Genomic DNA, 57,671 nt, shown 5'->3' with positions numbered 1-57,671 from the left:
ACACGTCGCCGAACGGATCGGCGGCCGGCTGGGCGGTGCCGGCCAGGGCGGCGCGCCGCTGCCGCCAGGCCGCCATCGACTCCACCCCGAGGTCGGCGAAGCGGCGTTCCCGATCGGCCAGCAGGGTGGTGACCTCGCCGACCGTGCGTCGGACGGCCGTCGGATCCGCACGGCCGGCCACCCCACCGACGTGCGGCAGCTCCCGCAGCGCCGCCAGGCCCCCGCCGCCGAAGTCGAGGCAGTAGACCTGGACCTCGGCGGGCGTGTGGGTGAGCGCCAGGGCGGCGATCAGCGTGCGCAGCGCCGTCGACTTGCCGCTCTGCGGCGCGCCCACCACGGCGACGTGCCCGGCCGCCCCGTCGAGCGCGAGCCACAGCAGGTCCCGCCGCTGCTCGAACGGCCGGTCGACGACGGCCACCGGCACCTGGAGCGCGCCGTGCAGCTCCGGATTGCCGACGGTGAGACCGCGTGCCGGATCGACGGCGGCCGGGCCGAGCAGCTCGTCCAGCGCTGGCGCCGGGCCGAGCGGGGGGAGCCAGACCTGGTGCGCCGGCGGGCCCTGCCCGGCCAGGCGGCCGACCAGCAGCTCCAGCAGGGTCGTGCCGCCCTGCTCCTCGGCCGCCGGCAGGGCGGGCGGACCGACCGGCTCCGGCACCGGGACGAGGTGGGAGGTGAACGCGAGCACGCGGGACCCCCCGGCCGCGTCCCTGCCCGGCGCCGCGCCGCGCCGGCGTACCGCCCCGGAGACGTACGCGGCCTTGAAGCGGACCAGCGGGTCGGTGCCGGAACGCAGGTACCCGTGCCCGGGAGAGCGCGGCAGCTCGTACGCGTCCGGCACCCCGAGCACCGTCCGGGACTCCAGCGCCGAGAAGGTCCGCAACCCGATCCGGTACGACAGGTGCGTGTCCAGTCCGCGCAGCCGGCCCTCCTCCAGCCGCTGCGACGCCAGCAGCAGGTGCACGCCGAGGGACCGGCCCAACCGGCCGATCTGGACGAACAGGTCGATGAAGTCGGGCTTCGCCGACAGCAGCTCGGAGAACTCGTCGCAGACCAGCAGCAGCGACGGCAGCGGGGCGAGCGGGGTGCCGGCGGCCCGGGCCCGCTCGTAGTCGCGTACGCCGGCGAAGTTGCCGGCGCGGCGCAGCAACTCCTGCCGCCGGACCAGCTCGCCGTTGATCGCGTCGACCATCCGGTCGACCAGCGGCAGCGCGTCGGCCAGGTTGGTGATGACCGCCGCCGTGTGGGGCAGCCGGTCGAACGAGGCGAAGGTGGCGCCGCCCTTGAAGTCGACCAGCACGAAGTTGAGCTGCTCCGAGCTGTGCGTGGCGGCCAGCCCGAGCACCAGCGTCCGGAGCAGCTCGGACTTGCCCGAACCGGTGGCGCCGATGAGCAGCCCGTGCGGGCCCATCCCGTCCTGCGCCGACTCCTTCAGGTCCAGCTCCACCGTGCCGCCGTCGGCGCCGACCCCGATCGGCACCCGCAGCCGGTCGCGCGGCGGGCGGGGCGCCCAGCCCTGCTCGGCGGTGAAGCTCTCCGCGTCGCCCAGGCCGAGCAGGTCGAGCAGGCCGAGGTCGGAACCCGGTGCCGCGTCGCCGCCGTGCACGGCGGTGGCCAGCCGCATCGGTGCCAGCCGGCGGGCCACCGCCTCGGCGTCGGTCAGGTCGAGCCGGTCGGCCACGCCGACCTCGGCGTGCCCGTCGGCGGAGTGCGAGTGCAGCCGGCCCGCCCGCAGCTCCAGCAGCAGGGCGTACCGGTCCAGCAGGCGCGGGGGCGGCGTGTCCAGGTCGATGACCGTGACCGCGTCGATGCCGCTCTCCCCGGTCAGGTCGGCCGCGCCGGTCAGGTCGCCGCCGTCGAGCACCACGACCACGTGGGGGCCGTCGGTGGCCGGGCCGGCCGGGCTGAACCGGGAGCGGCTGCCCAGCACCTCGTCGAGCAGGCCCTCCAACTCGACGGCCGAGCTGGTCACCAGCCGGACCGGGCCGAGCGCGTCGGTGCGGGTGGGGTGGTGGGCGTGCGGCAGCCACTTGACCCACTCCCAGGCGGGCCGCCGCTCGGGGGCCGCGCATACCGCGACCAGCAGCTCGTCGGGGGCGTGGAAGACGGCGAGCTGGGTGAGCATCGCCCGGGCCAGCGCCTGGGTGGCGGCGGGCGAACCGCCGGGCCCGGCGGCCGTGTCGCGGACGTGGACCCGGGCGAAGCTGCGCAGCGACAGGGCCACCGGCAGGTCGGGCACGACCGAGTACGCGTCCAGGAACCGGCGCAGCGCGCCGGCGGTCATCGGTTCCAGCTCCTCCAGCGGCCGGGTGACCGGGGGGACCAGCGGGGTGGCCAGGGTCTGCGGACCGACGGCGACGCGTACCACCGCGAAGTCGGGATCGGTGGGCCGCCGCTCCCAGACCCGGTGGCTGTCGACGGTCGACCAGAGCCGGCCGGGATCCGGGTGCCGGTAGTAGAGCCCGGCCCGCTGCCGTCCGGCGGTCTCCCGTACCCGCCGGCGCAGTCCGGTGAGGTGCCGCAGGTACTCCCGCCGGGCGGCCATCATCTCCGACTTCTTCGGGCTGCCGGCGGCGCTGCCCCAGGAGGTCACCAGCATCGCCAGCGACGACAGCCCGAACATCCCGCCGACGACGTACGAGTACGCGCCGCCGCCGCGGCCGAACATCATCGCCATCGCCACCGAGCCACCCAGCATCGGCAGCACCATGAGCAGCTGCTGCCAGCGCCCGCCGGTGACCGGCGGGATCTCCGGAGGTGCCTCCACCGGCAGTTCACCGACCGGAATCTCCGGTGCCGGGCGGCGGGGTGGCCGCTTGATGACGACAGTGGACACTCGATCTCCTGACAGCGCTGGGTAACCCGAGCCTGGCTCATCGTAGGTAGAGTCCTGTCGTCCGCGCAGCCACCAACCCCGCTCGACATGGAGATGCATCGATGACTATCGGGTTGGCCCGGGTCACCATCAACGCTCCCCAGCGGCGGCTCGACGTGGCCCTGCCGGAGCAGGTGCCGCTGGCCGAGCTGCTGCCCGAGGTGCTGCGCCACGCGGGCGAAGGGCTCGCCGACGACGGCGAGCGGCACGGCGGCTGGGTGCTGCGGCGCAGCGACGGCGCGGCGCTCGCCACCGCCCAGGCCCTGCTTCCCCAGGGCGTCCGCGACGGCGAGGTGCTGCACCTGGTGCCGGCCCGCGCACAGTGGCCGGAACTGGAGTACGACGACGTCGTCGAGGCGATCGCCGACGGGGCGCGGCGGCGTGGCGGCGCCTGGTCCCCGGCTGCCACCCGGGTCGCCGCCCTGGCCGGCGCGGCGGTGCCGCTGGCCGTCGGCCTGCTCGCCGTGCTCGCGGGCGGTCCCGGTCACCCCGCCGGCTGGCCCGCCGCCGCCACGGTGGCCCTACTGCTCACCCTCGCCGGGACGGCGGCCGCGCGGGCTTACGCGGACGGTGCGGCCGGCGCCACCCTCGGCGGGTACGCGCTGCCGTACGCCGCGACGGCCGGCGCCCTCGCGGTCAGCAGCGGGGACCCGGTCGGCGTCGTGCCGGGGCTGCGGTGGCTCGGCGTACCCGAACTGCTCGCCGGCGCGACGGCGCTGCTGCTCGTCTCGGTGCTCGCCCTGGCCGGCGTGGCGGCCCGGGTCCGGGTCTTCGTCGCCGGCGCGGTGGTGGGGCTCGCCGGGGCGGTCACCGCGATCGGGGGGATGGTGCTGGACCCGGCCGGCGCCGCGGCGGTCCTGCTCTGCGTGCTCGTCTTCGCGGTCGGCGCGATACCGCTGCTGGCGATCCGGCTCGGGAAGGTGCCGCTGCCGCCGATCACCCTGCCGACCGGCGATCCGGGCGGCGGCCTCGACCGGGTGCGCGACCTGCCGGACCGCGAACGGGTCCACGCGGCGGTGGCCCGCACCGACGAGATGCTCACCGGGATGCTCGTCGGACACGCCGTGCTGGCCGGCCTCGCCGCCGTGCTGCTCGGGCTCACCGGCGGTGTCGCCGGTTGGGTGCTGGTCGGCGTCGCCGCGACCGTGCTGCTGCTGCGGGCCCGGCTGTTCGTGGCCGTCCGGCACCGGGTGCCGGCGGTGGTCGCCGGGCTCGCCGGTTACGCCGTGCTCGGCACCGTGCTCGCCGACCGGTCGGGCCCCGGGGGCCTGCTCGCGCTGACCCTCGGCGGACTGGCGCTGGCCCTGGTCGCGGTCGCGGCGGGCACCACGTACGCGCGGCGGCCGGTCTCCCCGTACGTCGGGCGGACCGCCGACCTCGCCGACACCGCCCTGGTGGTCTCGGTCGTCCCGGTCGCCTGCGCGGTGCTCGACCTGTACGAACAGGCCCGGGGGCTGCTCGGCTGAGCGGCCCCCGGGCAGGTCGGTGTCTGCTGACGCGTCAGTGCGTGGACTCGCCGCGCTCGGCGGCCTCCTGGGCGCGCCGGTACGAGGCGGCGATCTCCGCCTCCGCCTCCTGGCGGCCGACCCAGGTCGCACCCTCGACGGACTTGCCGGGCTCCAGGTCCTTGTACACCTCGAAGAAGTGCTGGATCTCCAGCCGGTCGAACTCGCCCAGGTGGTGGATGTCGCGCAGGTGCTCCTGGCGCGGGTCCTCGTAGGGCACGCAGAGGACCTTGTCGTCGCCGCCCTTCTCGTCGGTCATCCGGAACATGCCGATGGTGCGGCAGCGGATGAGGCAGCCCGGGAAGGTGGGCTCGGGGACCAGCACCAGCGCGTCCAGCGGGTCGCCGTCCTCACCGAGAGTGCCCTCGATGAAGCCGTAGTCGGCCGGGTACTGCGTGGAGGTGAAGAGGGTGCGGTCCAGCCGGATCCGGCCGGTCGCGTGGTCGACCTCGTACTTGTTGCGGTGACCCTTGGGGATCTCAACCGTGACGTCGAAATCCATCTGCACGCTCCCTCGTCTGCCCACGCTGGCAACGGACCAGCGGCGTCGTCGCTCTCCGGACAGGGCGAAACCCCGACCGGTGCTCCGGCCCCCGCATAGTGTTCGGACCGAAGTAGTGTCACCCAAGCAGATTTTCGCAGCGGGAGGAGGGGGTCGTGGGGAGGGAAGATTCACACTACCGCCCGGAGGAGAGCTCTGGACGGGGGACCGGCGGATCTGGTCGGGGCGGTGCCACCGGTCGGGTCCACGTTCCCGACGCCCACCCGTCGCGTACCCCACCACCCGGTCGGATGTACGGCTCGGCCGCCGACCGGCCCACCCACGGTAACGAGGCTCCGGCGTCGTGGCCGCCGCCCGGCGGGCCGGACCCCGCACGGTCGTGGCCGTCGCCCGGCAGCGGTCGCGCGGCCGTGCCGCCCGGCAGCGGCCGTGCGGCCGTGCCGCCCGGCAGCGGCCGTGCGGCCGTGCCGCCCGGCGCGGCGCCCCGGCCCGAACCGCTCGACCTCTGGGCGGCCGCCGCCTCCCGGCCGCCCGCCGGCCCGCCGCCGTCGGGGTCGGCCCGTCCGCCGGCCGGCCCGTCCGCCGGGTCCCCGCCGGCCGCCCCCGTACCTCCGGCGCGCCGTCGCCGGACCCTTCCCTCCGTGCTGGCCACGGTGCTGGTTCTCGTCCTGGCCCTGGTGGGCGTCGTCGTGGTCCGCCCGGGTCCGGTGGCGGAGTGGCTGGGCGACGAGCCGGCCGGCGACCGGGTCGCCACGGAGACGCCGGAGCCGGCGCCCGCGGCGGTGCTGGCCGCCGCCGACGCGAACGCGCCGCTGCCCACCGCCGCCGGGATACGCGCCGAGATCGACTCGCTGGTCGGCGCCGCCGCGCTCGGCGATCGGGTGAACGTGTCGGTGACCGACGTCGCCACCGGCGAGTCGCTCTACGGCCGGGGCGCGGACGACGGCACGGTGCCGGCGTCGGTGACGAAGCTGGTCACCGGGGTGACCGTGCTCGCCGCGCGCGGCCCCGGGTACCGGATCCCGACCCGGGCGGTCGCCGGCGCGAACCCGGGCGAGGTGGTGCTCGTCGGCGGCGGCGATCCGACCCTCGCCGTCGACAAGAACGGCTTCTACCCCGGCGCGGCCCGGCTGGACGACCTGGCCGCGCAGGTGAAGCAGGCCCTCGGCGGCACCAGCCCCACGAAGGTGACCGTCGACTCGTCGCTCTACACGGGCCCGGTGCACGAGCCCGGCTGGGACGACGACATCCCGACCGGCGGCTACGGCGGGTCGATCACCGCGCTGATGACCGACGGTGCGCGCAGCGACGTGCCGCGGGCGAAGAAGGACCACGACAACGGCGACCACGCCGCCGAGCGGGTGAGCCAGCCGGACCTCGCCGCCGGCCGCGCCTTCGCCCGGCTGCTGGGCGTACCGACCGGCGCCGTGAAGCGCGGCAAGGCGCCGACGGCCGGGGCGGACGCGACGGCCGGCGCGCCGGGCAGCGAGCTGGGCGTCGTGCACTCGCTGCCGATGGTGCGACTGGTCGATCTCATGATCAGTGACAGCGACAACGTCGTCGCGGAGGCGCTGGCCCGCCAGGTCGCCCTGGCCCGGAACGAGTCGGCCTCGTTCGTGGGGGCGGCGAAGGCGATGGACGCGGTGGCCGCCGAGCTGGGCCTGCCGGCCGACGAACTCTCCCTCGCCGACGGCAGCGGCCTGTCCCGGACCAACCGGATCAGCCCGTCGCTGCTCACCGACCTGATCACCCTCGCCGGCAACGGCACCCGCCCCGAGCTGGCCGCGATCTTCGGCGGCCTGCCGGTCGCCGCCTGGTCCGGCACGCTCGCCGACCGGTACGCGGGCGCGGCGGCGAAGGCCGGTGCCGGCGTGGTCCGCGCCAAGACCGGAACCCTGAGCGGGGTGCACGCGATCGCGGGCGTGGTGACCACCGTCGACGGCCGGCTGCTGGGCTTCGCCGTGCTCACCGACCGGACGCCGGACGGGCAGGAGGGGCCCCGCGCCGCCCTCGACCGCATCGCCGCCGCCCTCGCCGGCTGCGGCTGCCGTTAGGGGCCTGTCCACCGGCCGTACCGGGCCCGGTGAACGGGCCCCCTCGGGGCGTCGCCGGGAGGGTGGGTGCTCCCCGCGCGGCGGTCGAGCCCGGGCCGGGTTGTGGCGGCGCGGGTACGGTGGGTCCATGGCGCAGTTCGTGGACTGGGATCTGGCCGCCGCGACCGCGGGGGCGCTGGGCAAGTCGGGCCCACGCGTGTCGTACGCGGAGGCCACCGAGGTGGTCGGCGATCTGCGGCGGTTGACCGACGAGGCGGCCGGGCACGTCGCCGACTACACCGGGCTGCGGTCGCAGGTGTCGCACCCGCCGGTGCGGGTGGTCGACCGCCGCGACTGGGCGGCGACCAACATCGCCGGGCTGCGCGAGGTCATCGGCCCGCTGGTCAGCCGGCTCACCAAGGACAAGCAGCCCGGCGCGCTGACCGAGGCGGTCGGCTCGCGCGTCACGGGTGTGCAGGCCGGGACGGTGCTGGCGTACCTGTCCGGCCGGGTCCTCGGCCAGTACGAGGTGTTCTCCGCCGACCCCGGCCAGCTGCTCCTGGTCGCGCCGAACATCGTCGAGGTCGAGCGGAAGCTGGGCGCCGACCCCCGCGACTTCCGGCTCTGGGTCTGCCTGCACGAGGTCACCCACCGGACGCAGTTCACGGCCGTGCCCTGGATGCGGGCGTACTTCCTCAGCGAGGTGCAGGCGTTCGTCGACGCGTCCTCGGCCGGCGGCGACAACCTGCTGGAGCGGCTGCGCCGGGGCGTCGCCACGCTCTCCGACGCGGTGAAGGACCCGGAGAGCCGCACCAGCGTGCTCGACCTCGTCCAGACCCCGGCCCAGAAGGCCGTGCTGGACCGGCTGACCGCGCTGATGACGCTGCTGGAGGGGCACGCCGAGTTCGTGATGGACGGTGTCGGCCCGCAGGTGATCCCGAGCGTGGAGCGCATCCGGGCTTCGTTCAACCGTCGCCGGGAGGCCGGCAACCCGCTGGAGAAGGCGATCCGCCGCCTGCTCGGTGTCGACGTCAAGATGCGTCAGTACGCCGAGGGCCGCAAGTTCGTGCACGGTGTGGTCGACCGGGTCGGTATGGAGGGCTTCAACCGGATCTTCGCCTCGCCGCTCACCCTGCCCCGGCTGGAGGAGCTGGGCGACCCGGACGCCTGGGTTGGCCGGGTGCACGGGCCGGCCGGCCCGCTGCCGGCCGCCGGCTGACCGTCCGCCCGTGGCCGCGCTGGCACCGCCGGTCGCCGCGATCCGGGTCGCCGTCCGCCGCGCGCTGACCGGCCTGCCCGGTTCCGGGCCGGTGCTGGTGGCCTGCTCGGGGGGTGCGGACTCGCTCGCGCTGGCCGCCGCCACCGCCTTCGTTGCGCCGCGGCTGGGCCGTACCGCCGGGCTGGTGACGGTCGACCACGGCCTCCAGGCGGGTTCGGCGGAGCGGGCGGCGGCGGTGGCGGCGTGGGCCCGGGAGACCGGCCTCGACCCCGTCGAGTCGGTCCGGGTCGAGGTGGCCGGGCGGCCCGGTGGCCCGGAGTCCGCCGCCCGCGACGCCCGCTACCAGGCGCTGGCCGAGGTCGCCGGCCGGCACCGCGCGGCGGCGCTGCTCACCGGGCACACCCGGGACGACCAGGCGGAGACGGTCCTGCTCGCGTTGGCCCGTGGGGCCGGCCCGCGCGGGCTGGCCGGGATGCCGGCCCACCGGAGTCTGGACGGGGTTCCGCTGCTGCGCCCGCTGCTGGAGGTGAGCCGGGAGCAGACCCGTACGGCGTGCGCGGTGCTCGGGCTGAGCCCCTGGGAGGATCCGCACAACGCCGACCCGTCGTACGCCCGCGCCCGGGTGCGGGCCGACGTGCTGCCGGCGCTGGTCCGCGCCCTCGGGCCCGGGGTGCTGGACAACCTGGCCCGCACCGCCCGCCTGGTCGCCGCCGACAACGAGGCGCTCGACGACCTGGCCGCCGGTGCGTTCGACACGGTCCGGGAGCCGGGGGGTGCGCTGTCGGTGCCCGGGCTCGCCGGTCTTGCGCCCGCCGTCCGGGGCCGGGTGCTGCACGCGTGGGCCCGGGAGTTGGGCGCGCCGCCGGCTGCGCTGTCGTACCGGCACGTGGCCGCCCTGGACGCCCTGGTCACGGGCTGGCGCGGGCAGGGGGCGGCGTACCTGCCGGGCGGGTTGCGGGTGGTCCGCCGCGACCACCGCCTGACCGCCGTCGGTCCCCGCTGAACCAGGCACCACCCGGCCCGCCTGCCAGCGGCCGCCTGTCCCCTCGGTCCCTTTGCTCTGCTTCAACCGGCGCACCAGTTCGTGTCCGGAAGTGTTGCGTGGGTTGAAGCAGAGCAAAGGCGACGGCGAGGGTCACTTCGGCCGGAGTGCGGCCGGAGTGCGGCCGGAGCCGGTGAGCGGGCGTGGGGTGTCCGGGAGCCGCCGGAGGCGGTAGACATGGCGGATGGCGTACCCCCGGAGGCCCCTGTTCGCCCCGCGGGGCGCGGTGGCGACGAGCCATCCGCTGGCCGCGGCGGCGGGCCTGGCCGTGTTGCGGCGCGGCGGCAACGCCGTCGACGCCGCACTGGCCACCGCGACCACCCTGACCGTGGTGCAGCCGCCGTCCAACGACATCGGCGGCGACCTCTTCGCGATCGTGTGGGACGGCGACCGGTTGCACGGGTTGAACGGCGCCGGCCGGTCCCCGGCGGCGCTGACCCGCGAGGTGGTCCTCGCCGCGACCGGCGGTGCGGGCGCGCAGCCGGTGGCCGCGCTGGGCGGCGCGCAGGGGCGCGGTCCGGCGATGCCGGCCCGGGGTTGGCTGCCGGTGACGGTGCCCGGCGCGCCGGCCGGCTGGCGGGACCTCCACGACCGGTTCGGGTCGCTGCCGTTCGCCGAGCTGTTCAGCGACGCGATCGGGTACGCCGAGCACGGCCACCCGGTCTCCGCCGGGGTGGCGGTGGCCTGGGAGCGGGCGCTCGCCGGGCACGCCGGCCTGGTGGGGGAGGAGTACGCCGAGTTCGCGCGGGTGTTCGCGCCGAGCGGGCGGGCGCCCCGGCCGGGCGAGTGGTGGCGCAACCCGGGCGCGGCGCGGACGCTGCGGCGGATCGCCGCGAGCGGGGCGGAGGACTTCTACCGGGGCACCGTCGCCGCGGCGCTGGACGCGCACGCCGCCCGCACCGGCGGCTTCCTCACCGGCGACGACCTGGCCCGGCACAGCTCGACCTGGGTGGAGCCGGTGCACACCCGTTACCGGGGGCGCGAGGTCTGGGAGCTGCCGCCGCCGGGGCAGGGCCTCGCCGCCCTGCTCGCCCTGCACGTCCTGGACGGCCTGGACCTCGCGGACGTGCCGCCGCCCGAGCGGGTGCACCGCCAGGTCGAGGCGGTCAAGCTCGGCTTCGCCGACGCGCACGCCCACGTCGCCGACCCGGACCGCGCGGCGGTGCCCACGGCGGCGCTGCTCGACCCGGGGTACGCGGCCGCCCGGCGGGCGCTGGTCACCGACCGGGCCGGGGAACCGGTGGCCGGTGACCCCGAGCGGGGCGGCACGGTCTACCTCTGCACCGCCGACGCGGGCGGGATGATGGTGAGCCTCATCCAGTCCACCTACCTGGCGTTCGGATCGCACGTGGTGCTGCCCGGGTACGGCTTCGCGCTGCAGAACCGGGGTCTGGGCTTCCGCCTCGACCCGGCCCACCCGAACGTGGTCGCGCCGGCGAAGCGTCCGTTCCACACGATCATCCCGGGCTTCCTGACCCGCGACGGTCTGCCGGTCGGCCCGTTCGGGGTGATGGGCGGGCACATGCAGCCGCAGGGGCACGTGCAGCTCGTGTCGGCGACCCTCGACGGCGGGCTGGATCCGCAGGCGGCGCTGGACGCGCCGCGCTGGTACTGGCACGCCGGGCGGTCGCTGCTCGTCGAGCCGGGCCTGGCGGCGGAGCCCGGTCTGGTCGCGGGGTTGCGCGCCCGGGGCCACGAGGTCGCCGTCCCGGCCGAGCCGTCGGTCTTCGGGTACGGGCAGGCGATCTGGCGATCCCCGGACGGCGGGTACGTCGCCGGCTCCGAGTCCCGGGTCGACGGCGGGCTGGTCGGCTTCTGAGGCCAACCGGACCCGACCGGCACCGAGGCCGGGCCGGTGGGGTCAGCCGGCCGGGGTGCGGTCCCGGAAGGTGGTCCGGTACGCCTGCGGGGTGGCGCCCACCCGCCGAATGAAGTGGTGGCGCAGGGCCGCGGCGTCGGAGAAGCCGGCGTGGTCGGCGACCTCCTCGACGGTGAGCCGGGTCTCCTCCAGCAGCCGCCGGGCCAGCAGCACCCGCTGGTTGGTGAGCCAGTCGTGCGGGGTGGTGCCGGTCTCCGCCCGGAACCGCCGGGCGAACGTCCGGGGTGCCATGTCGGCCCGGGCGGCCAGGTCGTCCACGGTCAGCGGCCGGTCCAGGTGACCCATCAGCCACTCCAGCACCGGTTCCAGCGTGGGCGCCTCGGGGGCCTTCGGGATCGGGGCCTCGACGTACTGGGACTGCCCGCCGTCGCGGTGCGGGGGGACCACCATCCGGCGGGCCAGCCTGGTGGCCGTCGCCGACCCGTGTTCCTGGCGGACGAGATGCAGGCAGGCGTCGATGCCGGCGGCGGTGCCGGCGCTGGTGAGCACCCGCCCGTCCTGCACGTAGAGCGAGTTGCACTGCACCTTCGCGTCGGGGTGGCGGCGTTGCAGGTCGTCGGCGTACTTCCAGTGGGTCGTGCATTCGCGGCCGTCGAGGAGCCCCGCCTCGCCGAGCATGAAGGCGCCGGAGCAGACGCTCAGCACGTACGCGCCCCGGCCGGCGGCCCGGCGCAGCGCGGCGAGCGCGGCCGGCGGCACCGGGGTGCCGTGCGTGTGCGCCGGCACGGCCACCAGGTCGGCCTCGTCGACCGCCGTCAGGTCGCCGTGCGGGGTGAGGTGGAAGCCCGACGAGGTGCGGACGGGCCTGCCGTCGACGGTGCAGACGGAGAAGCGGTAACCGGGGAAGCCGTCGGCGGTGCGGTCGGTGCCGAAGACCTCGGCGAGCACCCCGAGCTCGAACGGGGCGACGTTGTCGACGGCGATGACGGCGACGGAGCGGAGCATGTGACGAGGGTAACCACAGGGGTGGCAGGAAATCGATGGCCAATGGCATTCCTGCCACTTTCCGGCCGGGTGGGTGTGGCGGAAACTGGGGGCAGTCCGGTGCGCACCGGCGGCGAAACCGACACGAACCTCGCGAAAGTGAGCGCCGCCATGGAGTTCCTGCTGTTCCTTTTGTTCCTCGTCCTCCTCGCCTCCGCCTCGGCGGCCGGCCTCACCGCGGACAGCCGGGACTCGGCTGACTGGAAGCCGACCGACGGCGGCCGGCGCTGGCGGTCCCGTGCCTGCTGAGCGTTCTGGGGGCCTTCGTCGGAAAGATCCCGGGCGGGACCGTGCCCAGAAGGGGCGGCCCCGCCGACGGGGGCCATCCGGCGTACGGCAGGCTAGGAGCCATGGCTGACGGCTCCTGGTACGACGCCGACATCGACCACGTGATCATCTCCGAGGCGCAGATCCGCGAGAAGACCGCGGAACTCGCCAAGCAGGTCTCGGCGGACTACGCCGACGTCGAGGACGGGCTGCTGCTCGTCTGTGTCCTCAAGGGCGCGGTGATGTTCATGGCCGACTTCGCCCGGGCGCTGGGCCGCCAGGGCCCGCCGGCCGAGCTGGAGTTCATGGCCGTCTCCTCGTACGGCCAGGGCACCACCTCCTCCGGGGTGGTGCGGATCCTCAAGGACCTGGACCGGGACATCGCCGGCCGGCACGTGGTCGTGGTGGAGGACATCGTCGACTCCGGGCTGACCCTCTCCTGGCTGTTGCGCTACCTGGAGTCCCGCTCGGCGGCGAGCGTCGAGGTGGTCGCCCTGTTCCGCAAGCCGGACGCGGTGAAGGTGCCGGTCCCGGTCAAGTACGTCGGCTTCGACATCCCGACCGAGTTCGTCGTCGGCTACGGCCTCGACTTCGGCGAGCGCTACCGCGAGTTGCCCTACGTCGGCGTCCTTAAGCCCGAGGTCTACGCCCGCTCCTGACGGCGACGTCCCGCCGACATTCAGCGGACTCTCAGGCAGCCGGACTACGGTGGAGGCCGGTGGCGTGGAGGCACTCTCCACGCCCGACCCCTCGCACCGCGTGACCGGGCGGTCGGGTGGCCGGGTGCGGAGCTCCCGCTGCGCCGGCTGAAACCCCGGTTCGCCCTGCGCGTAAGTGCCCGGCTGGCAAGCTCATACCTCGCGTGCACGGTGTACCGTCGAATGACCGCGGCGCGATTCGGCGCCCCGGGGTCGATGCCGGCCCGCACGGCGGCTCGGCCGCCGCGCTGGCGGCGACACCATCAGACGGTCAGGACGTCGATCAGGAGGATGCGGGCGTCACGGCGCTCGACAACAGTATGGAACGTACGCGTTTCTTCCGCCGACCGGTGGTCTGGATCATCCTGGTCATCCTCGGCGCCGTTGTGCTCAGTCAGCTGTTCACCGCTGGTCCCAGCTACCACCGGGTGGACACTTCCGTTGCGCTCGACCAGCTCAACACCGGCAACCCCAAGATCAATAAGGTCGTCTTCCAGGACAAGGAACAGACGATCCAGCTCGACCTGGCCGAAGAGGTCAAGTTCGGCGACACCACCACCGACCGGATCGAGGCGCAGTTCCCGTACGAGGTCGGCGACGAGGTCTGGAACGAGGTCCTCGAGGCCAAGGCGAACAACCGGGTCACCGGCCCGGCCGACGTCAAGGTGTCGTCCGACAGCATCTGGGTGAGCCTGCTGGTCAACCTGCTCCCCATCGCCCTGCTCGTCCTGCTGCTGCTGTTCTTCATGTCGCAGATGCAGGGCGGCGGCTCCCGGGTGCTCAACTTCGGCAAGTCCAAGGCCAAGATGATCACCAAGGACACGCCGAAGACCACGTTCGCGGACGTGGCCGGCGCCGAGGAGGCCGTCGAGGAGCTGCACGAGATCAAGGACTTCCTGCAGAACCCGGCGAAGTACCAGGCGCTCGGCGCCAAGATCCCGAAGGGTGTGCTGCTCTTCGGCCCTCCCGGCACCGGTAAGACGCTGCTCGCCCGCGCCGTCGCCGGCGAGGCGGGGGTCCCGTTCTACTCAATCTCCGGCTCCGACTTCGTGGAGATGTTCGTGGGTGTCGGCGCCAGCCGCGTCCGTGACCTCTTCGAGCAGGCCAAGGCGAACGCCCCGGCGATCGTCTTCGTCGACGAGATCGACGCGGTCGGCCGCCACCGCGGCGCCGGCATGGGCGGCGGCCACGACGAGCGCGAGCAGACCCTCAACCAGCTGCTCGTCGAGATGGACGGCTTCGACACCAAGGGCGGCGTGATCCTGATCGCCGCCACCAACCGGCCGGACATCCTCGACCCGGCCCTGCTGCGGCCGGGCCGCTTCGACCGGCAGATCCCGGTGGACGCGCCGGACATGGAGGGTCGCAAGGCCATCCTGCGGGTGCACGCCAAGGGCAAGCCGTTCACCCCGGACGTCGACCTCGACTCCGTGGCGCGGCGGACCCCGGGCTTCAGCGGCGCCGACCTGGCCAACGTAATCAACGAGGCCGCGCTGCTCACCGCCCGTAAGGACCAGCGGGCGATCACCAACGACTCGCTGGAGGAGTCGATCGACCGGGTGATCGCCGGCCCGCAGCGGCGCACGCGGGTGATGAGCGACCAGGAGAAGAAGATCACCGCGTACCACGAGGGTGGGCACGCGCTGGTCGCCTGGGCGCTGCCGCACGCCGCGCCGGTGCACAAGGTGACGATCCTGTCCCGCGGCCGGTCGCTGGGCCACACCCTGGTCCTGCCCACCGAGGACAAGTACACCCAGACCCGCGCCGAGATGGTCGACACCCTGGCGTACGCGCTGGGCGGCCGGGCCGCCGAGGAACTGGTGTTCCACGAGCCCACCACCGGCGCCGGCAACGACATCGAGAAGGCCACCCAGCTGGCCCGAGCGATGATCACCCAGTACGGCATGAGTTCCAAGCTCGGCGCCATCAAGTACGGCACCAGCGGCGACGAGCCGTTCCTCGGCCGCAACATGGGCCACGAGCGGGACTACTCCGACGCGGTGGCCGCCGAGATCGACGCCGAGATGCGGGCGCTGATCGAGCTGGCGCACGACGAGGCCTGGGAGATCCTGGTCGAGTACCGGGACGTCCTGGACAACATCGTGCTCGAGCTGATGGAGAAGGAGACCCTCTCCACCGCCGACATGGCCCGCATCTGCGCCCGGGTGGCGAAGCGCCCGCCGATGGCCCCGTACAACGGCTTCGGCAAGCGCCAGCCCTCCACCGAGCCGCCGGTGCTGACCCCGTCCGAGAAGGAGGCGCTCAAGGCGCAGGCCCAGGCCGACGGTGCCTCCGTCGGCGGCGGCCCGGCCTCGAACAACTCGGACGGTACGCACTGAGCACCGACGAGACGGCGGCCAGCCCCCACCGGGGGCTGGCCGCCTCCGCCACGGAACCCGACGACGACGCCATGGACTACGTCGCCGCCCGGCTGATCAGCGGCAAGCTCACCGGCCGCCCGATCGAGGACACGATGGACCTCGCCCGGATCGAGAAGGCGGTCCGCGAGATCCTGATCGCGGTCGGGGAGGACCCGGACCGCGACGGGCTCCAGCAGACGCCCGCCCGGGTCGCCCGCGCGTACGCCGAGCTGTTCGCCGGCCTCCGCGTCGACCCGGCGCAGGTGCTCACCACCACCTTCGAGGCCAACCACGAGGAGCTGGTCCTCGTCCGGGACATCGACGTGATGAGCCTCTGCGAGCACCACCTGCTGCCGTTCCGGGGCAGCGCCCACATCGGCTACATCCCCGGCCCGGACGGCCGGATCACCGGCCTGTCCAAGCTGGCCCGGCTGGTCGAGGTCTTCGCCCGCCGGCCCCAGGTGCAGGAGCGGCTCACGTCGCAGATCGCCGACCTGCTCATGGAGCGGCTCGACCCGCGCGGCGTGATCGTCGTCCTCGAGTGCGAACACATGTGCATGGCCATGCGCGGCATCCAGAAGTCGGGTGCCCAGACCATCACGTCCGCGGTGCGCGGCACTCTCCAGCGCGACGCGAAGTCCCGCGCCGAAGCGATGGCTCTGATCAACTCCCGCTGACCGGCCGCCGGGCAACGGCGGGCCGCCCGCCAATGCCGTCGACGACGGTGGGGTGGCGGGCTCAGCTCAGCCGGCCAGGAGCGCGAGCAGAAGCACGGCGCTGACCAGCACCGCCGGCACCAGGCAGACCAGCGCGCCCAGCCGGGCGGTACGGTCCGCCCGCCCACCGGGCCCGGCCGGGAAGAGCCGCCCGACCCCCAGCCACCCCGCGGCGAACGCCACCGCCGGCATCGGCAGCCCGACGACCAGCGCGGCGAGGGTCACCGGGCCCGGCCCGGTCACCACGAGGAGCACCACCTGGACCAGCGGCACCAGCAGGGCCAGTGGCGCGTACACCAGCAGGTTGCGCGCCGCGGTGGGCCAACCCGCCGCGCCGACCAGCCCACGCGCGGCCAGCGCCGCGTCCGCCGCGTCCGCACGGCTGCCGGCCATCCGCAGCGCCGCCAGCACGGCCGAGGGCCCACTCGCCATCGACCGGGTCGCCTCCGTCAGCTCCGGCGGTGTCGGCACCAGCGAGATCGGCGGTACACCGACCTCGCGCAGCCGCGCCTCCTGCGCTGCCAGGCGCGTGCGTACCGTCGCCAGCTCCTCGCGGGCGGCCTGGACCGCGTGGGCCTGCTCACCCGCGGCGGTGGCCGCGTCCCGGCGGACCCCGTCCAGTTGCCGGGTCGCCGCGAGGTACTCCGTCCAGGCGGTGGCGACCGGACCGCCGGCGGCGCCGGTGGGCGCGACGTCGGCGGGTGCGGTGCCGTCGGTGGTCCGCTGGCGCCCGGGGCCAGCGGCGTGGGTACGCGCGCGACTCATGCCGGTGCTCCGTCCAGCGCGAACGGGACCAGGACCGTGCCCTGCTCACCCGGACCGTCCCAGAGCACCGCCCGGGCCGGCCGGGGACGCCACTCGACCGCGCGACCGAACACCGTCGCGAGCTGCGCCCCGGGCACGTCCACCGCGGCCACCGCAGTGACCTTGGTCACCTCGCGCTCCGGCTCCAGCAGGGCCGCGAACGACGGCACGGTGCGCCACCGGCCCAGCAGGTGCCGTCCGGCCGGCGGTCCCTCCCGCAGCAGCACGCCCAGCCGCTCCGGCGCGAGCTGCCCCGGCGGGCCGTCCAGATCGAAGGCGACCACGTAGGCCGGCCCGGTCGCGTCGAGAACGTCGAGCAGGCCGGCGCGGTCGACCGCCTCGACCGGGTGCCGCTCGGCCAGTTCGGCGGCGAGCGCCTCGGCCAGCGGACGGGCGTCGTCGTCCGGGATCACCAGCACGAAGTGAGCGGTGCCCGGTGGGTGGTGGGCGGCGACGCTACGGGCAGCGGTGGCCAGCAGCCCGGCCGACTCCGGCCCCGGCCCCAGCACGGCCAGGTTGCGCCCCGGTGAGGGGCCCAGCGGCACCGCCACCGTCGATCGCGTCACGTCCAACGCCCGCCCCAGGAGGGCGGCCGGCCCCGGTGCCCCGCCGCCGAGCGCCGTCCGGTACCGGGGATCGTTGCGCAGCAACGGGCGCGCGTACCCGGCGAAGACCACGGGCGGCGCGGCCCGCTCCGGGCGGGCGTCCCACAGCCGGTGCCGCAGCGCCTCCACCACGTCGGGGTGGTCCTGCGGATCGGGGAAGCGGACCACCCGCTCGTGCCCGCGGATGGCACCCCGGGGGCCGCCGAGCCCACCCGCGGTGTTCACGACCGCACTGCCCACCGGCAGCCCGGCGGCCGAGTCGTTGGTCGGTTCGAGCACCGCGCCGCCGCCCGGCAGCGCCACCCGCACCGGGAACTGCCCGAGCACCGAGTCCCGGTCCGTCCGGCTCCCCAGGCCCAGGTCGCCCTCACCGGCCAGGACCAGGTGCACCCCGTACGACCGGCCGGCGCGGGCCACCGCGTCGAGCCGGGCGGCGGCCTCGGCGGCGATCCGGTCCCGCCCGGCGAGGAGCAGCGGCAGGTTGTCGACCACGCAGACGATCCGGGGCAGCTCCCGGTGCTGCCGCAACTCGGCGAACCGCTGCCCGCCGGCCCGGGCACCGGCGTCCTCCCGGCGGCGTACCTCGGCCACCAGGAGATCGAGCAGGTCCAGCACGTACTCCCGGTCGGCCGCCATCGCGGCGGCGCGCACCTGGGGGATCCACGAGCGGTCCCGCTCGGTCTGCAGGAACTCCACGAAGGACTCGCCGCCGCCGAGGTCGGCGACGTAAAGGACCAGTTCCTCCGGGCCGTACCGGGCGGTCAGGCCGAGCAGGGCGGTGGTGAGGAAGGTCGACCGGCCGGCGCCGGAGCGCCCGCTGACCAGCCAGTGTGGGGTGAGCTCGGTGAGACCCAGGGACACCGGCCGGCCGCCGGCATCGCCGACCGTCGTCGACAGGCCGCCCGCCGAGGTCGCCGTCCACAAGGGCTCATCCTGGCCCGGGAGCAGGTCGGCCAACGCCAGCCGAGAGCCCGCCTCGACCTGGTCGGCCAGCCGGCGGCAGACCGTCCCGACGAGATCGGGCGGCGGGTCCGGCTCGACGAAGACCGGTGAGTTCAGGCCGCCCGGCGGGTCACCGTCCGCCCTGCCCGGGCCCTCGGTGCCCGCGGTGCCGGCCAGGTCGGGATGCGCCCCGGCCGGGGCGCGCGGGCCGGCGAACGACGCGCCCGGCGGGTCCCCGAGGAGGGCGTAGGCGGTGCGGATCGCGAGGGGCGTGGCGCGCGGCACCGGCCGACGGCCGGCCGGCCAGCCCGCCACCAACAGGTGCAGACCGCTGGACCGGCCCTGCTCGGCGAGCGTCTCGATCCGCGCGAGGTCGGTGGAGCCGGTCGGCTCGGGCAGCGCGGCGATCACCAGCAGGAGGACCCGGTCGTGCCGGCGGCGGCCGCTCGCTCCAGGCGCCACCCACTGCTCCGCCTCGGTCAGCACCGCGCGCAGGCCGGCGACGTCCGTCGCCGGTGGCGGCAGGATCCCGGCGTCCCCGAGCGCCGCGAACGGCGCCAGCGCCGTACCCGTCCCGTCCACCGCGCGGACCAGCAGCGACCCGGCGGGCGTGGCCGCCAACAGCCGCAGCAGTACGGCCCGCAGCAGCCCCGCGACCCGGGGATCCCGGGCGTCGGTGTCGATCGCCAGGTTCCCCGTGCCGATCAACGGCACCAGGGCGGGAAACCGGGCGTCGTCGAGCGGGGCCGCCGTGCCGACCCGCACGAAGGACGGCGGTCCCTCCCCGGCCGGAGTGGACGGTGCGAGCGTGTCCAGCGCCGCACCCGCCCAGCCCGGCGCCAGCAGGGCGGCGGCCGTACGCAGCCGGTCGGCCAGCTCGTACTGGCGGCCGTGGTCGGCGGGCACGGGACGGATGCCGTCCAGGACGTCGACGGCGGCGATCGCGGTGGCGGCGGCCCGGCGGTGCAGGGCGGCGGCCCGGCTCGCCCGTGTCCTCGCACCGGCCACCGTGTCCACCCCCTCTGCGCGAGGTCGGCAACCCCTCCCCGCGCAGAGACGGTAACCCAGGATCACCCACTCCCGGCGGACGCACAACGGCGGTGCGCCGGTGTTTGTTGTGGATGTCACCGGAGGGGAGGGGTCCGTCACGATCCGCGAAATCTGGGGCATTGGGTCTCCCGGCGCCAGCCGCTAGCCTCAGGGGGTGGAATCAGTGCAGCCCCCCGCCGGTTCCCAGGTCTCCCGCGTACCGGCGCAGCGGTCCCCCTCCGACCAGCTGGCGCCCCCGCCCCTCGCGCCGGCGCCGATCCCGCCGCGCCGCCGGGTCCGCACGATCCTCACCGTCACCGCCGCGGCGTTCGTGGCTCTGCTACTGGGCGGGCTCGCCGCCGGCTACGTGCTGTACGACCGCGCGACCGCCCCGGACCGCAGCGCCCCCGACGTGGTGGTCAGCGGCTACCTTCATGCGTTCCTTGTGGACCGAAACGACGCACGGGCCGCTGCATTCACGTGCCGCGATGGTGCTTCCGTAGCTGAGCTGCAGGCGCTGCGAGGTGACCTTGTTTCGCGCGAGGAGCGTTTTTCCACTGATATCTCGGTCAGCTGGGGGAGCCTCCTGGTTCAAAGTGAGGGCGACCAAGCAGTTGTCGAGGTGGAGCTCGTCATTTCCGCCTATGTCGACGGCATTGCCCAGACTGACCGTCAGCCGTGGCAGTTCAACACTCGCCTCACCGATGATTGGCGAGTCTGCGGTGGCCGGAGGGCTACTTGATTGCTCACTCGATCCACAGGAGATGGACCGGCACCTCCAGGGTGGTGGGTGACTGGCCGCGCCAGGCCCACCGGTACCACTCGACCTCCCGGGTGATGCGCACGCAGATGTCCCCCTCGGCGCCCGAGTAGGTCTCGGTGACCGCCCGCAGGTCCCGGTGCTCGACCGAGTCGACCACGTGCACGACCCGCCGGCCGGCGACGGCGTCCGCCTCGAAGACCGGTGTCGGGGCGCGGTGCGCCGGTGCGTCCAGCGACACGAGGCGGTCAGCCTCCCGCCTGGCCGGATCGCGGCGCGCCCCGACGGTCTCCACCCAGACCCGGTCGACGGGCACCAGCGGCGCGAAGACCTCCACCTGGTCGGCCTCCGCCCGGTACCACTCGTGCTCCGGGATGACCGGCACGTAGGTGCGGCTGCCCTGCACCACGCGGTCGTCGGCCCGGAGGTCACCCCGCCAGCCCAGGCCGGGTAGCCCGACGAGCACGCGGCGCCCCCGCAGGTCCACCCGGGCGGTGGCGGGCACGATCTCGATCGGTCGGGGCGGCAGCGGTGCCCAGTCCGGCTGGCCCGCGAAGGGGTCGGGCAGCGGGTCCGTCATGACGGTGAGCGCCTCATTCCGCTCCCCGCAGCGGCGCCCCCCGGTCCCGCATGAACGGGACCGGGTCGATGGCGCTGCGGCTGCTGCGGTCGCCGTCGGTGTGCACCTCGAAATGCAGGTGCGGCCCGGACGAGTTGCCGCTGCTGCCGACCTGGCCGATGACCTCGCCGGCCGCCACCGTCTGGCCGACCCGGACCCGGGGCTTGGTGACCAGATGGCAGTAGCGGGTGACGAAATCGCCGGCGTGCAGGATGTCGACGAACCAGCCGCAGCCGCCCTTGTCCGGCCAGCCGTCCACGTCGCAGCTCAGTCGGCCGGCCCGGTCCGGGTCGCAGCGGGAGACCAGCACCCGCCCGGTGGCGGCGGCCCGGATCAGTGTGCCCTTCGGCGCGGCGATGTCCACCCCGTTGTGTGCCGGGCGGTCCGCGGTGCGGAAGCCGGAGCCGACTCCGCCGGGGATCGGGGCGGTCCAGCCGGAGGCGGCGATCCGGCCGGCGGCTGCCGCGTCGCAGGCCTGGCCGCCGCCGACCGGTACGGTCCGCGCCGCACCGCCGGCCAGCGCGTTGACGATGGTCGACGCGAGCGTCTCGTGCTTGGCGTACGCGTCCGGGAAGGCGCTGATCTGGACGGCCTGTGCCGCCCGGGTCAGTGGCATCCGCTCCCAGCCGGGCACCTGGAGCAGCTTCTCGTAGAACTTGCGGGCGGCGTACTCCGGCGTCATCCGCTGGGCGACCGTGCCCCAGCTCGCCCGCTGCTGGAACAGGCCGACCGAGTCGTGGTCGGAGCCGACACCCTCGTTCGGGCGGGTGTGCGAGCCGGGCACCGTCGGGTTGGCGAGGTTGCGTAGCCGCGACTCCTGCATCGCGGTCGCGACCGCGATCACCCACCCGCGCGGTGGGACCTTCATCTCCTGGCCGACCTTGATGATGCGCGCGGCGTTGCGGAGCTGGACCTCCCCGTACTGTGACATCCGGGGCATCTGGCCGGTGATCTCGACGCGGAAGTCGCCGGTGCAGTCCTGGCTCGTCAGCCGCAGTTGGTCGCCGCCGTCCCCGCCCAGCTCGGTGAGGAAGAAGGCACCGGCCCCGCCGGTGCAGCAGAGCAGTGCGAGGGTCGCGGTGAGCGCGGCGGCCAGCGCGCCGGCGCGGAGCGAACGTCGAGGGGGTCGGTTTCCGTCGCTCATTCCTGCTCCCAGTCCACCGCGTCCACCAGCCATCGCCCGTCCGGCGCCACCAGCTCGAGCCGGAGCCGACCGGTGTCAAACGGCACCAGCACCTCGACGAAGGTCTCCGACCGCGGTTGGACCGCCGGCTCACCGGCCACCCGGCCGACGGGGACGCCGGCCGGATCCGCGCCCGCGAGCTTCTCGGTCAGCGTCGGTGTGGACAGCGGCCGCAGGCCGGCGTGCCACTGGTCGGCGGTAAGGCCCGGTCGCCCGCGCCAGGCGGCGACGAACCGGTCGGTGGCCTGCTCCGGCGTCAGTTCGCCGGCCCGGGTGACCGGCGTGGGCGGCGCCCCGGTCGCGATCGCCCCGTCGTCGCCGGCGGTTGGTGGCACGGTCGTGATCGGCCGGTCCGGGCGGTTGCTGAGCCCGACCCCCGGATCCGGTGGGCCGGCGACCAGCCGGGCGGCGCCGATGACGCCGAACACGACCACGGCGAGAGCGAGCGCGATGCCGATCCGGGACCGGAGCACCCGGGTGAGGAGAGACTCGACCGCCCGTCGCACCGCGTCACCGGGCCTCGGAGCGGATCCGGGGGGTGCTGCGCTCGGGGACGGCGTCGGTCGAGCCGGGCCGGTAGACCACGAAGGACGGGCTCTCCTCCGGGACGTCCGGCTCCGTCCAGGCGGACGGCTGCCGTCGCTGCCGCGGGGCGACCGGCGGCCGGCCGCCGCCGGCCCGCTCCTCCGGTGACGCCGCCGACTCGTCGGGCCGTTCCCGGCCGTCCGGGCGGTTCCCACGGTCGCCGGCGTGCGCCGGATCCTCGCGCCGGGCCTCCGGTCGCAGGGTGGTCTGTTCCGCGACGACCGGCCGGCGCCGGCCCATCGTCGGTTCGGCGGTGCCGCCGGGCTCGGCGACGTCCAGCCGGGCTGCCGTGCGCATGTCGCGGAAGAACCGCCGGTGCCAGGAACCGGCGGAGCTGACCGCCTCGCTGCTGTCCTTGCCGCCGAGCTGCGTGATCCGCCGGTACGGGCGCAGCAGCAGCCAGCCGACCACACCGCAGAGCCATACCAGGACGACCTGCAACCAGCCGGGCAGGGTCGGCGTGCTCATGATGAGGTCGACCGCGAACAGGTAGATCGCGGCGCCGGTGCCGAAGATGGCGATGTTGAAGATCGCGGCGACGACGGCGTTGCCGAGCCGGCGCAAGCCGGCGCTGGCCGGCCGCAACAGCCCCACCGTGCCGAGGATCGGTGCGGCGATCACCGCCCACCGGAAGATCAGGAAGCCCAGTAGCACCAGCACCGAGGCGGTCAGGTCGAACATCGCGAAGAGCAGCGCGGCGAGCACCGCGATGAAACCGGCCCCCACGCGGTCCATGTCCCGGACCCCTTGGAGATACTCGTACGCCTCAGGGTCCTCCGTCTTTATCTGCTGCGCGACGCGGGCCCACTGCTGCTGCTTAATCTTGATGGTCAGCTCTCGCGTTGCCGGGTTGGACCGGAGCCTCTCTGCCTCATCCCAGGACAGGGATTTCGCGTCGTAGAGTGCGCGGCCGTATTTCTTGGCGGTCTCACTGTCGGCCGAACCCAGCACGCCCCGCAGCCAGTTTCGGTAGAGCATCGCCTCGGTGGCAGTGTCACTAGCGCGCACGGCCGGCGGTCGCTTGTCGACGCAAGCTTCAGGATTCGGCAAAACGCACTTGTCCGGCGGGATGTCCTTCGAGGACGGGCCGACGGCGTCGTGGACGACCCCGAGGGTGGTTATCAGGGTGCCGTCCGCGACGTTGGCGGACTTCACCGGCCACGCGGCCAAGGCCGTCACCGCGACCATGACCAGCAGCGCCCATCCGGCGGTCGTCATCGCGTTGCTCATGTCCGACTGGCGGGAGCGCCAGAGCAGGTAGAGACCGACCACGCAGAGCGTGACGATGCCGAAGACGCTGAAGACCTTCTGGTAGACGGCCTTCGTCGCCTGGTCCACCAGCGGATCCGCCCACCCCCACATCGACCGCGGGTCCCAGGCCCGCTCCCGCAGGGCGTTCGAGGCGCCGACGATCGCTGTGGCGATCATGAATTCACCGTTCGCGACGGTGTTGGTGAACTTGTAGTCCGGATGCAGCACGGCGGTCGCGCAACCGGTGTCGACGTCGTACGTGGTGTAGCTGTATCCGGCGTAGCCGTAGTCGCTGTAGAAGCCCTTCGGCCCGGGCTGCTTCGCGGATTCCGGGCGGGAGGCGAACCAACCGGCGATGCCGGAATCCGGGGCGGTTGGGGTCGGGGCGTTGCGGCAGGTGACCTCGTCCTCGGCCACCTCTTCGAGGCGGGCGACGCAGGCACGAAAGTCGGCCTGCCACTCCTGGGTGGTGCAGAGGTCGCTCGGAGCCCGGGCCGTCAGCGGTGCCGCCGGTGCGGCCGACGCGCCGACCGCCGGCCAGCCGATCGTGGCTCCGGCCAGGATGCCGAGGGCGAGCAGGAGTGCCGCTGTCCGATCCCGGGCCCCGGCCATCTCACGCCTCCAGTTCAGGTGCGACGGACGGCAGCACCCCGGCCGCGGCGGCGACCGCCGCCGGCGTGGTGTCCAGGTGGTCGAGCAGCCCGTCGACGTACGAGACGTCGACCCGGACCTTCTGCACCCGCCCGTCGACGTCCCGCATGACGAACTCGCGGAAGCCCAGCCGGGCGGCCGACGTGGCGTCAGCGGTGGACAGGGAGGCGAGGGTCGCCTCGTAGCCGTCGTTGACCGGCACCCGCAGCAGGCGCAGGGCCTCGGAGGCGATCTCGGCGTCCTCGGCGATCCGGCCGACGAACACGGTGGAGACCAGGTTCTGCACGTCGAGGCCGAGGATGTCCTTCGGGTTCTGTGAGGCGACGAGCGCCGCGAGGTTCCACTTGCGGGAGTCGCGGGCGAGCCGGACCAGGAACGACCGGCCGGAGCGCCACCCCTCCATGAAGTGCGCCTCGTCGAGGCCCACCAGCTTCCGGGACGACATCGAACCGCCGTAGCAGCGGCGGACGGCGAGGCGGTGGGCGGTGTGCAGCATGGGGAGGGCGAGTGCCTCCTCGGCCGACCAGTACTCGCGCTCGATCTTCAGGTCGGGCAGGCGCAGCCCGGCCATGGTGATCACGGTCAGTGCGGCGTCGGGGCCCAGCAGCCCTTCCGGCGGGCGGCCGAAGAACAGCATCGCGAGCGGCATCTCGGCGGTGTCCAGCAGGAGGTTGGCCAGTTCCCGGCCGGCGTCGTCGTCGAGTTGCCCGAGGCAGGTCACCACGTCGTCCAGCGTGGACGTCTCCTCGGCCGGCACCTGGCGTACGGCGTGGCGGAAGAGGGTGGCGGTGGACGCCTCGCGGGCCACCTGCGGCGGCACCAGCATCATGCAGATGTCCTGCACGAGCATGCGGCGTTCGGCGCGGGCGTTGGAGACCGCGATCTCGAACTCCCGGTCGCCCGCCGCGCCGGCCGCGAACTCGCTGCGCAGCGGGGTGGGGATCAGCGAGTACGGAGCGAGCGTGCCGTGCTCCGAACCGGTCAGGTTGAGCACCCGTGCGTACGGCGCCAGCTCCGGCATGGCGCAGAGCCGGGCCAGCGGGCCGGACGGGTCGAGCAGCGTCACCTGGACACCGCGCCGTGCGGCCAGGTAGCCGAGGGCGCCGAGCAGGGTGGACTTGCCGCCGCCCGGCTCGGCCACGAAGACCGCGAGCCCGGAGCGCTCCCGGACCTCCATCGGGAAGTGCAGGTCGAGGAAGACCGGCCGGCGGCAGGTGCCCGCCGTACGACCGATGAGGTCACCACGCCGGTCGCCCACGGTGGAGGCGGCCTGCGGGAGGGCTGCGGCGAGGAGGTGGACCGGCATCCGCCGCACGTAGCCGGTGTTGGCGACGGGCTCGCCGGGGATGAACTCGCGGGCCAGCCAGTCCTGGTTCTTCGGATGCTGGAGGGAGATCCGCAGCTCCCGGGAGTAGAGCTGGATCAGCCGGCGGGCGCGTTCGAGGCACTCCTCCCGGGTCCGGCCGCCCACCGCGATCCGGTGCCAGCCGTGTGCGCGGGCGGAATCGACGGGCAGCCCGGTGGTCATCTCGTCGCCGATCACCAGCGCCCGCTTGGCGAGGCGTTCGAGCTCGGGCGGGGCGTCGATGCCGTGCTCGGCGTAGTCGAGCTGCTGGGAGCGGATCATTCGCAGCCGGTGCTCCAGGTTGCGGAAGGAGTCGCCGGAGCCCAGGATGTCGACCCGGCTCGACAGCTCCATCGGCCACGGCAGCCGCTCATGGAAGTGCAGCCAGGGCTCGTGCCGCTCGGGGATCTCCAGCGGCTCCATCCGGCCCACGGCCAGCACCGCGACGTGCCGCTCCTCGCCGGTCATCCGGTTGACCAGCTTGACCGTCGAACCGTACGGGGTGCGGTACCGCTCCACCTGCTCGGTCAGGGCGAGCAGGTCACCGCGTTCCCAGCGCCCGTCGGTGACCGGGGAGAGCTGACCGGGCGGTGCCATGCAGAGCGCCACCGAGCGGTAGAGCAGCCACTCCAGTTCCTGCGCCGTGACCCGTCGGCCGCGCATGCCGAAGGCGCCCAGCACCTCGTCGAACTGCTCGACGGTGCGGCCGAGCTTGCGCCGCTCGCCCTCGGCCACGCCGCGGCCGAAGGTGCGCAGCATCCGCTCCACCAGCGAGTCGCCCAGCGATCGCCGGGCGAAGGTGACCCCCAGGTACGTCTGTCCCTCGGCGTGGTTGACCGACATCAGGTGGCGTTGGGCCGCCACGAGGTGGTCCCCCCAGCCCGGCGTGCCGGGTACGTCGGGAAGTGGCGAGGCGGTGTGCGCGTCGATGGTGCGGGCCCACTCGTCGGCCGGGAAGGGGCGGGTGGTCCGCCGCAGGTGCAGCCGGAACCCGGCCAGCCCGGCGTACTGCTCGCTGATGGCCGAGAGCAGTGCCTCCCGCTCGGCGTCCGGGCGGAACGCCCACCGCACCTCCGGCAGCCAGTACCAGGCGGTGACCGTGTTCGGCGTGAAGGTGAGGTGACCGGCGATCTCGGTGATCGCCAGCTCGACCGCCGGGTCCCGGTCGCCGAACTTGATCTTCGGTGCCTTGACCCGGACCGGCTTGGTCGGGCGGTCCCGCCGGCTGGCGGAGCGCTGCCGGGGCGGTATCACGTCCCGCGTGCCCGTCCGGTCGGGCAGGTGCTCACCGGTCCGGCGCTGTCGCGGCCCGGTGGTGGCCGGGCCGGTGGCGCCGGGTTCGTCCGTCGCGGTACGGAGCGCCGGGAACCGGTCGCCGGCCTGGTGCGGGACGCGGGCGGGGCGGGCGGGCGGCTCCACCTCGTCGTTGTACGGCTCGGGGACCGGCGGCGGCTCGACCGGCGCCGGGGGCTCCGCGACCGGCTGCTCCCCGGCGACCCGATCGGGGTGGGCGTCGGGCGTGGCGACCGTCGACTGCTGGCCGGTGGCCCAGCCGGACCGGCTCCGCGGCGGGGCGACCGTCGGCTGCTCGCCCGTCGACCATCCGGTGCCCTGCGGTCGCGGCTCGGCCGGTGTGGACGGTGGCCGCGACGGCTGGATCCGCGCGGTCGGCGGGGCCGGGACGGCCGGTTGCCGCCGTGCCGGCGGAACGCCGGGGTCGGCCGGGTCGACGGCGGCGGGCTGATGCGGGATCGCGGGGTGCTCGCGGGCGGGTGGACGCGCCGGCGTGGACCGCGTCGGGCCGGCGCCGCCGAACAGGTCCAGGAAGGGGGAGTCGATGTCCGTGCCGTCGGCGGGGACGGGCTCCACGGGTGCCCGCCGCTGCAGCGGGCGGGGTGCCTGGAAGACGCCGACCCCACCGTGGCCCGGTGTGGTCACCAGAGCCGGGTCGAGAGAGACCTCGTCCAGGTCGGACTCGCCCGCGTAGTCGTACGAACGCGTACGGTCACCGCGCGGTGCGGCCGGACGTCCGGCCGGGGATCCCGGCGTGGAGGAGCGACTCATGCGACCGCCTCACCCGCGTCGTTGCACTGCCCGGTCATGCCAGTTCCTCCCGGATCCTGATCCGGCTGCCGACCAGGCGGGGGTCGCGCTGCTCGGCGGCCGGCTCCCGGGTGCGCCGCCAGTCGGTCAGCGCGGTGCGGATCACCATGCGCGCCGGCCGGTCCGGGTCGACGTACCGGAAGACGAACGAGGTCGTCACGATGGCGAGCGCGATCTCCCACGCCGGGAAGAGTTCGACCTGCAGCGTGAACAACCAGTGGATGAACATGTAGAGGGGAACGAGCAGCATGAACAGCCCGTACTGGGCGTACGGGAGATGGACCGGAAGGGTGTAGCCGGGCGGCCCGAGGTAGACCAGGCGAGCCCGGTAGATGTCGTCGTCGGTGCGCAGCCGCATGTCGTGCCCGCGCCTATTCGAAGATCAGGTCGATCAGGTAGTCGCCGACGAAGAAGAGGGTGGCGGCACCGGCGATGAAGGCCAGCCCGACGATCGCGATGGCCGAACTGGTCAGCACCTTGGAGATCTCACCCCGGCTGGCCCGCCCGATGAAGATCACGCCCAGCACGGCCAGCAGGATCGGGGCGATCTTGCTGGCGAAGAACGTGACGACACCCTCGGTGTCGATGCCCTTGGGCGCCGGCTCGGCGAGTGGCGTCGACGCCAGGGTGGAGAGAGCGTGGGCGGCGGCGGACGACGCCGTCTCCATCAGCTCGATGGCGATCACTGGAACCTCCCCATATCGCGGCCGGCGGCGCCGCGGCGGTGCAGTAGGCATGCCTGGCGGGAACGGTGCTCACGTCGCGCGGCCACGACGCCGCGTTCGTCACCCACCACGGCGAGTGGTGAGCTCTGGGCGGATTTTCCCGCTTCGGCCCTCCCTCCAGGCTTCGCCATCTCGATGCTGGGCAATTCCAAAGCGTACGGCCACCCACTGTTTGCGACAACCCGCGAAGAGTCGGCCCGATCCGACCCCGACGTCCGATCGTACACCTGTACTAACTCGCATGTCAGCACCCCCGAGCCGGGCTGCGCGGGACCGTCGGCGAGGACCGGTACGGTCTACCCGTGACCGATCTGGTACGGGCTCCGGCCCCGGTGGTGATGGGCGTCCTGAACGTCACGCCGGACTCCTTCTCCGACGGCGGACGGTACGCCGACCTCGACGCCGCCGTCGCACACGGCGTGCGGCTGCGGGCCGACGGCGCCCACCTGGTCGACGTGGGCGGCGAGTCCACCCGGCCGGGCGCCGACCGGGTCGACGCGGAGACCGAGGCGGCCCGGGTCCTGCCGGTGATCCGCGAGCTCGCCGCCGCCGGCGTGCGGGTCAGCATCGACACCACCCGGGCGCGGGTCGCCGATCTGGCGGTCGCCGCCGGCGCCGCGGTGGTCAACGACGTCTCCGGCGGGCTGGCCGACCCGGACATGGCCCGCGTCGTCCGGGACGCCGGGTGTCCCTGGGTGCTCATGCACTGGCGCGGTCACTCCCGCACCATGCGCGAGCTGGCGCGGTACGGCGACGTCGTGGCGGACGTCCGGGCCGAGCTGGCGCGGCGGGTCGAGGCGGCGCTGGGGGCCGGGGTGGCGGCCGACCGCATCGTCATCGACCCGGGCCTCGGCTTCGCGAAGACCGCGGCGCACAACTGGGAGCTCAGCGCCCGCCTGCCCGAGCTGCTCGACCTGGGCTTCCCGCTGCTCTTCGCGGCCAGCCGCAAGTCGTACCTGGGCACGCTGCTGGCCGCACCCGACGGCACCCCACGGCCGACCGGGGGCCGCGAGAACGCGACGGTCGCCACCAGCCTGCTCGCGGTCGCGGCCGGCGCCTGGGGCGTCCGGGTGCACGACGTCCGGGCCACCGTGGACGCCCTGGCGGTCTGGCGGGCGACCGGCTCGCCCCGCCTGGCGCCCGGTGAGCGCGCGGGCGGAGGCGCCCGGCCCGCCCCGGCCGTCGGACCGGGAGGAGGACGATGACCGACCGGATCACCCTGACCGGGCTACGGGCCCACGGCCGGCACGGGGTGTACGACTTCGAGCGCGCCCAGGGGCAGGACTTCGTCGTCGACGCCGTCCTGGAGCTCGACCTCGCGCCCGCCGCCCGCTCCGACGAGGTGAGCGACACCGTCCACTACGGCGAGCTGGCCGAGCGGCTGGTCGCGGTGGTCACCGGTGAGCCGGTGAACCTCATCGAGACGCTCGCCGACCGGTTGCTCGCGGTCTGCCTGGCCGACCCCCGGGTGCACACCGCGACGATCACCGTGCACAAGCCGGAGGCGCCGGTGCCGCACGCCTTCACCGACGTGGCCGTCACGATGACCCGGACGCGTGCCCGATGACCCGTGCCCTGCTCTCCCTCGGCAGCAACCTCGGCGACCGCCTCGACCACCTGCGGTCGGCGGTCACCGCCCTGGATGATTCGGTGCTGCTGGTCTCCGGCGTCTACGAGACCCCGCCGTGGGGCGACACCGACCAGCCCGCGTACCTGAACGCGGTGGTGCTGGCGGAGGATCCGGCCGCGACTCCGGACGACTGGCTGGAGCGGGCGCGGGCGGCGGAGCGCGCCGCCGGGCGCGAACGCGACCCCGCGCGGCGCTTCGGGCCGCGCACCCTGGACGTGGACGTGATCGCGGTCTGGACGGGCGACGGCGAACCGGTGCTCCGCGACGATCCGGAGCTGACCCTGCCGCATCCCCGTGCACACCTGCGGGCGTTCGTGCTGCGGCCGTGGATCGACCTCCAGCCGTACGGGCGCCTGCCCGGGCACGGCTGGCTGACCGATCTGCTCACCGCAGAGCCGATCGCCACGGACGCGCTGGAACTGCGCCCCCGTCCCGATCTGGCGTTAGAGTCGACGGCATGAGGCAGTGGAGCCGTCCGGCATGACGCAGGCGCAGTCGCCACCTCCGGGTGGCCCGGGCTCCGGCCGGATGGGCCCCACGCGGATCTCGACGCTGGTGGTGGCCGGTCTCGCGGCCGCCGCGGTGGCGTGGTTGCTGATCAGCTTCCTCTACTACGACTACCTGCCCGACCTGCCGTGGCTGCCGGTGGTCACCCTGGCCGCGCTGGCCGTGCTGGAGGCGTACGCCGCCGTCAACACCCGGGGGCGCATCGAGCGGAGGCCTGGTCGTGACCCGGTGAATCCGCTGCTCGTCGCCCGTTTCGTGGTGCTGGCCAAGGCATCGGCGCTGGCCGGTGCGCTCTTCGCCGGCTTCTACGGCGGCCTGACCGGGTGGCTGTTCGTGGAGAACACGGACGCCGCGACGGACGACCGGCCCGTCGCCGGCGCCGGCCTGCTGGCCTCCCTGGCCCTGGTGGCCGCGGCGCTCTGGCTGGAGCGGGCGTGCCGGGTCCCCGAGCAGGAGGACGACGAGGACCGGGAGCCCGGCGACCGGGAGGGCCGCCCCGGCCGGCGCTGAGCAGGGGCTTTCGCCAGCCTTCCCGCACAGGTACGGTGCCTGCGACCGGAGAGCAACGGCCGCGCCGGTCCGCCCGCGCGTCGGACCCTGGACGGGCGGCCACCTGGAAGGCGGGCGCATGGGGTACGACGAACCGGAGCGGGAGTCCGCCGACACCGCGTCCGGGATCCCCGCCTCGGTGCTCGAGAACGTCTTCGACGACCCGGCGCACGGCGAGCCCGGCCGGGACCGGTTCGCCGTCCACGTCGGGTGGGAGGTGCTGCTCCTCGCGGGGCTCGCCGTCGTCGCCTTCCTGCTCTGGCAGGAGGCCCCGGACACGCTCCGGGGTGACGGCCTGCGCCGGCTGCTCGTCGACGCGGTCGTACTCGGGCTGCTGGTGTTCGCCGCCGGGCTGAGCCTGCGTACCGCTGCCGTCAACCTGGCGATCGGGCCGGCGGCCGTCGCGGCGGCCCTGCACGTGGCCGAGCAGGGGGACCGGGGGCTGGTGGCGGCCGCGGGACCGGCCCTCGTCGCGGCGGCCCTCGGCGGGCTGGTCCTGGCGCTCGCGGTGGTGGTGCTGCACGTCCCCAGCTGGGCGGCCAGCCTCGCCGCCGGCGCGGGGGTGATCGTGTTCATCGAGCAGCGGTCCGCGCCCGTCCTGCCGCAGGGCGGCTACGACCCGACACGGGACGCGCTGTACCTCGCCGTCGGGTTCGCGGCGGTCGCGGTGCTCGCCGGGCTGTTCGCCGCGCTCCGGCCGGTCCGCCGGCTGATCGGCCGGTTCCGGCCGGTCGTCGACCCGGCCCGCCGCCGGGGCGTGGTGGCCGGGGTGGTGGCCGGCGCCGCGCTGATCGTGTCCACCGTGCTGGCCGTGTCGGCCGGGGTCCTGCTGGGGACCGGCGACGCCGGACCGGTCGCCCCGGTGACCGGCCTCGACTGGACGGTCCTGGCCGTCGGCACGTCCCTGCTCGCCGGGACCAGCGCCTTCGGCCGCCGCGGCGGGATCTTCGGCACGCTGCTGGCGGTGTCGCTGGTGACGCTCGTCATGGCGGACCTCCGGGCCGAGGGCCACTCGGTGAGCCAGTGGGCGGTCGGTGCCGCGGCGCTCGGCGCCGGGTTGGTGGCCACCCGGCTGGTCGAGACGTACGGACGGCCGCGCCCCGGCGCGTCCGCGACGGACGTGACCCCGGATCCGGACGGCCGGATCAGCAGCGGCTGGGCGGTGCAGCGCGCCGATCCGATCGGCGAGTGGCCGCCGGCCCTACCGGCCCACCACGCCGAGAACCCGGTGGACCCGTGGAACGTCCCGCAGTGGGACGCCGGCCGGCGCTGGGACTCCGACGACCGGTGAGCCACGCCGGGCGTGCGCGACGACGCGGCCCCGCGTTCCACCGGGCCGGCGGTGATCTCGGCGGTTAGGCTCGGCGACATGACCGACACACCACCGACGTCCCCCACCGGCCGGTCGTTCGAGGAGCTGGACGCACTGTCCACCGAGGAGCTGCGCGAGCAGGCGTTCGCGGTGGCCCGGAAGCACCGTGACGTGCGCTTCTTCTGGTCGGTGTTGCGTCACCTGCCGAACGCCGACGAGGCGGAGGTTCTCGACGGTGCCCCGAACTCCGTCGGGCCGACCGTCGACGAGGCGGTGGCGTTGTGGCGGGAGATGACCGGTCACGGTTACCAGGAGTCGGCGCCACTGCTGCGGGCGGCCTTCATCGACTACCTGATGAAGCACCCGGGGTGACCGGGGCCGGGCAGGTTTGCGCCCCGCCGCCGCCCGGGAACTGAACTGATCATGGCGCTCACCAACCGGACCGGCACCGTCGGCCGGTACGGGACGGCGGCCGGCACCGGGGCGGCCGCCGCGCTCATCCTGGTCGCCGTCGGCGGCAGCCCGGCGTACGTCGGGTGGGCCGAGGAGCACACCGACTCCTCGTCCGCCGGCGGGTGGTTCCTCCACCTGCTCGCCTGGCCCGCGTGGTCGTACGACCCGGACGTGCCGGGCGGGCTGTTCGCCGCGAACCTGCGTGCCGTCGTGCTGGTGGCCCTCGCGGCGGCCCTGCTCTACCTGCTGCCCGCCGCCCAGGCGGCCCGGGTGCCCGGTTCGGCCAGCCAGTTCTTCACCGGATGGGCCGCGTACGCGCTGGCGGGTGGCCTCGCCTCGCTGCTGGCCGTGTTCGCGGGCCCCGACCCGTCGCTGCTCACCGCCGTGCAGTCCGGCGGCACCGGCGCCACGTACGGCTTCCTCGCCGGCTGGATCGTCGGCACGGCGAGCCTCGGCGGCCGGGCCTGACGGCGACCGCCGGGAACGCGGCGGCACCCGGCCCCGGCCGCCGTCAGGTCGCCGGGCGGCCCAGGTCGAGCAACCGCGCCCGGGTGAGCACGCCGACCGGCCGGTCGTGCTCGGTCACGACCACGCGGTCGGCGGTGGAGGTCAGCAGGACGCCCAGCGCGTCGTACGCCGACCCGCCGAGCGGGACCGTGGGCAGCCCGTCCACCGCCGTGGGCAGCGGCTCGACCGCCTCCCGGGTGACCGGGGTGACGGCGAGCCGCCGGATCCCCCGGTCGGCGCCGACGAACTCGCGGACGAACGGCGTGGCCGGCGCGCCCAGGACGGCGGCGGGCGTGTCGTACTGCTCCAGCCGGCCACCCTGGGAGAGCACCGCGATCCGGTTGCCCAGCCGGACGGCCTCGTCGAGGTCGTGGGTCACCAGCACGATGGTCTTGCGGACCTCGGCCTGCAACCGCAGGAACTCCTCCTGCAACCGGGTCCGGACGATCGGGTCGACCGCCGAGAACGGCTCGTCCATGAGCAGCACCACCGGGTCGGCGGCGAGCGCCCGGGCGACGCCCACCCGCTGCCGCTGCCCGCCGGACAGCTCGTGCGGGTAGCGGTGGCCGAACTGCGCCGCGTCCAGCCCGACCAGTTCGAGCAGCTCCGTCACCCGCCGGCGACGGCGTTCCCGGGGCCAGCCGAGCAGGTGGGGCACGGTGGCGACGTTCGCGCTCACGGTCTGGTGCGGGAAGAGGCCGACGTTCTGGATGACGTACCCGATCCGGCGGCGCAGCCGCACCGGGTCGACGCGCGTCACGTCCTCCCCGCCGAGCAGGATCCGGCCGCCGGTCGGCTCGATGAGCCGGTTGACCATCCGCAGCACGGTCGACTTGCCGCAGCCCGACGGGCCGATCAGCACCACCAGCTCACCGGCGGTGACGTCGAGGCTCAGCTCCCGGACCGCCTCGGTGCCGTCCGGGTAGCGCTTGCTGATCGCGTCGAGCGTGATCGACGCGGCCCGGGCCCCGGCCTCGGCGCGCCCCGTCGGGGTACCGTCCACACATGTCCTTCCGCCTGAGCTACCGGGCCGACCCGGGTAACCCGTGGTTCTCCTGGCAGTACGTGCGGGACAACTCTGACACGATCCTCGCCGCGCTGCGTGACCACACCTCGTTGACCGCACGGGCGGTGCTCGTCGCCGTGGTGGTGGCGTTGCCCCTGGCGGTCGCGGCGTACTGGTTCCGTCCGCTGGCCGGTCCCATCCTGGCGGTCACCGGCGTTCTCTACACGGTCCCGTCGCTGGCGCTGTTCGCGTTCCTCGCGCCGTACCTGGGCATCGGTGCGGTGACCGTGCTCAGCGTGGTGGCGCTCTACGCGCTGCTGGTGATCGTGCGCAACGCGCTGGCCGGGCTCGCGCAGGTGCCTCCGGAGGTGCGCGAGGCGGCCGAGGGCATGGGGTACGGCCGCTGGGGGCGACTGTTCCGGATCGAGCTGCCGCTCGCCCTGCCCGGCATCCTGACCGGGCTGCGGCTGGCGACCGTGTCCACGGTGGCGCTGGTGACCGTTGGCGTGGTGGTCGGGCGCGGTGGGCTGGGCCAGCTCATCTTCGGCGGCTTCCAGAACAACTTCTACAAGGCCCAGATCATGACCGGGACGCTGCTCTGTGTCCTGCTCGCCCTCGTACTCGACCTGCTGCTCGCCGGTGTGGGCCGGCTGCTCACCCCGTGGCTGCGCCGCCGGAGCCCGGCGTGAGGGCCGCGGTGCGCGCGGTCCGGGCGGCCGGTGGCGGCGCGTCCCGGCGGAACACCCGCCGGGGTACGGGAGGACGGTGGCGGTGAGCCCGATCGAGGCGGCGGTGGTCTGGCTCAACGACCCGCTGAACTGGACCAACCCGGGCGGCATCCTGGACCGGCTGGGCGAGCACCTGTCGATGTCGGCGGCGGCAGTGGCCCTGGCCTGCCTGATCGCGTGGCCGATCGGGCTCTGGCTCGGGCACACCGGGCGCGGCGGTGGGCTGGTGGTGCTGGTCGCCAACCTGACGCTCGCCGTCCCGACGCTGGCCCTGCTCACCATCCTTCCGCTCACCTTCCTCGGTTTCGGCCGGCCGGCGGTGGTGGTGGCGCTGGCCGTGTTCGCGGTGCCGCCGCTGCTCGCCAACGCGTACACCGGGGTGCGCCAGGCCGATCCGGAGGCCCGGGACGCGGCACGCGGGATGGGTTTCTCCGGCTGGCAGCTGCTGCGTCGGGTCGAGCTGCCGCTCGCCGTGCCGTACCTGGCCGCCGGGTTCCGCACCGCGGCCGTGCAGGTGGTGGCGACCGCCGCGCTGGCCTCCTTCGTCAACGGCGGTGGCCTGGGGCAGATCATCCGCGCCGGGTTCGGCCTCGACATCGCCGCGGGCGGCGGCCAGATCCTCGCCGGGGGCCTGCTCGTGGCGGGGCTCGCCATGCTGGTCGAGCTGCTCCTGGCCCTGGTCGAGCGGCTCGTCACCCCCCGTCCGCTGCGCACCGGCCGCCGCCGCGCGAGCCGCCGTGCGGCGGACGCGGTCGCGGGCGGGTGACGGCCGGCGCGGCCGGCGTGCGCTCGAAGCCGCCGGCTGCCGATCTGCGGGTGACGATCCGGTGACAAAGCCCGGCTGAAGTTTGTCGGACCCGCGTGGAGGATGTTGGGTGGAACGCGCGGGCGGCTCGGATCGCCCGTCGGACACGCGGCCGGCCCGGAGGGGGTCGCGCCGGGACACGGAAGGCGGGCACACATGCAGGCACGCACACGGCTGGCGATCGGCGCGGTCGGCGCGCTCACCGTGGCCGGGCTGTTGACCGGTTGCGGGGACGCCGGCTCGTCCGGCACGGAGGCGCCCGAGCAGGCCGCCTCGGGGGCCGGCTGCGCCCCGGTCGCCGGTGACCAGCTTGTCGTCCTCGAGGACGACAAGAAGCTCCAGAACACCGACAACATCATCCCCGCGGTCAACGCCGAGGTCGCGACGCCGCAGCTCATCGCCGCGCTGGACAAGGTCTCCGCGGCGCTGGACACGCCGAAGCTGATCCAGCTCAACAAGGTCGTCGACGTCGACCGCAAGACACCGGCGGTCGCCGCGGGCGAGTTCGCCACCGCCAACAACGTGACCGCCGGCATCGCGAAGGGCCCCGGCGGCCGGGTCGTGGTCGGCGCCGCCAACTTCAGCGAGAGCCAGACCCTCGCCGAGCTCTACAAGATCACGCTGACGGCGGCCGGCTACCAGGTGACGGTGCAGCAGATCGGTAGTCGGGAGCTGTACGAGCCGGCGCTGCGGAAGGGCGAGATCCAGGTCGTTCCGGAGTACGCGGCCACCATGGCGGAGTTCCTCAACACCAAGGCCAACGGGAAGGACGCCCCGCCGGTCTCCTCGCCGGATCTGGACAAGACGGTCGCCGCGTTGAAGGCCGCCGGCGACAAGATTGGGCTGGTGTTCGGCACGCCGTCGTCCGCGCAGGACCAGAACGCGTTCGCCGTCACCCGCGCCTTCGCCGACAAGTACGCGGTGCGCACCCTCTCCGACCTCGCCGAGAAGTGCTCCGGCCAGGCCACTGTCCTGGCCGGCCCGCCGGAGTGCCCGCAGCGACCCAAGTGCCAGGCCGGGCTGGTGCAGGTCTACAACTTCAAGGCCGGGTCGTTCAGCTCCCTCGACGCCGCCGGCCCGCAGACGAAGAACGCCCTGAAGACCGGGGCCGCCAGCGTCGGCCTCGTCCTCTCCTCCGACGGGGCGCTCGCCGCCGGCTGACCGTCCACCCTCGGCACGACACGGGCCGGTCACCGATCGCCGCGCGGCACCGGTGGCCGGCCCGCCTCACCTGCGAATCTACTGATGGGTAACCAGGTCGGAAGGCGCTTTCGGCCGTTCCCACGTGACGCAACTCTCGGTAGGCTGCACAGCCATGCCCGCCCCGGCCGACACCACGGACACGCGTAATCCGTCGCTGCTGACGGTGCTCTTCTGGGTCGGTGTGGCCCTCGCGCCCGTGGCGGCGTTGATCCTTCTCGTAGCGGACGGTAACGGCCCGCTACGGTTCGCAGCCGTCCTGGCCATCCTGGCCGTGGTGCTGATCGGGCTGTCGATCGCGATGCGGGCCGACGGCGGCGCGGGCAGCGAGGAACTGCGCGAAGAGATCGAGGCGCTGCGGCGGGAGCTGCGCGGGGAGATCGTGGCCACCGTCCAGCGCGGCAACCAGGCCCTTGACCAGGCCCACCGGGCCCAGGAGGCGGTCGGCGCCCTGCGCCGGCGTCTCGACGCCGGCACCGCGGCCCTCGCCGGGTCGGCCGACGCGGGCAGCGCGGGCCGCGCCCGGGTGGGTGCCGCCGACGAGCCGGCCGAGGAGCCGGGCTGGGGTGGCTCCGAGCGCGACGGCGAGTACGCGGGCCGGCGCGCCGACCCGCACCCGCACCACCGCCCGGCGGCGGGCTCGGCCGGCGGGCACGCCGGTGACCGGCCGGCCACCGGGTCGGCCGGCGTGTACGGCAGCGATCGAACGGCCCCCGCCGACCGTCCGGGCACCGGTTCGGCCGGCGGGTACGGCGGTGACCGTCCCGAGACGGGCGTCCACGACCGCAGCGCCGGTGGCACCTACGGCGGCGAGCGTTCGGGCGGCACGTACGGCGGGGGAGACCGCAGCGCCGGTGGCACCTACGGCGGCGGTGATCGTTCGGGCGGCACGTACGGCGGGGGAGACCGCAGCGCCGGTGGCACCTACGGCGGCGGTGATCGTTCGGGCGGCACGTACGGCGGCGGTGAGTGCAGCGCCGGCGGCACCACCTACGGCGGAGAGCGTTCAGCCACCGGCTACGGCGCCGAGCGGGCGGGCTACGGCCCCTGGCCGGCGGACGACGGCCAGCCCGGCCACCGGTCGATGGGCGTGGTGCGGCACACCGAGACGGTGCACGTCACGACCCGGCACACCATCGTGGACGGCGGCGGCCCGGTGGTCGGCGAGACCGGCAACCGGTACGGCGGGTACGCCGGTCGCTGGTCGCCGGGCCCGGAGGAGCGGTCGCGGGCCGGGGACGGTGCGGACCGGTCCTGGTCCGGCCAATCGGACGACCGGTCGTGGTCGGGCCACGACGAGCGCGGCCGGCGCGACGAGCGCGGGTGGAGCGAGCACGACGAGCGTGGGTGGGACGAGCGCGACGAGCCCGCCCGACCGGGCCAGCAGTGGGACGATCGCGGCTGGTCGGAGCAGCGCGACGACCGCGGCTGGGGTGGGGAGCAGTCCTGGGACACGTCCGCCGAGGCGTACGGCTCGGGCCGGGCGACCGGGCCGGACGGTGCGGGCGAGGACGGCGAGTACTGGTCGCAGGCCCAGGCCGGGGGCCGGTGGGCGGCCGTCCGCGAGGACGATCGGGGACGTGAGCTGCGGATGGGCGAGCGGCGGGCCGAGGTGCTCGCCGACCAGACGGGTACCGAGTTCCGGGTGGCGGACCGGTGGGCGTCGGTCCGCCGGGACGAGCCGGGACGGGACCGTGCGGACGCGTGGCGGGGCTCGTGGGCCGAGCCGGAGGGCCGGGCGGCGCTGCCGGCCGGTGGCGTGCCGGTGCCGGACGAGTGGCGGGTTTCCCGGCAGCGGCAGCCGGAACCTGAACGGGCGCCTGAACCCGGCCGCTACGGTTACCCGCACCAGGACGACGGGCACCGTGCGGGCGGCCCCCGCCCGACGGACCACTGGCGCTGACGGGGGACGAAAGGCGCCCCGGCCCGGCTGACTACTTGTCGATGTCGCCGACCACGAAGAACATCGAGCCGAGGATGGCGATCAGGTCCGGGACCAGGCAGCCGGGCAGCAGCGTTGCCAGCGCCTGCACGTTGGCGTACGAGGCGGTGCGCAGCTTGAGCCGCCACGGCGTCTTCTCACCGCGCGACACCAGGTAGTAGCCGTTGATGCCGAGCGGGTTCTCGGTCCAGGCGTAGGTGTGCCCCTCGGGCGCCTTGAGCACCTTCGGCAGCCGCGTGTTCACCGGGCCGGTGATCCGGTCCACCCGGTCCAGGCACTGCTCGGCGAGGTCGAGTGACGCGTACACCTGGTCGAGCAGCACCTCGAAGCGGGCGTGGCAGTCACCGGCCGTCTTCGTCACCACCGGCACGTCGAGCTGGTCGTACGCCAGGTACGGCTCGTCGCGCCGCAGGTCCAAATCGAGCCCGGAGGCCCGCGCGACCGGCCCGGACGCGCCGAACGCGGCGGCGTCCGCCGCGGACAGCACCCCCACACCGACGGTGCGGGCCAGGAAGATCTCGTTGCGCCGGATCAGGTGGTCGATGTCCGGCATCCGTCGCCGTGCCTCGCCGACGGCGGCCCGGGCCCGGCCGGTCCAGCCGGCCGGCACCTCCTCCTTGAGCCCGCCGACCCGGTTGTACATGTAGTGGACCCGCCCGCCGGAGACCTCCTCCATCACCGCCTGGAGGGTCTCCCGTTCCCGGAACGCGTAGAACATCGGGGTGATCGCGCCGATCTCCAGCGGGTACGACCCGAGGAACATCAGGTGGTTGAGCACCCGGTTCAGCTCGGCGAGCGCCATCCGCAGCCAGGTGGCACGCTCCGGCACCTCCATGCCCATCATCCGTTCGACGGCCAGCACCACGCCCAGCTCGTTCGAGAAGGCCGACAGCCAGTCGTGCCGGTTCGCCAGCACGATGATCTGCCGGTAGTCGCGGACCTCGAACAGCTTCTCCGCGCCCCGGTGCATGTACCCGACGATCGGCTCGGCGCTCACCACGCGTTCGCCGTCGAGCACCAGCCGCAGCCGGAGCACTCCGTGCGTCGAGGGGTGCTGCGGCCCGATGTTGAGCACCATGTCGGTGCCGAGCTGCTCCCCGCCGGCGCCGGTGCCGACGGTCAGTTCGCGGAGGTCGGCGTCCGTGGTCATGCCCGTCATCGTGCCACGAACGGGTCGAGGGTGACGCCGACCGGTTGCAGCAGCCACCAGTGCCCGCCGAGGCCGGCCGGGTCGGTCAGCTCGGCCACCGCCGACGCGGCGGCCAGCGCCCGCACGTACCCCGCGGGGTCGCCGACGGCCAGGCTCAGCGCCGGGCGGGCGCCGTCGGCCCCGAGCGCCCGCAGCGCCTCCCGCTGCGACACCAGGGAGTACGCACACCGCGCGACCCGCTCGCCGGTGGAGGCGACCGAGTCCATGGCGACGTGCGCGGTGACATCACACGACCCGTCGGGCACCGGACGGACCTGCCGCCCACCCCGGTACCCGGTCAGCGTGCCGTCGACGGGCCGCCCGTCCCGCAGGTGCCCGTAGTCCACCGCCACGGCCAGTCCCCGGTCGACGTGGCGCAGCACCCTACCCCACGCCTCATCCCTGCTCCGGCCGATCTCCGCCCGCCCCCCAACCCCGTTGATCAAGAGGTTTTCGTCCGATCCGAGGTCGCTCGATGCCGAAAACGTCTTGATCAACGGTGCGGGGGTGCGGAGGGGCCACCAGGTGGTCAGCCAGTTGGCGTCTTCGGGGCGCACCGGGTCACCCAGGGTCTCCTCGCCGGTGGTGGGGTCCACCAGGAGGTAGCGCCAACCGTCTGAGGCGGGCACCGCCAGGTCCAGGGGAATGTTGTCGAGCCATTCGGTCGCCAGGAGCACCCCGGTGATCCCGGCGGGCATCTCGTCCACCCACCTGATCCGCGTGGGCAGGTCCGCGGGGCGCGGGGCGAGTTCGACGGCGGTGAACCGTACCCGCTGGGCCAGCGGAGCCGGCGCGGAAACCCCGGCCGTGACCGACGCGGCGAGGGAACGCACGAGTTCACCGCGGCCCGCCCCGACGTCGACGACGTCGAGCACCGGGGGGTGACCGAGAGCCGCGTCGACCTGGTTGATCAGGCGCAGCAGGGCCGAGGCGAACGCCGGCGAGGCGTGCACGCTGGTGCGGAAGTGGTCGGCCGGGCCGGAGCCGGCGACGAAGAAGCCGCCCGGGCCGTAGAGCGCCCGGTCCATCGCGTCCCGCCAGCGGATCGACATCAGTTCATCCCTCGTTCAGGGGCCGTCACCGTGCCGACCCTACGGTCAGCCGGTATGAGACGACTGGTGATCCCCGCCCTGGCGGTCGTACCCCTCCTGTTGGCCGGCGTCCCGGCCGGCGCCGCGCCGGCCGACGGGCCCCGGCCGGTGCGGGCGGTGACCGAGACCCCCTCGCTCTTCGACGACGAGGCCGGCGGTGACGCGGACGCCGACGACCCGGCGATCTGGGTGCACCCGACCGACCGCGCCGGCAGCCTGGTCGTGGCGACCGCGAAGAACGGCGGCCTGCGCGTGTACGACCTGCGGGCGCGGGAGCGGCAGTCGATCCCGACCCCGCCGGCCCCCGGCCCGGAGGACGAGGCGGGCCGGTTCAACAACGTGGACCTGGTGCCCGGCTTCCGGCTCGGTCGCCGCGCGGTCGACCTGGCGGTGGTGACCGATCGGGGGCGGGACCAGCTGCGGTTCTACCGGATCGACCCGGCGACCCGGCGGCTGGTCGACGTCACCGCACCGGATGTGCCGTACGCCTTCAGCCGCGACCAGGCCGAGGTCAACACCCAGCGGACCGCGTACGGGCTGGGCACGTTCACCGACCGGGACGGCGGCGTGTACGCGGTGGTGAGCCGGCGCAGCACCCCGGAGGTGGGGGTGTTCCGGCTGGTGGAACGGGCCGGGCGGGTCACCTACCGGCCGGTGGACCGGATGACGCTGCCGTCGACGTTCACCCTCCCGGACGGCAGTTCCTGGTCGCCGTGCACCGATCCGGGTGACGGCCCCCAGGTGGAGGGGACGGTGGTCGACCCGGCCACCGGCGTGGTGTACCTGGCCCAGGAGAAGGTCGGCCTGTGGCGGACCCGGCTGGTCGGCGGCCGGTTCGCCGGCCCGGTCGTGCCGGTCGAGCGGGTCCGCGAGTTCGGGGTCCCGGCGAGCTACGACCCGGAGGAGGAGGACTGCGTGACCGACCGCGCGGCCGACCCGGGCTTCGGCGGCCGGATCGCGCAGGACGTGGAGGGGCTGACGATCTACCCGACGGGCCGCCGCACCGGCACCCTGGTGGTGTCCAGCCAGGGCGACGACACCTTCTACACGTACGACCGGCGTACCAACCGCCCGACGGGCCACTTCGCCGTGGTCGACGGCCGGGTGGACGGCGCGCAGGAGTGCGACGGCGCCGCGGCCGTCGCGACGCCGCTGCCCGGCTTTCCGGGCGGCCTGCTGGTCGTGCACGACGGGCGGAACATCCCGGAGACGCCGGGTCAGGACGGCGAGGCCCGAGCCGACACCAACTTCAAGTTCCTGGACGCCGGCTTCCTGAGGTGAGAGCAGGGGCCCCGTGCCGGCCGCCGGGCGCGGTGCGGGGCCCAGGGATCGTGTCATGGTCCCTGGCACCACCGGTGAACGTTTTCACACAGTCTTGTTTCAGCTCCGTCGCTGCGGCGCATACTTGCGGTCGACCGGTACCCCTTCTCGAGGACTGGATCGTCACGATGAGCGCTCCGCTGCGCCCGCGTCCCGCCGCACGGCCGGTCGACGCGCCCGCTCCCCGTTTCCTGACCGTCGGTGTCATCGGCGCCGGCCGGGTCGGTGCCGTCCTGGGAGCCGCCCTCGCCGCCGCCGGCCACCGGGTGGTGGCCGCCGCCGCGGTGTCCGGCGCGTCCCGCGCCCGGCTGGCGCTGCTGCTCCCCTCGGTCCCGCGCCGCTCGGCCACCTCGGTGGCCCGGGCCGCCACCGACCTCCTGCTGCTCGCGGTGCCGGACGACGCGCTCGCCGGCGTGGTCGCCGGGCTCGCCCGCAGTGGCGCGCTGCGCCCCGGCCAGGTGGTCGCGCACACCTCCGGCGCGCACGGGCTGGCCGTGCTGGCCCCGGCCGCCGAGGTCGGCGCCCGCCCGCTGGCCCTGCACCCCGCGATGACCTTCACCGGTACGCCGGACGACCTGACCCGCCTGGCCGGCATCTCGTACGGGGTGACCGCCCCGGCGGAGCTGCGCCCGCTCGCCGCCCGGCTGGTCGCCGACCTCGGCGGGGTACCGGAGTGGATCGGCGAGGCGGACCGGCCGCTCTACCACGCGGCGCTGGCGCACGGCGCCAACCATCTGGTGACCCTGGTCAACGAGGCGGCCGACCGGCTGCGCGACGCCGGTGTGGGTCAGCCCGAGAAGGTGCTCGCCCCGCTGCTGCGAGCGGCCCTGGAGAACGCGCTGCGCCTCGGCGACGACGCGCTGACCGGCCCGGTCTCCCGGGGCGACGCCGGCACGGTCGAGCGGCACCTGGCCCGGCTCGCGGCGACCGCGCCGGAATCCGTGGCCCCCTATCTGGCGTTGGCACGACGGACCGCGGACCGGGCGATCGCGGCGGGACGGCTGCGCCCGGTGGACGCGGAGCCGCTGCTGGACGTGCTGAGTGGGAGGGACCGGGAGGTGGCCGCGTGACCGTGCTGGTGCACACCCGCGCCGAACTGGCGGCGGCGCGTGCCGGGCTCGAGGGCACCGTCGGCGTCGTCATGACCATGGGTGCCCTGCACTCCGGGCACGAGACGCTGCTGCGGGCCGCCCGCGAGCGGGCCGACAGCGTGATCGTCACGATCTTCGTGAACCCGCTGCAGTTCGGCCCGAACGAGGACTTCGACCGGTACCCGCGGACGCTCGACGCGGACCTGGAGATCTGCCGCCGGGCCGGCGCGGACGTGGTCTTCGCGCCCGCTGTCGCGGACATGTACCCGGAGGGCCAGCCCCGGGTCCGGGTCAACCCGGGCCAGCTCGGCGAGGAGCTGGAGGGGCAGAGCCGGCCCGGCTTCTTCCACGGGGTGCTCACCGTGGTGCTGAAGCTGCTCCAGCTCACCCGCCCGGACCTGGCCTTCTTCGGCGAGAAGGACTACCAGCAGCTGACGCTGGTCCGCCGGATGGTCCGCGACCTGGACGTGCCCGTCGAGATCGTCGGGGTGCCGACGGTCCGGGAGGCGGACGGGCTGGCGCTGTCCAGCCGCAACCGCTACCTGTCGCCGGCCGAGCGCGGGGCCGCGTCGAGCCTGTCGGCGGCGCTGCGCGCGGGGGCCGAGGCCGCCGACGCGGGCGCGGACGCGGGGGCGGTCCTGGCCGCCGCGCACGCCGCCTTCGGCTCGGGTACGCCGGGCGCGCAGCTGGACTACCTGGTGCTCACCGACCCGGATCTGGAGCCGGGGCCGGTGGCCGGTCCGGCGCGGCTGCTCGTCGCCGCCTGGGTCGGCACCACCCGCCTGATCGACAACGCGCCCGTCCACCTCGCCGCGCCCTCCTGACCCCACCACATCTCGAAAGGTCGCTCCGATGCTGCGCACCATGCTCAAGTCGAAGATCCACCGGGCCACGGTGACCCAGGCCGACCTGCACTACGTCGGGTCGGTGACGGTGGACCAGGACCTGCTCGACGCGGCCGACCTGCTGCCCGGCGAGCAGGTGGCGATCGTGGACATCACCAACGGCGCCCGGCTGGAGACGTACGTGATCCCGGGTGAGCGGGGCAGCGGCGTGATCGGCATCAACGGCGCCGCGGCCCACCTGGTGCACCCGGGTGACCTGGTCATCCTCATCTCGTACGGGCAGATGGACGACGCCGAGGCCCGCACCTACCAGCCTCGCGTCGTACACGTGGACGCCGACAACCGGATCGTCGACCTGAACACCGATCCGACGGCGGCCGCCCCTGGAACGGCCGGCGACCCGATGCCGAACCCCCTGGCCGCCGCCACCGTCTCCTGACCCGCGTCCGTTCCCGCGATCTCGCAGGTTCGGTCACCTTACGGGGGCTTTGTGCCCGCCTTGTCCGGGCGCCAGCCGCAGCATCGCGGGGTTCGGGGGCGCACACGCCGTCTGTCACCGGAGCGTCATTCACGGTTACTCTGGTCGGACCGTCCCGTTGGGGCGTCGGCTGGGGAGGCGGCGTGGGGCACCGGGTGGGGCGCGGCGTAGTCGCGGCTCTTGCCGTGGGAGCGCTGCTGGGTGGCTGCGCGGGTCCCGGTGACGGTGACCTGACCGACGACTGGCGGGCCCTTCCGGCGGCCGGTCCCTTCACGCCGGAGAGCGGGGTCTGCCACGCCGACGTCGCCGACGTGGTGACGCTGGCTGCGTACGACCCGGTCGACTGCTCAGCGCCGCACCGCGTCGAGGCCGTGCACGTCGGAGCGTTCCCCGCCGGCCAGAGCGCCCCGCCGACCGGCGGCTCGGCCGACGTCCGGGGCGCGTTCGCCGACTGCGACACCCGCGCCACGGCGTACGTGGGCGACGACTGGCGTGCCGGCCGGCTGCGGCTGTCCGTGGCGGTGCCGTCGGCCGCCGGCTGGACGTCCGGCTCCCGCTGGTACCGGTGCGACCTGGCCGAGGTGACCACGACCGAGGCCGCCGCCACCGTGGTCACCCGCACCGGCAGTCTCCGCGGCGCGCTGGCCGTCCCGTCGCCGGTGCGGCTCGGCTGCCAGCAGAGCCGGCGGGACCGCGGCGGGGGCGTCGAGACGTTGCTCCCGGTGGAGTGCGGCACCCGCCATGACGCCGAGTTCGTGGGGGTGTGGCGGGCACCGGACCGGCCGTACCCGGCCCGGGACGCCGACTGGGCGCCCCTCTACGCGGGTTGCCGCAGCACGATCGCCCGGTACGTGGGCGTACCCGACGACCTGACGCTGCGGTTCCGCGCCGACGTGGTGGTCCGCCCGCCCGGGGCGGGCCGGTGGCGGGTCGGTGACCGGGGAGTGCGGTGCTACCTGTGGCTCAGCGACCGCGCGGTGGCCGGCTCGCTCAAGGGCGCCGGCCCGAGCGGGTTGCCGGTCCGGACACGGTGAGGCGGGGCGTCCGGCGCGCACCGACCGCCCAGGCGCGGCGTAGCCCAAACCACTCGTCCCGCCCCCGCCGCCCCGGGTGAGGCACCTTCGGGTTGACTGGGGGCATGGACCTACCGACCGTCGACCTGCCGGCCCTGCCCCGCCTGCTGGCCGCCCCCGCGCCCGGCTGGGTGGAGACGACCGACGTGGTCGTCGTCGGCTCCGGCGTCGCCGGGCTGACCGCCGCGCTGCACCTGCGGGAGGCCGGCCTGCACGTCACGGTGGTCACCAAGGTCGACATCGAGGAGGGCTCCACGCGCTGGGCGCAGGGCGGCATCGCGGCGGTGCTCGACCCCCACGACACCCCGGCGGCGCACGCCTCGGACACCGAGACAGCCGGCGTCGGACTCTGTGACCCGGCGGCCGTCCGCGTCCTGGTCGAGGAGGGGCCGACCCGCCTCCGGGAGCTCATCCGGATCGGTGCCGAGTTCGACCGCAACCCGGACGGCTCGCTGATGCTGACCCGCGAGGGCGGGCACCGGGCGGACCGCATCGTGCACGCCGGCGGCGACGCCACCGGGGCCGAGGTGCAGCGGGCGCTGCACGCCGCCGTCCGCCGGGACCCGTGGATCCGGCTGGTCGAGCACGCCCTGGTACTGGACCTGCTCCGGGCTCCCGGTGACGGCCCGGACGGGCTCGGCCCGGCCTGCGGCGTCACGCTGCACGTGCTCGGCGAGGGCAGCGAGGACGGCGTCGGCGCGATCCTGGCCCGCGCCGTGGTGCTCGCCACCGGCGGGATGGGGCAGATCTTCGCGGCCACCACCAACCCGGCGGTCTCCACCGGCGACGGGGTGGCGCTCGCGCTGCGGGCCGGCGCCGCCGTCACCGACGTGGAGTTCGTCCAGTTCCACCCCACCGCGCTCATCGTCCCGGAGCACGCCCGTACGCCCGGCGCCGGGCACGCCCAGCAGCCGCTGGTCTCCGAGGCGCTGCGCGGCGAGGGTGCTTACCTGGTGGACGGCGACGGCAAGCGGTTCATGGTCGGGCAGCACGAGCTGGCCGAGCTGGCTCCCCGGGACGTGGTCGCCAAGGGCATCCACCGGGTGCTGGTCGCCACCGGCGCGGACCACGTCTTCCTCGACGCCCGGCACCTCGGCGGTGAGTTCCTCGCCCGGCGGTTCCCCACGATCGTGGCCTCCTGCCTGGCCATCGGCGTCGACCCGGCGACCGACCTGATCCCGGTCGCCCCCGCCGCCCACTACGCGTCCGGCGGCGTCCGCACCGACCTGCACGGCCGCACCTCGATCCCCGGCCTGTACGCCTGCGGCGAGGTCGCCTGCACGGGCGTGCACGGCGCGAACCGCCTGGCCAGCAACTCCCTGCTGGAGGGCCTGGTGTTCTCCCGGCGGATCGCCGACGACCTGGCGACCGGCCTGCCGGAGCAGGCGAAGCCGGCGGGCACCGGTGCCTGGACCGGCGGTGCGGGGTGGGTGCTGCCCGCCACCGGCACGCCGGCCCTGCAACGGGCGATGACCCGGGGCGCCGGGGTGCTGCGGTCCGGCGCGACGCTGGCCGACACGGCCGCCACGCTGGGCGCTCTGGGCGCCGGCCGGGGTACGCCGCGCACCCCGGACTGGGAGGCCACCAACCTGCTCACCGTGGCGTCGACGCTGGTGGCCGCCGCGTACGCCCGCGAGGAGACCCGGGGCTGCCACTGGCGGGAAGACTTCCCGGTCGCCGACGAGCGGTGGCGCGGCCACCTGGTCGGCTCGATCGGGGCGCAGGGCCGGCTGACGCGGGAGTGGCAGGAGGCGCGGTGAGCGCGAGGAGTGAGCCGGTCCCGCGAGCCCCGCGGTCGCGAACGAAGGAGGCATGATGACCGAGGAGACCGAGCGCGCGTTGCGCGACGCCGGCCTGGACCCGGAGCGGGTACGCCGGGTGGTGACCGACGCGCTCGTCGAGGACCTGGGCCCGGACTTCCTCGACGTCACCAGCGTCGCCACCATTCCCGACACCCAGACCGACACGGCCGACGTGGTGGCCCGCGCCGACGGGGTGGTGGCCGGTCTGCCGGTGGCCGCCGCCGTGTTCGAGCTGGTCGGCGAGGTGACCGGGGCCGAGCGTACGGTGCGGGTGTCCCTGGTGGCCCACGACGGGCAGCGGGTGGCCCGCGGCGACGTGCTGGCGACGGTGACCGGCCCGACCCGGCTGCTGCTCACCGCCGAGCGCACCGCGCTCAACCTGCTCTCCCGGATGTCCGGGGTGGCCACCCACACCCGCGCCTGGGCGGACGCGGTGGCGGGCACGAAGGCGATGGTGCTCGACACCCGCAAGACGACGCCGGGGCTGCGGGTGCTGGAGAAGTACGCGGTCCGCGCCGGCGGTGGCACCAACAAGCGGATGGGCCTGCACGACGTCGCGATGGTCAAGGACAACCACAAGCTGGCGGCGGGCGGGGTCGCGGCGGCGTTCCGGCGGGTCCGCGAGGCGTTCCCGGACGTGCCGGTGCAGGTGGAGGTCGACACGGTCGCCGAGGCGATCCAGGCGGTGGAGGCCGGGGCGGACTTCCTGCTGCTCGACAACATGCGACCGGAGATGCTGCGCGAGGTGGTGTGCGCGGTCGGGAACCGGGCCCAGTTGGAGGCGACCGGCGGGCTGACCCTGGGCGTGGCGGCCGAGTACGCGGCCACCGGCGTGGACTTCCTGTCGGTGGGCGCGCTCACCCACTCCTCGCCCATCCTGGACATCGCCCTGGACCTGCGGACGGAGTGACCGTCACGCGGCGCGGGTCAGCCGCGGGTCCACCAAGTTGAAGATCACCCGGTTCTCGGTGTCGTGCCGGCCGTCGAGGCCGTACTTGGCGCGGAACAGCTCGACCACCCGGCGGTACACCTCGGGGGCCAGTTCGTCGGCCTCCCCGAGGTCGAACACCTCACCGGCGGCCTCCGGCCGGTCCAGCACGACGGTCAGCCCGCCCAGGCCGTGGCGGGCGACGTTGCGGACCAGGTCCCGCCCGGCGATGTACCAGTCGCCGTCGACCCGGACGTAGAGCGCCTCGCACGTCTCCAACTCCCGCCCGGCCTGGCGCAGGCACAGCCGCAGCGTCAGGCAGGACTCGAGATCCTGGACCGGGGCGGTCTCCCACAGCTCGGTGAACCGGTCGGCCACGAACTCCCCGAGTGGCGTGGAGACGTACGCCTCGATCTGCTGGGTGTCGAAGGTGCTGCCCCGGACCGGGAAGAACGAGATGAACGCCTTGCCGTCCCAGCGGTACATCTGCACCGACGGCGCGGCGTTGTAGACCCGTACCTGCAGGCGCGCCCGGCTGGACTCCGGCAGGTCCTCCCGCAGCCGGGCCAGGTGCCAGATGTTGTTGAGGATCGCCACCGAGGCGTCGCGCCGGCGCAGCTCCGCCCCCCGCAGCCGGACCGCCGGCGAGTCCGGGTCGAGCAGCAGCATCCGTACGGTGGCGCCGTTGGCGAGGGCGCACCGCAGCGCGTGGGAGAACCGGGCCGCGTACGGGCCCTCCAGCATGCTGGTCCACGTCTCCAGGATCGCCACCGTCTCCCGGGACTGCGCCACCCGCTCGATCAGAGCGTCCCGGTCGAGGCGGGGGTGCTCGATGATGCTGGCGGTCTGGAGTTCCCGGAAGAGCGGGTTCAGCACCACGTACGTCAGCAGGGTCATGATCAGTGCGGCGCCGACGTTCAGGTAGAGGTCGCCCCGGAAGGTCTGCCCGGACCGCCAGGCCTGGACGATCATCCAGAGTGCCCCGCCGGCCAGGGCGGCGAGGACGAGCACGTGCCGGCGGCGCCGGCGCAACGCGTTGCGCCCGCGGATCCACCACATCCCCGACATGTCCGCTCCCCGTCCGGCGCACCGTGGATAGACCGATGTTCATGTCGCGATGTGGACCAGGATACGGTTCACCGGCCGCTGCGCGCTCCGCCGATATCGGCGTTGTCTAGGCTGCGAGCGTGCTGCTCTGCATCGACATCGGAAACACCAACACCGTGCTGGCGACGTTCGACGGTGACAAGCTGGTGCATTCGTGGCGGATCAAGACCGATGCGCGGTCGACGGCTGACGAGTTGGGCCTGATGTTCCGTGGCCTGCTGGCCGGCGACGCCGTCGAGATCACCGGGGTGGCCGCCTGTTCGACCGTGCCCGCCGCACTGCGCTCGCTGCGGACGATGCTCGACCGCTACTACGCCGACCTGCCGCACGTGATCGTCGAGCCGGGGGTGCGCACCGGCGTGCAGCTCGCGATCGACAACCCCAAGGAGGTGGGTGCCGACCGGGTGGTCAACACCCTGGCCGCCCACACCCTCTACGGCGGGCCGTCGATCGTCGTGGACTTCGGCACCACCACCAACTTCGACGTGATCAGCGCCCGGGGGGAGTTCCTGGGCGGCGCGTTCGCGCCCGGCATCGAGATCTCCTTCGACGCCCTCGCCGCCCGCGCCGCGCAGCTGAGAAAGGTCGAGGCAACCCGGCCGCGCTCGGTGATCGGGAAGAACACGGTCGAGTGCCTCCAGGCCGGCCTCTACTTCGGCTTCGCCGGACAGGTGGACCGGATCGTCGAGCGGATGAGCGAGGAAATGGGGGACGTGAAGGCGGTGATCGCCACGGGCGGCCTGGCCTCGCTGGTGATCAACGAGTGCCGGACGATCACCCACCACGAGCCGATGATCACCCTGATCGGCCTGCGAATGGTCTACGACCGCAACGTCTGAGGTGCAAGGAAGGGCCCCTTGTCAACGCCTGCGGTAGAGACGGGGCCCCTTCTCACACCTGCGGGCTCAGCGCCGTCGCGCGCGGAAGACCAGCGTCCGGTAGGGCAACACGATCGCCTCGCGCCCGGCCAGTTCCGGATGGGTGTCGAGGAGAGCGCGCAGCTCCCGGTCGATCTGGCGGCGCCGTTCCGGCGTGGCCGTGAGGTGGTACGAGCGCGTGCCCACCATGCCGAGCAGGTCCTCTGGCGTCAGCTCGGTGACGTGGGTGAACTCGGCCCACTCCGGCCGGTCGAGGTCGGGTCCGAAGTCGGTGACGTCACCGAGCAGGCGGTCCACCGTCCCACCGATCTCGGCGATGCGGTTCATGTCGTTCACCCACCCGACCCGGTCGTCCCGGAGGTTCCACACCGGGGCGAAGACCCCGCCCGGCCGCAGCACCCGGGCGATCTCCGAGTGCGCCCGCTCCCGGTCGAACCAGTGGTACGCCTGCCCGACCAGCACCGCGTCGGCGTACCCGTCGGGGAGCGGGACCGACTCCGCGCTGCCGGCCAGCGCCGGCGCGCCCGGCGTGGTCGCCGCGAACTGCGCCCGCATCCCCGGGTCGGGTTCGACGGCGGTCACCTCGTGGCCGAGGGCGAGCAGGCCGCGGGCGAGGATGCCGGTGCCGGCGCCCAGGTCGACCGTCCGGGCGGGCGCAGCGAGGCCGTCCAGCGCCCAGCGCAGTGCGGCCTGCGGATAGCGGGGCCGGTACCGGTCGTATTCGGCGGCTGCCGCGCCGAACGAGAGCGCCTGAGTGGGGTCGGTCATGGCGGGCAGGTTATCCCGTAACCACCGTGCGGACCCTTGAGTACGCTCGGGGCCTGAACCCGCCCGAATTCTCCTTCTGAGGAAGCGTGCCGTGACCGAGCAGAACGCCGTACCAGTGGACCCCGCCGACGACCTTCCCGAGCAGATGAAGGTCCGCCGGGAGAAGCGGGACCGGATGCTCGCCGAGGGCGTCGAGCCGTACCCGCTCGGCTACCCGCGTACCAGCACCCTGGCGGCGATCCGGCAGAAGTACGCCGACCTGCCCACCGACACGGCCACCGGGGACCGCGTCTCGGTCACCGGGCGGGTGATCTTCATCCGCAACACCGGCAAGCTCTGCTTCGCCACCCTCCGGGACGGCGACGGCACCGAGTTGCAGGCGATGCTCTCCCTGGACCGGGTCGGCGCGCAGCGGCTGGAGGACTGGAAGCGCCTGGTGGACCTCGGCGACCAGGTCGGGGTGACCGGTGAGGTGATCACCAGCCGGCGCGGCGAGCTGTCGGTCCTGGCGGAGGAGTGGGCGACCACCGCCAAGGCGCTGCGCCCGCTGCCGGTGGCGCACAAGCCGCTGAGCGAGGAGGCCCGGGTCCGGCAGCGCTACGTCGACCTCATCGTCCGTCCGCAGGCGCGCCAGATGGTGCGTACCCGGGCGACCGCCGTCCGCAGCCTCCGCGACTCGCTGCACGATCGGGGCTACCTCGAGGTGGAGACCCCGATGCTCCAGTTGCTGCACGGTGGTGCGGCCGCCCGCCCATTCGTCACCCACAGCAATGCGCTCGACACCGATCTGTATCTGCGAATCGCGCCGGAACTGTTTCTCAAGCGCGCGCTCGTGGGCGGTGTCGACCGGGTCTTCGAGATCAACCGCAACTTCCGTAATGAGGGCATCGACTCCTCGCACTCGCCCGAGTTCGCGATGCTGGAGGCCTACGAGGCGTACGGCAACTACGACACGATCGCCGAGCTGACTCGCTATCTCGTCCAGCGGGCGGCGATCGCGGTCAGTGGCTCGACCGTGGTGACCCACGCGGACGGCCGCGAGTTCGACCTCGGCGGTGAGTGGCGTTCGGTGACGCTCTTCGGGTCCCTTTCCGAGGCGCTCGGCGAAGAGGTCACGGTCCGCACCGAGCGGACGCGCCTGGTCGAGTACGCCGACAAGGTCGGCCTGGCGGTCGACCCGAAGTGGGGTCCGGGCAAGCTCGCCGAGGAACTGTTCGAGGAACTGGTCGTGCCCGGCCTGATCCAGCCCACCTTCGTACGCGACTACCCGGAGGAGACCAGTCCGCTGGTCCGGGCGCACCGCAGTGAGCCGGGGCTGACCGAGAAGTGGGACCTCTACGTGCTCGGTTTCGAGCTCGGCACGGGGTACTCCGAGCTGGTGGACCCGGTGGTGCAGCGGGAGCGCCTGGTGGCCCAGGCGCAGCTGGCCGCGCGCGGTGACGACGAGGCCATGCGGCTCGACGAGGACTTTCTCCGGGCGATGGAGTACGGAATGCCGCCGGCCGGCGGCATGGGAATGGGAATCGACCGGCTACTCATGTCGCTGACCGGCCTGGGAATTCGGGAAACCATCCTGTTCCCGCTGGTCCGCCCCGAGTGAGCGGTCGACTTCTTCGACTCTTTAGCGCATCCTATTGACGCGCCGCGCGCCTTACGGGTTATTGTTGCCTGCGAGTTCGCAGGTGCACCCTGCTCGAAAGGAATGTGGGACGTGGCCAAGCAGATCATTCATAAGCTGGTCGATGACCTGGACGGCGGGGACGCTGACGAGACCGTCAAGTTCGCGCTGGACGGCGTTCAGTACGAGATCGACCTGTCGAGCGCCAACGCCGAGAAATTGCGGGACGTATTCGCTCCGTACATCGCCCACGGTACGAAGGTGGGCCGGGGTGGCGTGGTCGTGGGTGGCCGGGCCGCCCGGGGCCGGGGCGGCGCGACCGCCGACCGCGAGCAGAACAGGGCGATCCGTGCCTGGGCCAAGAAGGCCGGCAAGGACATCTCCGACCGGGGCCGCATCCCCCAGGAGATCGTCGACGAGTACCACGCCCGCGCCGGCCACTGAGCAGCGCGCGGCCTCGACGCCGGTCCGGAGCACCGCTCCGGGCCGGCGTCGCCGTGTTCCGGCCCCGCCGGACGCCCGGGTTCGCGGGCGGCGCCCGGCCGGCGGGGCCGGCGCCGGTTCGGGGCTCGGCCGGTCGGTGGGAAGAAACCCGGACGGGCGGGCGTTGTCCACAGCCGGTGGAGATTCTGTCCACAGCCTGTGGACGAGTCCCGGCGGCCCGGGTCCGGGTCGCGAGGCGCCCCGCACACCCCGCTGGCGGTGTCCGGGAGGTCGCCGAATTTCGCTCTGCGCGTAGAGGCCGGGCTACCGGAACACCTTCTGAGCGCGGACGGTTGTGCAAAACAACGCGTACGCGGCATTTGACGGGGACACACGACCTCAGCTGAGTCGGTCCGCGGCGATAGAGTAATGAGGCACGGACGCCCGTCCCGGACGTCCGCGCACCGGCCCCGCCAAGATCTAGACCATCAAGGCGCACGGCACGTGAGGAGCACGAGGGCATGTTCGAGCGGTTCACCGACCGAGCGCGACGGGTTGTCGTCCTGGCCCAGGAAGAGGCCCGGATGCTCAACCACAACTACATCGGTACGGAGCACATCCTGCTGGGCCTGATCCACGAGGGTGAGGGTGTCGCGGCAAAGGCCCTGGAGAGCCTCGGCATCTCCCTCGAGGGCGTCCGTCAGCAGGTCGAGGAGATCATCGGCCAGGGCCAGCAGGCACCGAGCGGGCACATCCCGTTCACGCCGCGGGCCAAGAAGGTGCTGGAGCTGTCGCTGCGCGAGGCGCTGCAGCTCGGCCACAACTACATCGGCACGGAGCACATCCTGCTCGGTCTGATCCGTGAGGGCGAGGGCGTCGCCGCCCAGGTGCTGGTCAAGCTGGGTGCCGACCTCAACCGGGTCCGCCAGCAGGTGATCCAGCTGCTCTCCGGCTACCAGGGCAAGGAGCCCGCGGCGGCCGGTGCCGCGCCGGGTGAGGCCGCGCCGTCGACCAGCCTGGTGCTGGACCAGTTCGGCCGTAACCTGACCCAGGCCGCCCGCGAGGGCAAGCTCGACCCGGTCATCGGGCGCGAGAAGGAAATCGAGCGGGTCATGCAGGTGCTCTCCCGCCGTACCAAGAACAACCCGGTCCTGATCGGTGAGCCCGGCGTCGGCAAGACCGCCGTGGTCGAGGGGCTGTCCCAGAAGATCATCAAGGGCGAGGTGCCCGAGACGCTGAAGGACAAGCAGCTCTACACGCTCGACCTCGGTGCGCTGGTCGCCGGTTCCCGTTACCGCGGTGACTTCGAGGAGCGCCTCAAGAAGGTGCTCAAGGAGATCCGCACCCGGGGCGACATCATCCTCTTCATCGACGAGATCCACACCCTGGTCGGCGCGGGTGCCGCCGAGGGCGCGATCGACGCGGCGAGCATCCTCAAGCCGATGCTGGCCCGTGGCGAGCTGCAGACCATCGGCGCGACCACCCTCGACGAGTACCGCAAGCACCTGGAGAAGGACGCCGCTCTCGAGCGCCGCTTCCAGCCGATCCAGGTGGGTGAGCCGTCGCTGGCACACACCATCGAGATCCTCAAGGGCCTGCGTGACCGCTACGAGGCGCACCACCGGGTGAGCATCACCGACGCCGCGCTGGTGGCCGCCGCCACGCTGGCCGACCGGTACATCTCCGACCGCTTCCTGCCGGACAAGGCGATCGACCTGATCGACGAGGCCGGTGCCCGGATGCGGATCCGCCGGATGACCGCGCCGCCAGACCTGCGCGACTTCGACGAGCGGATCGCCCAGGTGCGCCGCGACAAGGAGTCCGCGATCGACGCGCAGGACTTCGAGCGCGCCGCCCAGCTGCGTGACAAGGAGAAGCAGCTCCTCGGTCAGAAGGCACAGCGGGAGAAGGAGTGGAAGGCCGGTGACCTGGACGTCGTCAGCGAGGTCGACGACGAGCAGATCGCCGAGGTGCTCGGCAACTGGACCGGCATCCCGGTCTACAAGCTGACCGAGGAGGAGACCTCGCGCCTGCTGCGCATGGAGGACGAGCTGCACAAGCGCGTCATCGGCCAGGAGGACGCGGTCAAGGCGGTCTCGAAGGCCATCCGGCGTACCCGGGCCGGCCTGAAGGACCCGAAGCGCCCCTCCGGCTCGTTCATCTTCGCCGGCCCGTCCGGCGTGGGTAAGACCGAGCTGTCCAAGGCGCTCGCCGAGTTCCTCTTCGGCAGCGAGGACGCGCTGATCCAGCTGGACATGTCCGAGTTCCACGACCGGTACACGGTCTCCCGGCTGGTGGGTGCCCCTCCCGGCTACGTCGGCTACGACGAGGGCGGGCAGCTGACCGAGAAGGTGCGGCGTCGGCCGTTCTCGGTGGTCCTCTTCGACGAGATCGAGAAGGCCCACCCGGACGTGTTCAACACGCTGCTCCAGATCCTGGAGGACGGTCGGCTCACCGACGGGCAGGGCCGGATCGTGGACTTCAAGAACACGGTCATCATCCTGACCACCAACCTCGGCACGCGGGACGTCGCCAAGGCGGTGTCGCTGGGCTTCCAGGCCTCTGAGGACTCCGAGTCGAACTACGACCGGATGAAGCAGAAGGTCAACGACGAGCTCAAGCAGCACTTCCGGCCCGAGTTCCTCAACCGGATCGACGACACCATCGTCTTCCACCAGCTGCGTCAGCAGGAGATCCTGTCGATCGTCGACATCATGATCTCCCGCATCGAGACCCAGCTGAGGAACAAGGACATGGGTCTCGAGCTGACCGAGAGCGCCAAGAAGTACCTGGCGACCAAGGGCTTCGACCCCGTGCTCGGTGCGCGTCCGCTGCGTCGCACGATCCAGCGCGACATCGAGGACAACCTGTCCGAGCGGATCCTCTTCAACGAGCTGACCCCGGGTCAGATCGTCGTGGTGGACTGCGAGGGCGACCCGAACAACATCGACAAGTCCAAGCTCGTCTTCCGCGGTGCGGACAAGCCGGTCGAGGTGCCGGACGCCGTCCCGGCCGACCTCGGTGGCGCGGCCACCGCAGGCGCGGACGAGTAAGGGCACATACCGCACGACGGGCGACGGCCCGGTGGCACCCGCCACCGGGCCGTCGCCCTGTCTGCGTCCGTCACCAGCCCGGCTGACCCGCGACAGCATCGCGTCGGTCGTCGTTGGGCGCCGCCCACCTCGCGTGAGCGCGGACTGTGGTGCGGCACGCCGGCAGGTCGTCGCTTCGAAGGACCTTGGAAGGTTCGGCCCCTCCGGGGGCCATTTCCTAGGTCTGTCAGGGTTTCGCGTCCCCACCGGCTGTGCAGGGTCACGTTGGGCGGGATGTCCGGTTCGGGTTGGGCGGTGCTGGGCGCGCCTGTCCGGTCTGAGGCCTTCTGTGCCGTGGTCGGGGCCATCCGGGTGGCGGAATCGGTGGGTGGGTCGGGTCGTTGTACATGCCGTGACCGTGGGCGCCCCGGCGCCTGGTCGGGATCCCTGAGCCGCACCCGGTTGGGTTGGCGGTCGGCCGGAATGGTCCGGGGTCCGGGTTGGTTACATCCCCTTGGTCGCCCGAGCAGCAGGCCGGGTTGATCCTGTCGGACCCCCGAGCACCCCCTGCCGGGCTGGTCCACCTTTCCCGAGCGCGTGCCGGCATCCCCCCCTTTTTCGCCGGTCGTGTTTCCCCCGATCGAAAGGGTTTGATCATCATGCGTGGCAACCTTCTGCGGAGCACTGTTCTGACCGCTGCCGGGCTGGCG

The 57,671-nt window shown here is 74.0% G+C and carries 49 protein-coding genes (1 of these 49 running past the window's edge); 32 read left to right on the top strand and 17 right to left on the bottom strand.

The genetic code is table 11. The features are described 5' to 3' along the window. Positions 1–2,833 carry the 5' portion of a type VII secretion protein EccCa gene (gene eccCa / locus AB0873_RS26625; RefSeq protein WP_366603026.1) on the bottom strand. Its footprint begins 1,124 nt before the window's first position, so the window shows 2,833 of its 3,957 coding nt (coding positions 1–2,833); it begins with the start codon at positions 2,831–2,833; its stop codon lies off the left edge, out of view. 101 nt (positions 2,834–2,934) lie between these two features. On the opposite strand from eccCa, the gene eccD reads away from it, so the two are divergent. Further along, entirely contained in the window at positions 2,935–4,338 is a 1,404-nt protein-coding gene (gene eccD / locus AB0873_RS26620) for a type VII secretion integral membrane protein EccD (protein ID WP_366603024.1), read from the top strand. Between the two features lie 34 nt (positions 4,339–4,372). On the opposite strand, the gene AB0873_RS26615 is transcribed toward eccD, so the two are convergent. Then, on the bottom strand, positions 4,373–4,879 hold the full coding sequence (locus tag AB0873_RS26615; RefSeq protein WP_155329887.1) for an inorganic diphosphatase: 507 nt from the start codon (positions 4,877–4,879) through the stop codon (positions 4,373–4,375). Positions 4,880–5,520: 641 nt separating this feature from the next. On the opposite strand from AB0873_RS26615, the gene dacB reads away from it, so the two are divergent. The 4 genes from dacB to AB0873_RS26595 all read left to right on the top strand — a co-directional run bounded on the left by dacB (position 5,521) and on the right by AB0873_RS26595 (position 10,992). After that, complete coding sequence (gene dacB, locus AB0873_RS26610) at positions 5,521–6,933, top strand: D-alanyl-D-alanine carboxypeptidase/D-alanyl-D-alanine-endopeptidase (RefSeq protein WP_366603022.1); 1,413 nt, start codon at positions 5,521–5,523, stop codon at positions 6,931–6,933. A gap of 127 nt (positions 6,934–7,060) precedes the next feature. Then, the gene (locus tag AB0873_RS26605) at positions 7,061–8,131 is read left to right on the top strand and encodes a zinc-dependent metalloprotease (RefSeq protein ID WP_155329889.1); all 1,071 of its coding nucleotides are present in this window, start codon (positions 7,061–7,063) and stop codon (positions 8,129–8,131) included. Positions 8,132–8,141: 10 nt separating this feature from the next. Beyond that, positions 8,142–9,134, top strand: coding sequence for a tRNA lysidine(34) synthetase TilS (gene tilS / locus AB0873_RS26600; RefSeq protein WP_366603020.1), 993 nt, complete (start codon positions 8,142–8,144; stop codon positions 9,132–9,134). Positions 9,135–9,357: 223 nt separating this feature from the next. After that, positions 9,358–10,992, top strand: a complete 1,635-nt coding sequence (locus AB0873_RS26595; protein ID WP_366603018.1) for a gamma-glutamyltransferase family protein — start codon at positions 9,358–9,360, stop codon at positions 10,990–10,992. A 42-nt stretch (positions 10,993–11,034) separates the two neighbouring features. Here the strand turns inward: AB0873_RS26595 and AB0873_RS26590 are convergent, their stop codons facing one another. Further along, positions 11,035–11,997 carry a helix-turn-helix domain-containing protein gene (locus AB0873_RS26590; protein WP_366603016.1) on the bottom strand — a complete coding sequence of 321 codons (963 nt, stop codon included), beginning with the start codon at positions 11,995–11,997 and terminating at the stop codon, positions 11,035–11,037. 42 nt (positions 11,998–12,039) lie between these two features. Here AB0873_RS26590 and AB0873_RS26585 point away from each other — a divergent pair, with 42 nt between their 5' ends. The 4 genes from AB0873_RS26585 (at position 12,040) to folE (ending at position 16,038) form a co-directional block, all read left to right on the top strand. Further along, a complete protein-coding gene (locus AB0873_RS26585) occupies positions 12,040–12,285 on the top strand; it encodes a hypothetical protein (protein ID WP_366603038.1) in 246 nt (81 codons plus the stop codon). Between the two features lie 101 nt (positions 12,286–12,386). Beyond that, positions 12,387–12,962 carry a hypoxanthine phosphoribosyltransferase gene (hpt, locus tag AB0873_RS26580; protein WP_155329894.1) on the top strand — a complete coding sequence of 192 codons (576 nt, stop codon included), beginning with the start codon at positions 12,387–12,389 and terminating at the stop codon, positions 12,960–12,962. 359 nt (positions 12,963–13,321) lie between these two features. Continuing rightward, on the top strand, positions 13,322–15,340 hold the full coding sequence (gene ftsH / locus AB0873_RS26575) for an ATP-dependent zinc metalloprotease FtsH (RefSeq protein WP_366603014.1): 2,019 nt from the start codon (positions 13,322–13,324) through the stop codon (positions 15,338–15,340). A gap of 35 nt (positions 15,341–15,375) precedes the next feature. After that, entirely contained in the window at positions 15,376–16,038 is a 663-nt protein-coding gene (folE, locus tag AB0873_RS26570) for a GTP cyclohydrolase I FolE (protein WP_155329896.1), read from the top strand. Between the two features lie 66 nt (positions 16,039–16,104). On the opposite strand, the gene AB0873_RS26565 is transcribed toward folE, so the two are convergent. After that, positions 16,105–16,842 (bottom strand): hypothetical protein, encoded by a 738-nt coding sequence (locus AB0873_RS26565; protein ID WP_366603012.1) that lies wholly within the window; start codon positions 16,840–16,842, stop codon positions 16,105–16,107. Beyond that, positions 16,839–19,445 (bottom strand): FtsK/SpoIIIE domain-containing protein, encoded by a 2,607-nt coding sequence (locus AB0873_RS26560; RefSeq protein WP_366603010.1) that lies wholly within the window; start codon positions 19,443–19,445, stop codon positions 16,839–16,841. Before AB0873_RS26560 ends, AB0873_RS26565 begins: the two co-directional genes overlap by 4 nt. Positions 19,446–19,641: 196 nt before the next feature. Between AB0873_RS26560 and AB0873_RS26555 the strand changes: the two genes are divergently transcribed. Next, positions 19,642–20,199: a hypothetical protein gene (locus tag AB0873_RS26555; RefSeq protein WP_366603036.1), complete on the top strand. Its 558-nt coding sequence runs from the start codon at positions 19,642–19,644 to the stop codon at positions 20,197–20,199. 4 nt (positions 20,200–20,203) lie between these two features. On the opposite strand, the gene AB0873_RS26550 is transcribed toward AB0873_RS26555, so the two are convergent. The 7 genes from AB0873_RS26550 to AB0873_RS26520 are packed head-to-tail and all read right to left on the bottom strand — an operon-like array spanning position 20,204 to position 28,640. Then, complete coding sequence (locus AB0873_RS26550; RefSeq protein WP_366603009.1) at positions 20,204–20,797, bottom strand: hypothetical protein; 594 nt, start codon at positions 20,795–20,797, stop codon at positions 20,204–20,206. A 13-nt stretch (positions 20,798–20,810) separates the two neighbouring features. Beyond that, complete coding sequence (locus AB0873_RS26545) at positions 20,811–21,980, bottom strand: M23 family metallopeptidase (protein ID WP_366603007.1); 1,170 nt, start codon at positions 21,978–21,980, stop codon at positions 20,811–20,813. Next, positions 21,977–22,525, bottom strand: coding sequence for a hypothetical protein (locus AB0873_RS26540; protein ID WP_366603005.1), 549 nt, complete (start codon positions 22,523–22,525; stop codon positions 21,977–21,979). Before AB0873_RS26540 ends, AB0873_RS26545 begins: the two co-directional genes overlap by 4 nt. Before the next feature lie 4 nt (positions 22,526–22,529). Continuing rightward, entirely contained in the window at positions 22,530–24,467 is a 1,938-nt protein-coding gene (locus AB0873_RS26535) for an MFS transporter (RefSeq protein WP_366603003.1), read from the bottom strand. Position 24,468: 1 nt separating this feature from the next. Next, entirely contained in the window at positions 24,469–27,915 is a 3,447-nt protein-coding gene (locus AB0873_RS26530; RefSeq protein ID WP_366603001.1) for an ATP-binding protein, read from the bottom strand. A 34-nt stretch (positions 27,916–27,949) separates the two neighbouring features. Next, positions 27,950–28,312: a hypothetical protein gene (locus tag AB0873_RS26525; protein WP_093409867.1), complete on the bottom strand. Its 363-nt coding sequence runs from the start codon at positions 28,310–28,312 to the stop codon at positions 27,950–27,952. 13 nt (positions 28,313–28,325) lie between these two features. Then, entirely contained in the window at positions 28,326–28,640 is a 315-nt protein-coding gene (locus AB0873_RS26520) for a hypothetical protein (protein WP_155329903.1), read from the bottom strand. Positions 28,641–28,981: 341 nt separating this feature from the next. On the opposite strand from AB0873_RS26520, the gene folP reads away from it, so the two are divergent. From folP to AB0873_RS26485, 7 genes are all read left to right on the top strand, one after another. Beyond that, a complete protein-coding gene (gene folP / locus AB0873_RS26515) occupies positions 28,982–29,884 on the top strand; it encodes a dihydropteroate synthase (RefSeq protein WP_366602998.1) in 903 nt (300 codons plus the stop codon). After that, positions 29,881–30,246, top strand: coding sequence for a dihydroneopterin aldolase (folB, locus tag AB0873_RS26510; RefSeq protein ID WP_366602997.1), 366 nt, complete (start codon positions 29,881–29,883; stop codon positions 30,244–30,246). Before folP ends, folB begins: the two co-directional genes overlap by 4 nt. Beyond that, entirely contained in the window at positions 30,243–30,770 is a 528-nt protein-coding gene (gene folK, locus AB0873_RS26505; protein WP_366602996.1) for a 2-amino-4-hydroxy-6-hydroxymethyldihydropteridine diphosphokinase, read from the top strand. Before folB ends, folK begins: the two co-directional genes overlap by 4 nt. Positions 30,771–30,789: 19 nt before the next feature. Beyond that, positions 30,790–31,326 carry a DUF3180 domain-containing protein gene (locus tag AB0873_RS26500; protein ID WP_366602995.1) on the top strand — a complete coding sequence of 179 codons (537 nt, stop codon included), beginning with the start codon at positions 30,790–30,792 and terminating at the stop codon, positions 31,324–31,326. A 103-nt stretch (positions 31,327–31,429) separates the two neighbouring features. Continuing rightward, positions 31,430–32,656: an ABC transporter permease gene (locus AB0873_RS26495; RefSeq protein ID WP_366603034.1), complete on the top strand. Its 1,227-nt coding sequence runs from the start codon at positions 31,430–31,432 to the stop codon at positions 32,654–32,656. 78 nt (positions 32,657–32,734) lie between these two features. Next, positions 32,735–33,049: a hypothetical protein gene (locus AB0873_RS26490; RefSeq protein WP_366602993.1), complete on the top strand. Its 315-nt coding sequence runs from the start codon at positions 32,735–32,737 to the stop codon at positions 33,047–33,049. A gap of 51 nt (positions 33,050–33,100) precedes the next feature. Next, positions 33,101–33,598, top strand: a complete 498-nt coding sequence (locus AB0873_RS26485) for a hypothetical protein (protein ID WP_366602991.1) — start codon at positions 33,101–33,103, stop codon at positions 33,596–33,598. Between the two features lie 43 nt (positions 33,599–33,641). On the opposite strand, the gene AB0873_RS26480 is transcribed toward AB0873_RS26485, so the two are convergent. Further along, the gene (locus AB0873_RS26480) at positions 33,642–34,640 is read right to left on the bottom strand and encodes an ATP-binding cassette domain-containing protein (RefSeq protein WP_366602989.1); all 999 of its coding nucleotides are present in this window, start codon (positions 34,638–34,640) and stop codon (positions 33,642–33,644) included. Between the two features lie 2 nt (positions 34,641–34,642). On the opposite strand from AB0873_RS26480, the gene AB0873_RS26475 reads away from it, so the two are divergent. The 4 genes from AB0873_RS26475 to AB0873_RS26460 all read left to right on the top strand — a co-directional run bounded on the left by AB0873_RS26475 (position 34,643) and on the right by AB0873_RS26460 (position 39,279). After that, positions 34,643–35,332 (top strand): ABC transporter permease subunit, encoded by a 690-nt coding sequence (locus tag AB0873_RS26475; protein WP_366602987.1) that lies wholly within the window; start codon positions 34,643–34,645, stop codon positions 35,330–35,332. 82 nt (positions 35,333–35,414) lie between these two features. Continuing rightward, a complete protein-coding gene (locus AB0873_RS26470) occupies positions 35,415–36,137 on the top strand; it encodes an ABC transporter permease (RefSeq protein ID WP_155329913.1) in 723 nt (240 codons plus the stop codon). A 195-nt stretch (positions 36,138–36,332) separates the two neighbouring features. Beyond that, positions 36,333–37,337: a glycine betaine ABC transporter substrate-binding protein gene (locus AB0873_RS26465; RefSeq protein WP_366602985.1), complete on the top strand. Its 1,005-nt coding sequence runs from the start codon at positions 36,333–36,335 to the stop codon at positions 37,335–37,337. A 154-nt stretch (positions 37,338–37,491) separates the two neighbouring features. Beyond that, positions 37,492–39,279 (top strand): hypothetical protein, encoded by a 1,788-nt coding sequence (locus tag AB0873_RS26460; protein ID WP_366602983.1) that lies wholly within the window; start codon positions 37,492–37,494, stop codon positions 39,277–39,279. Between the two features lie 31 nt (positions 39,280–39,310). Here AB0873_RS26460 and AB0873_RS26455 read toward each other — a convergent pair whose 3' ends face one another. After that, positions 39,311–40,477: an NADH-quinone oxidoreductase subunit D gene (locus AB0873_RS26455; protein ID WP_366602981.1), complete on the bottom strand. Its 1,167-nt coding sequence runs from the start codon at positions 40,475–40,477 to the stop codon at positions 39,311–39,313. Continuing rightward, positions 40,474–41,559 (bottom strand): SAM-dependent methyltransferase, encoded by a 1,086-nt coding sequence (locus AB0873_RS26450; RefSeq protein ID WP_366602979.1) that lies wholly within the window; start codon positions 41,557–41,559, stop codon positions 40,474–40,476. The genes AB0873_RS26455 and AB0873_RS26450 overlap by 4 nt, the downstream gene beginning before the upstream one ends. 54 nt (positions 41,560–41,613) lie before the next feature. On the opposite strand from AB0873_RS26450, the gene AB0873_RS26445 reads away from it, so the two are divergent. The 7 genes from AB0873_RS26445 to nadC all read left to right on the top strand — a co-directional run bounded on the left by AB0873_RS26445 (position 41,614) and on the right by nadC (position 49,117). Continuing rightward, complete coding sequence (locus tag AB0873_RS26445; RefSeq protein WP_366602977.1) at positions 41,614–42,879, top strand: phytase; 1,266 nt, start codon at positions 41,614–41,616, stop codon at positions 42,877–42,879. 167 nt (positions 42,880–43,046) lie between these two features. Then, complete coding sequence (locus AB0873_RS26440; RefSeq protein ID WP_366602976.1) at positions 43,047–43,988, top strand: Rossmann-like and DUF2520 domain-containing protein; 942 nt, start codon at positions 43,047–43,049, stop codon at positions 43,986–43,988. Then, complete coding sequence (gene panC / locus AB0873_RS26435; RefSeq protein ID WP_155329919.1) at positions 43,985–44,833, top strand: pantoate--beta-alanine ligase; 849 nt, start codon at positions 43,985–43,987, stop codon at positions 44,831–44,833. The genes AB0873_RS26440 and panC overlap by 4 nt, the downstream gene beginning before the upstream one ends. Positions 44,834–44,861: 28 nt before the next feature. Further along, complete coding sequence (gene panD, locus AB0873_RS26430; RefSeq protein WP_366602973.1) at positions 44,862–45,293, top strand: aspartate 1-decarboxylase; 432 nt, start codon at positions 44,862–44,864, stop codon at positions 45,291–45,293. Positions 45,294–45,475: 182 nt separating this feature from the next. Beyond that, complete coding sequence (locus tag AB0873_RS26425; protein WP_366602971.1) at positions 45,476–46,366, top strand: septum formation family protein; 891 nt, start codon at positions 45,476–45,478, stop codon at positions 46,364–46,366. Positions 46,367–46,470: 104 nt separating this feature from the next. Then, a complete protein-coding gene (locus AB0873_RS26420; RefSeq protein WP_366602969.1) occupies positions 46,471–48,165 on the top strand; it encodes an L-aspartate oxidase in 1,695 nt (564 codons plus the stop codon). 55 nt (positions 48,166–48,220) lie between these two features. Continuing rightward, positions 48,221–49,117, top strand: coding sequence for a carboxylating nicotinate-nucleotide diphosphorylase (gene nadC / locus AB0873_RS26415; RefSeq protein ID WP_366602968.1), 897 nt, complete (start codon positions 48,221–48,223; stop codon positions 49,115–49,117). Positions 49,118–49,120: 3 nt separating this feature from the next. Here the strand turns inward: nadC and AB0873_RS26410 are convergent, their stop codons facing one another. Further along, on the bottom strand, positions 49,121–50,203 hold the full coding sequence (locus tag AB0873_RS26410) for a DUF5919 domain-containing protein (RefSeq protein ID WP_366602966.1): 1,083 nt from the start codon (positions 50,201–50,203) through the stop codon (positions 49,121–49,123). Between the two features lie 119 nt (positions 50,204–50,322). Between AB0873_RS26410 and AB0873_RS26405 the strand changes: the two genes are divergently transcribed. Beyond that, positions 50,323–51,081 carry a type III pantothenate kinase gene (locus AB0873_RS26405; protein ID WP_366602964.1) on the top strand — a complete coding sequence of 253 codons (759 nt, stop codon included), beginning with the start codon at positions 50,323–50,325 and terminating at the stop codon, positions 51,079–51,081. A 66-nt stretch (positions 51,082–51,147) separates the two neighbouring features. Here the strand turns inward: AB0873_RS26405 and AB0873_RS26400 are convergent, their stop codons facing one another. Further along, positions 51,148–51,888: a class I SAM-dependent methyltransferase gene (locus AB0873_RS26400; RefSeq protein ID WP_366602963.1), complete on the bottom strand. Its 741-nt coding sequence runs from the start codon at positions 51,886–51,888 to the stop codon at positions 51,148–51,150. 91 nt (positions 51,889–51,979) lie between these two features. On the opposite strand from AB0873_RS26400, the gene lysS reads away from it, so the two are divergent. The 3 genes from lysS (at position 51,980) to AB0873_RS26385 (ending at position 56,982) form a co-directional block, all read left to right on the top strand. Next, the gene (lysS, locus tag AB0873_RS26395) at positions 51,980–53,488 is read left to right on the top strand and encodes a lysine--tRNA ligase (RefSeq protein ID WP_366602961.1); all 1,509 of its coding nucleotides are present in this window, start codon (positions 51,980–51,982) and stop codon (positions 53,486–53,488) included. Positions 53,489–53,599: 111 nt separating this feature from the next. Beyond that, positions 53,600–53,950 carry an Lsr2 family protein gene (locus AB0873_RS26390; RefSeq protein WP_305070152.1) on the top strand — a complete coding sequence of 117 codons (351 nt, stop codon included), beginning with the start codon at positions 53,600–53,602 and terminating at the stop codon, positions 53,948–53,950. Between the two features lie 500 nt (positions 53,951–54,450). Next, positions 54,451–56,982: an ATP-dependent Clp protease ATP-binding subunit gene (locus tag AB0873_RS26385; protein WP_155329929.1), complete on the top strand. Its 2,532-nt coding sequence runs from the start codon at positions 54,451–54,453 to the stop codon at positions 56,980–56,982. Positions 56,983–57,671: the final 689 nt, after the last annotated feature.

The organism is Micromonospora sp. NPDC047707, from assembly GCF_040704235.1.
Classification (GTDB): Bacteria; Actinomycetota; Actinomycetes; order Mycobacteriales; family Micromonosporaceae; genus Micromonospora.
This window is presented reverse-complemented; position numbering and strand designations above follow the sequence as displayed.

Coding starts and splice junctions, on each gene's coding strand:
- AB0873_RS26530 (WP_366603001.1), bottom strand. CDS start 27,915: ATGAGTCGCTCCTCCACGCCGGGATCCCCGGCCGGACGTCCGGCCGCA.
- ftsH (WP_366603014.1), top strand. CDS start 13,322: ATGGAACGTACGCGTTTCTTCCGCCGACCGGTGGTCTGGATCATCCTG.
- hpt (WP_155329894.1), top strand. CDS start 12,387: ATGGCTGACGGCTCCTGGTACGACGCCGACATCGACCACGTGATCATC.
- AB0873_RS26545 (WP_366603007.1), bottom strand. CDS start 21,980: ATGAGCGACGGAAACCGACCCCCTCGACGTTCGCTCCGCGCCGGCGCG.
- AB0873_RS26465 (WP_366602985.1), top strand. CDS start 36,333: ATGCAGGCACGCACACGGCTGGCGATCGGCGCGGTCGGCGCGCTCACC.
- eccD (WP_366603024.1), top strand. CDS start 2,935: ATGACTATCGGGTTGGCCCGGGTCACCATCAACGCTCCCCAGCGGCGG.
- AB0873_RS26455 (WP_366602981.1), bottom strand. CDS start 40,477: ATGACGGGCATGACCACGGACGCCGACCTCCGCGAACTGACCGTCGGC.
- AB0873_RS26485 (WP_366602991.1), top strand. CDS start 33,101: ATGGCGCTCACCAACCGGACCGGCACCGTCGGCCGGTACGGGACGGCG.
- AB0873_RS26420 (WP_366602969.1), top strand. CDS start 46,471: ATGGACCTACCGACCGTCGACCTGCCGGCCCTGCCCCGCCTGCTGGCC.
- AB0873_RS26615 (WP_155329887.1), bottom strand. CDS start 4,879: ATGGATTTCGACGTCACGGTTGAGATCCCCAAGGGTCACCGCAACAAG.
- AB0873_RS26565 (WP_366603012.1), bottom strand. CDS start 16,842: ATGAGTCGCGCGCGTACCCACGCCGCTGGCCCCGGGCGCCAGCGGACC.
- panD (WP_366602973.1), top strand. CDS start 44,862: ATGCTGCGCACCATGCTCAAGTCGAAGATCCACCGGGCCACGGTGACC.
- AB0873_RS26460 (WP_366602983.1), top strand. CDS start 37,492: ATGCCCGCCCCGGCCGACACCACGGACACGCGTAATCCGTCGCTGCTG.
- AB0873_RS26440 (WP_366602976.1), top strand. CDS start 43,047: ATGAGCGCTCCGCTGCGCCCGCGTCCCGCCGCACGGCCGGTCGACGCG.
- AB0873_RS26500 (WP_366602995.1), top strand. CDS start 30,790: ATGACGCAGGCGCAGTCGCCACCTCCGGGTGGCCCGGGCTCCGGCCGG.
- AB0873_RS26475 (WP_366602987.1), top strand. CDS start 34,643: ATGTCCTTCCGCCTGAGCTACCGGGCCGACCCGGGTAACCCGTGGTTC.
- AB0873_RS26550 (WP_366603009.1), bottom strand. CDS start 20,797: ATGACGGACCCGCTGCCCGACCCCTTCGCGGGCCAGCCGGACTGGGCA.
- AB0873_RS26410 (WP_366602966.1), bottom strand. CDS start 50,203: ATGTCGGGGATGTGGTGGATCCGCGGGCGCAACGCGTTGCGCCGGCGC.
- folK (WP_366602996.1), top strand. CDS start 30,243: ATGACCCGTGCCCTGCTCTCCCTCGGCAGCAACCTCGGCGACCGCCTC.
- folB (WP_366602997.1), top strand. CDS start 29,881: ATGACCGACCGGATCACCCTGACCGGGCTACGGGCCCACGGCCGGCAC.
- AB0873_RS26595 (WP_366603018.1), top strand. CDS start 9,358: ATGGCGTACCCCCGGAGGCCCCTGTTCGCCCCGCGGGGCGCGGTGGCG.
- AB0873_RS26450 (WP_366602979.1), bottom strand. CDS start 41,559: ATGTCGATCCGCTGGCGGGACGCGATGGACCGGGCGCTCTACGGCCCG.
- AB0873_RS26585 (WP_366603038.1), top strand. CDS start 12,040: ATGGCATTCCTGCCACTTTCCGGCCGGGTGGGTGTGGCGGAAACTGGG.
- AB0873_RS26535 (WP_366603003.1), bottom strand. CDS start 24,467: ATGGCCGGGGCCCGGGATCGGACAGCGGCACTCCTGCTCGCCCTCGGC.
- AB0873_RS26400 (WP_366602963.1), bottom strand. CDS start 51,888: ATGACCGACCCCACTCAGGCGCTCTCGTTCGGCGCGGCAGCCGCCGAA.
- AB0873_RS26605 (WP_155329889.1), top strand. CDS start 7,061: ATGGCGCAGTTCGTGGACTGGGATCTGGCCGCCGCGACCGCGGGGGCG.
- AB0873_RS26445 (WP_366602977.1), top strand. CDS start 41,614: ATGAGACGACTGGTGATCCCCGCCCTGGCGGTCGTACCCCTCCTGTTG.
- AB0873_RS26525 (WP_093409867.1), bottom strand. CDS start 28,312: ATGCGGCTGCGCACCGACGACGACATCTACCGGGCTCGCCTGGTCTAC.
- nadC (WP_366602968.1), top strand. CDS start 48,221: ATGACCGAGGAGACCGAGCGCGCGTTGCGCGACGCCGGCCTGGACCCG.
- AB0873_RS26590 (WP_366603016.1), bottom strand. CDS start 11,997: ATGCTCCGCTCCGTCGCCGTCATCGCCGTCGACAACGTCGCCCCGTTC.
- AB0873_RS26490 (WP_366602993.1), top strand. CDS start 32,735: ATGACCGACACACCACCGACGTCCCCCACCGGCCGGTCGTTCGAGGAG.
- AB0873_RS26385 (WP_155329929.1), top strand. CDS start 54,451: ATGTTCGAGCGGTTCACCGACCGAGCGCGACGGGTTGTCGTCCTGGCC.